This is a genomic window from Herpetosiphon sp. NSE202, assembly GCF_042688385.1.
Classification (GTDB): domain Bacteria; phylum Chloroflexota; class Chloroflexia; order Chloroflexales; family Herpetosiphonaceae; genus Herpetosiphon.
On the sequence record NZ_JBHUPY010000012.1, the window covers coordinates 400,291 to 448,257 of the forward strand.

The 47,967-nt window shown below is 50.1% G+C and carries 42 protein-coding genes and 1 CRISPR repeat array; of the genes, 21 read left to right on the forward strand and 21 right to left on the reverse strand.

Annotated features, from left to right (window positions below; translation table 11 throughout):
* Positions 1-406 precede the first annotated feature (406 nt).
* The 5 genes from ACFMKP_RS16275 to ACFMKP_RS16295 all read right to left on the reverse strand — a co-directional run bounded on the left by ACFMKP_RS16275 (position 407) and on the right by ACFMKP_RS16295 (position 3,498).
* The gene (locus ACFMKP_RS16275) at positions 407-754 is read right to left on the reverse strand and encodes a hypothetical protein (protein WP_382293160.1); all 348 of its coding nucleotides are present in this window, start codon (positions 752-754) and stop codon (positions 407-409) included.
* Positions 755-864: 110 nt separating this feature from the next.
* Entirely contained in the window at positions 865-1,284 is a 420-nt protein-coding gene (locus ACFMKP_RS16280) for a hypothetical protein (protein ID WP_382293162.1), read from the reverse strand.
* A 62-nt stretch (positions 1,285-1,346) separates the two neighbouring features.
* Complete coding sequence (locus ACFMKP_RS16285) at positions 1,347-1,970, reverse strand: TetR/AcrR family transcriptional regulator (RefSeq protein WP_382293164.1); 624 nt, start codon at positions 1,968-1,970, stop codon at positions 1,347-1,349.
* Positions 1,971-2,350: 380 nt separating this feature from the next.
* Positions 2,351-2,590, reverse strand: a complete 240-nt coding sequence (locus tag ACFMKP_RS16290) for a hypothetical protein (RefSeq protein WP_382293166.1) — start codon at positions 2,588-2,590, stop codon at positions 2,351-2,353.
* Positions 2,591-2,802: 212 nt separating this feature from the next.
* The gene (locus ACFMKP_RS16295) at positions 2,803-3,498 is read right to left on the reverse strand and encodes a hypothetical protein (RefSeq protein WP_382293168.1); all 696 of its coding nucleotides are present in this window, start codon (positions 3,496-3,498) and stop codon (positions 2,803-2,805) included.
* Positions 3,499-3,625: 127 nt separating this feature from the next.
* Here ACFMKP_RS16295 and ACFMKP_RS16300 point away from each other — a divergent pair, with 127 nt between their 5' ends.
* Genes ACFMKP_RS16300 through ACFMKP_RS16310 form a run of 3 tightly spaced genes read left to right on the forward strand, consistent with a single transcriptional unit; the run spans position 3,626 to position 5,184 of the window.
* Positions 3,626-4,111, forward strand: coding sequence for a hypothetical protein (locus tag ACFMKP_RS16300; RefSeq protein ID WP_382293170.1), 486 nt, complete (start codon positions 3,626-3,628; stop codon positions 4,109-4,111).
* A 16-nt stretch (positions 4,112-4,127) separates the two neighbouring features.
* Positions 4,128-4,658 (forward strand): hypothetical protein, encoded by a 531-nt coding sequence (locus tag ACFMKP_RS16305; protein WP_382293172.1) that lies wholly within the window; start codon positions 4,128-4,130, stop codon positions 4,656-4,658.
* Positions 4,659-4,671: 13 nt separating this feature from the next.
* Positions 4,672-5,184, forward strand: a complete 513-nt coding sequence (locus ACFMKP_RS16310) for a hypothetical protein (protein WP_382293174.1) — start codon at positions 4,672-4,674, stop codon at positions 5,182-5,184.
* Positions 5,185-5,244: 60 nt separating this feature from the next.
* Here the strand turns inward: ACFMKP_RS16310 and ACFMKP_RS16315 are convergent, their stop codons facing one another.
* The 6 genes from ACFMKP_RS16315 to ACFMKP_RS16340 all read right to left on the reverse strand — a co-directional run bounded on the left by ACFMKP_RS16315 (position 5,245) and on the right by ACFMKP_RS16340 (position 15,825).
* Complete coding sequence (locus ACFMKP_RS16315) at positions 5,245-6,252, reverse strand: alpha/beta hydrolase family protein (RefSeq protein WP_382293176.1); 1,008 nt, start codon at positions 6,250-6,252, stop codon at positions 5,245-5,247.
* Positions 6,253-6,295: 43 nt separating this feature from the next.
* On the reverse strand, positions 6,296-7,018 hold the full coding sequence (locus tag ACFMKP_RS16320) for a hypothetical protein (RefSeq protein WP_382293178.1): 723 nt from the start codon (positions 7,016-7,018) through the stop codon (positions 6,296-6,298).
* 31 nt (positions 7,019-7,049) lie between these two features.
* Positions 7,050-7,490, reverse strand: a complete 441-nt coding sequence (locus ACFMKP_RS16325) for a VOC family protein (RefSeq protein WP_382293179.1) — start codon at positions 7,488-7,490, stop codon at positions 7,050-7,052.
* Between the two features lie 21 nt (positions 7,491-7,511).
* Complete coding sequence (locus tag ACFMKP_RS16330) at positions 7,512-8,012, reverse strand: AAA family ATPase (RefSeq protein ID WP_382293181.1); 501 nt, start codon at positions 8,010-8,012, stop codon at positions 7,512-7,514.
* Positions 8,013-8,616: 604 nt separating this feature from the next.
* A CRISPR array of direct repeats spans positions 8,617-14,554; the repeat unit is 37 nt; unit sequence GTTTTAATCCCCTCACGAGGATTTTGGTTATTCGAAT.
* Positions 14,555-14,799: 245 nt separating this feature from the next.
* Positions 14,800-15,102, reverse strand: coding sequence for a hypothetical protein (locus ACFMKP_RS16335; RefSeq protein ID WP_204757914.1), 303 nt, complete (start codon positions 15,100-15,102; stop codon positions 14,800-14,802).
* An 81-nt stretch (positions 15,103-15,183) separates the two neighbouring features.
* Complete coding sequence (locus ACFMKP_RS16340) at positions 15,184-15,825, reverse strand: hypothetical protein (RefSeq protein WP_382293183.1); 642 nt, start codon at positions 15,823-15,825, stop codon at positions 15,184-15,186.
* A 140-nt stretch (positions 15,826-15,965) separates the two neighbouring features.
* On the opposite strand from ACFMKP_RS16340, the gene ACFMKP_RS16345 reads away from it, so the two are divergent.
* Positions 15,966-17,084 carry a CapA family protein gene (locus ACFMKP_RS16345; RefSeq protein WP_382293185.1) on the forward strand — a complete coding sequence of 373 codons (1,119 nt, stop codon included), beginning with the start codon at positions 15,966-15,968 and terminating at the stop codon, positions 17,082-17,084.
* 246 nt (positions 17,085-17,330) lie between these two features.
* Here ACFMKP_RS16345 and ACFMKP_RS16350 read toward each other — a convergent pair whose 3' ends face one another.
* Together ACFMKP_RS16350 and ACFMKP_RS16355 are read right to left on the reverse strand one after the other, a co-directional pair.
* Positions 17,331-18,635 carry an N-acetylmuramoyl-L-alanine amidase gene (locus ACFMKP_RS16350; RefSeq protein ID WP_382293187.1) on the reverse strand — a complete coding sequence of 435 codons (1,305 nt, stop codon included), beginning with the start codon at positions 18,633-18,635 and terminating at the stop codon, positions 17,331-17,333.
* A 280-nt stretch (positions 18,636-18,915) separates the two neighbouring features.
* On the reverse strand, positions 18,916-19,776 hold the full coding sequence (locus tag ACFMKP_RS16355) for a UbiA-like polyprenyltransferase (protein WP_382293189.1): 861 nt from the start codon (positions 19,774-19,776) through the stop codon (positions 18,916-18,918).
* Between the two features lie 259 nt (positions 19,777-20,035).
* Between ACFMKP_RS16355 and serC the strand changes: the two genes are divergently transcribed.
* Together serC and ACFMKP_RS16365 are read left to right on the forward strand one after the other, a co-directional pair.
* A complete protein-coding gene (serC, locus tag ACFMKP_RS16360) occupies positions 20,036-21,118 on the forward strand; it encodes a 3-phosphoserine/phosphohydroxythreonine transaminase (RefSeq protein ID WP_382293191.1) in 1,083 nt (360 codons plus the stop codon).
* Positions 21,119-21,588: 470 nt separating this feature from the next.
* Entirely contained in the window at positions 21,589-22,083 is a 495-nt protein-coding gene (locus ACFMKP_RS16365; RefSeq protein ID WP_382293193.1) for a hypothetical protein, read from the forward strand.
* Here ACFMKP_RS16365 and ACFMKP_RS16370 read toward each other — a convergent pair.
* The 7 genes from ACFMKP_RS16370 to ACFMKP_RS16400 form a co-directional block, all read right to left on the reverse strand.
* A complete protein-coding gene (locus ACFMKP_RS16370; RefSeq protein WP_164689646.1) occupies positions 22,080-22,439 on the reverse strand; it encodes a response regulator in 360 nt (119 codons plus the stop codon). The two genes, ACFMKP_RS16365 and ACFMKP_RS16370, sit on opposite strands and share 4 nt — an antisense overlap.
* A 128-nt stretch (positions 22,440-22,567) precedes the next feature.
* Positions 22,568-24,034 (reverse strand): ATP-binding protein, encoded by a 1,467-nt coding sequence (locus tag ACFMKP_RS16375; protein WP_382293195.1) that lies wholly within the window; start codon positions 24,032-24,034, stop codon positions 22,568-22,570.
* Positions 24,035-24,079: 45 nt separating this feature from the next.
* Positions 24,080-24,985, reverse strand: coding sequence for an NAD(P)-dependent oxidoreductase (locus ACFMKP_RS16380; RefSeq protein ID WP_382293197.1), 906 nt, complete (start codon positions 24,983-24,985; stop codon positions 24,080-24,082).
* A gap of 29 nt (positions 24,986-25,014) precedes the next feature.
* Positions 25,015-25,557: a carboxymuconolactone decarboxylase family protein gene (locus ACFMKP_RS16385; protein WP_382293198.1), complete on the reverse strand. Its 543-nt coding sequence runs from the start codon at positions 25,555-25,557 to the stop codon at positions 25,015-25,017.
* 142 nt (positions 25,558-25,699) lie between these two features.
* Positions 25,700-27,013: a peptidase MA family metallohydrolase gene (locus tag ACFMKP_RS16390; protein WP_382293200.1), complete on the reverse strand. Its 1,314-nt coding sequence runs from the start codon at positions 27,011-27,013 to the stop codon at positions 25,700-25,702.
* 11 nt (positions 27,014-27,024) lie between these two features.
* A protein-coding gene (gene prfB, locus ACFMKP_RS16395) for a peptide chain release factor 2 (RefSeq protein ID WP_382293202.1) occupies positions 27,025-28,138 on the reverse strand; the annotation gives its coding sequence in 2 pieces (ribosomal slippage) (positions 27,025-28,062 and positions 28,064-28,138; 1,113 coding nt in all).
* Positions 28,139-28,587: 449 nt separating this feature from the next.
* The gene (locus tag ACFMKP_RS16400) at positions 28,588-31,167 is read right to left on the reverse strand and encodes a hypothetical protein (protein ID WP_382293203.1); all 2,580 of its coding nucleotides are present in this window, start codon (positions 31,165-31,167) and stop codon (positions 28,588-28,590) included.
* Between the two features lie 877 nt (positions 31,168-32,044).
* Between ACFMKP_RS16400 and ACFMKP_RS16405 the strand changes: the two genes are divergently transcribed.
* From ACFMKP_RS16405 to ACFMKP_RS16465, 13 genes are all read left to right on the forward strand, one after another.
* Positions 32,045-32,395, forward strand: a complete 351-nt coding sequence (locus ACFMKP_RS16405; protein WP_382293205.1) for a molybdopterin oxidoreductase — start codon at positions 32,045-32,047, stop codon at positions 32,393-32,395.
* Between the two features lie 19 nt (positions 32,396-32,414).
* Complete coding sequence (locus ACFMKP_RS16410; RefSeq protein ID WP_382293206.1) at positions 32,415-33,338, forward strand: helix-turn-helix domain-containing protein; 924 nt, start codon at positions 32,415-32,417, stop codon at positions 33,336-33,338.
* Positions 33,322-34,800, forward strand: coding sequence for a hypothetical protein (locus ACFMKP_RS16415; protein WP_382293208.1), 1,479 nt, complete (start codon positions 33,322-33,324; stop codon positions 34,798-34,800). The genes ACFMKP_RS16410 and ACFMKP_RS16415 overlap by 17 nt, the downstream gene beginning before the upstream one ends.
* Positions 34,801-34,804: 4 nt before the next feature.
* A complete protein-coding gene (locus ACFMKP_RS16420; RefSeq protein ID WP_382293210.1) occupies positions 34,805-36,955 on the forward strand; it encodes a molybdopterin oxidoreductase family protein in 2,151 nt (716 codons plus the stop codon).
* A complete protein-coding gene (locus ACFMKP_RS16425) occupies positions 36,952-37,767 on the forward strand; it encodes a uroporphyrinogen-III synthase (RefSeq protein WP_382293212.1) in 816 nt (271 codons plus the stop codon). Before ACFMKP_RS16420 ends, ACFMKP_RS16425 begins: the two co-directional genes overlap by 4 nt.
* Before the next feature lie 358 nt (positions 37,768-38,125).
* Positions 38,126-39,346 (forward strand): CmpA/NrtA family ABC transporter substrate-binding protein, encoded by a 1,221-nt coding sequence (locus ACFMKP_RS16430; RefSeq protein ID WP_382293213.1) that lies wholly within the window; start codon positions 38,126-38,128, stop codon positions 39,344-39,346.
* A gap of 256 nt (positions 39,347-39,602) precedes the next feature.
* Positions 39,603-40,451: a nitrate ABC transporter permease gene (ntrB, locus tag ACFMKP_RS16435; RefSeq protein ID WP_382293215.1), complete on the forward strand. Its 849-nt coding sequence runs from the start codon at positions 39,603-39,605 to the stop codon at positions 40,449-40,451.
* Positions 40,451-41,281: an ABC transporter ATP-binding protein gene (locus ACFMKP_RS16440; RefSeq protein ID WP_382293217.1), complete on the forward strand. Its 831-nt coding sequence runs from the start codon at positions 40,451-40,453 to the stop codon at positions 41,279-41,281. The genes ntrB and ACFMKP_RS16440 overlap by 1 nt, the downstream gene beginning before the upstream one ends.
* Before the next feature lie 207 nt (positions 41,282-41,488).
* On the forward strand, positions 41,489-41,611 hold the full coding sequence (locus ACFMKP_RS16445; RefSeq protein WP_382293238.1) for a hypothetical protein: 123 nt from the start codon (positions 41,489-41,491) through the stop codon (positions 41,609-41,611).
* Positions 41,612-41,776: 165 nt separating this feature from the next.
* Positions 41,777-42,223 (forward strand): hypothetical protein, encoded by a 447-nt coding sequence (locus ACFMKP_RS16450; protein ID WP_382293219.1) that lies wholly within the window; start codon positions 41,777-41,779, stop codon positions 42,221-42,223.
* 56 nt (positions 42,224-42,279) lie between these two features.
* The gene (locus tag ACFMKP_RS16455) at positions 42,280-42,975 is read left to right on the forward strand and encodes an ABC transporter ATP-binding protein (RefSeq protein WP_382293221.1); all 696 of its coding nucleotides are present in this window, start codon (positions 42,280-42,282) and stop codon (positions 42,973-42,975) included.
* Positions 42,975-44,201: a hypothetical protein gene (locus tag ACFMKP_RS16460; protein WP_382293223.1), complete on the forward strand. Its 1,227-nt coding sequence runs from the start codon at positions 42,975-42,977 to the stop codon at positions 44,199-44,201. The genes ACFMKP_RS16455 and ACFMKP_RS16460 overlap by 1 nt, the downstream gene beginning before the upstream one ends.
* A 51-nt stretch (positions 44,202-44,252) precedes the next feature.
* Positions 44,253-44,780 carry a hypothetical protein gene (locus ACFMKP_RS16465; RefSeq protein ID WP_382293225.1) on the forward strand — a complete coding sequence of 176 codons (528 nt, stop codon included), beginning with the start codon at positions 44,253-44,255 and terminating at the stop codon, positions 44,778-44,780.
* Here ACFMKP_RS16465 and ACFMKP_RS16470 read toward each other — a convergent pair.
* The gene (locus ACFMKP_RS16470; protein WP_382293227.1) at positions 44,777-45,940 is read right to left on the reverse strand and encodes an FAD-dependent monooxygenase; all 1,164 of its coding nucleotides are present in this window, start codon (positions 45,938-45,940) and stop codon (positions 44,777-44,779) included. The genes ACFMKP_RS16465 and ACFMKP_RS16470 overlap by 4 nt on opposite strands.
* A gap of 159 nt (positions 45,941-46,099) precedes the next feature.
* Here ACFMKP_RS16470 and ACFMKP_RS16475 point away from each other — a divergent pair, with 159 nt between their 5' ends.
* Positions 46,100-47,053, forward strand: a complete 954-nt coding sequence (locus ACFMKP_RS16475) for a ring-cleaving dioxygenase (protein WP_382293229.1) — start codon at positions 46,100-46,102, stop codon at positions 47,051-47,053.
* Positions 47,054-47,164: 111 nt separating this feature from the next.
* Complete coding sequence (locus ACFMKP_RS16480) at positions 47,165-47,842, forward strand: pentapeptide repeat-containing protein (protein ID WP_382293231.1); 678 nt, start codon at positions 47,165-47,167, stop codon at positions 47,840-47,842.
* Positions 47,843-47,967 lie beyond the last annotated feature (125 nt).

The following is a 47,967-nucleotide window of genomic DNA, read 5'->3' on the forward strand; positions in this document are numbered from 1 at the left end:
GCACTATCAATGTGCTGTGGTTGTTTTGATTGCTCGTTTGAATATGGGCCTTCGTGTGCAGAGGCTAGAAATTCACCCGCTGAATATGAATGCTCGGATCATAAACCACCGACGTGCATGCGCCTATTTAGGATATATTTCTGGCCAAAATCGCAGTTAATTTGCTAATTGGCGTGCTAATAGTCACGATCGAAGCCTTAAATAACTCGATCTGTGGCTAGCAAATGCTTAAAAACAAAGCACACTCAGGAATTCCCCAAGTGTGCTTTTTCGCAATACCTGCACATCGGCTAGGAGCGCTAGCGGATCATGAGCGGTTGCTTTACGAGCGTCACCACAAGCAGGCCATCATTACGGCCTATCGTGGCAAGATCAAAATAGCGAATATGAATAAGATACCCGCCATTCACACCAACTTTTTGATAAACAGGGTTAATGTCGCACCCTTAGGTTCGACAGGCTGGTTATCGATGAGATAGCTTGGGTAGTGGTCACGATAGAATTGCTCGATCCCGGCGGATGACTCCGTGACGAGATAAAAATCTTGGCGTTTAAGCGTACCAAGATTCGTCCCTTTCTGCGCATCTCTATGGGCATCGATCGTTGCTTCGCCACCAGTGTAGAGTTTGGCCGATCGCGGCGTAAACAATGTCGGTTCATCCGTTGATATGCTGGTCGGCAAAGCTGTGGGCGCAATAGAGCCACCACAGCCCGTTAGAAAGATCATGACAAAAAGCCAGAGCCAACGTCGCATCCATTCCTCCTTCATATTCTCACCACAAAACTTCAAAGTTTCTCAATTATTGGCGTAGCGTTAACGATCTCACCCCAACAAAAGTTCCTAAGCCCATACCCAGCCCTTGATTATGCCTTTCCAGCAGCAAGGTAGGATTTGATCTGCGGTGCTGTCGCAAATAATGCGATCATGCCAGCAAAGATCGCCAGCCAGATACCTGCGCTCAACCCCGACCCTAAGAGTAAGCGACACCCTTGCACAAGCATACTAGCTATGGCAACCACAAGCACTATATCGCGGCCCCACGGCAGCCGGAAGATCAGCGGAAAGGCAAGAATGATCCACAATCGGCTTTCAATCAGATACAGAATCCGCATGGCATAGCCCAGCCAGCCGAATCGCATCTCCGCCTCAGTAAATCCGCCAATCCCAAGCAGATTTGCCCATAGCGCTGTGCTATCAACTGCTAAAAGCCCACCAATGCCACGTGCAGCCAACAAAATACCGAGACTCATCATCAGCCAGCGAACAGTGGTTGGTCGTGTCATGGGATAGCTCCTTATGGTGCTCTACTCCATCATTGAAGAATTAATCCGTGCCCTTCAATCAGTTATACCAAACGCCGAGTGGCATAATCAAATAAGGTGATAAGTTCTGCGCTGTATTGGTCTTTATCAAGCGCTGGATCACGCAACCAGGCTGCAAAGGCTTGGTCAATCGCGGCGCGAATCGTAACAGCCATGGGGTGTGGATCAAACGCCCGAAATTCGCCTTGTTCCTGTCCCCACGTCAGAATAGCCTCAATCGGTGCAAATAGGCTTGCGTCGGTGCTAGGGGCACTCGTCAGTTTATCAGGCTCGGTTTGCCAATGAGTCAAGATTTCGGCGGCAGCCTTGACATGGGTCGGATGATCACGGCCATAGGCCAAGTTGGCCGCAAGGTAAGCGTGTAACAGCGTGGTCGCCGATTCGGTCGGCAGAATGTGTGCTTCCATAAAAGTGGCCGCATGCGCATAGATGGCCGCCAAAACGGTTTGAAGCAGGTCATCTTTCCCAGCAAAGTAATACGAAACAACACTCGTGCTAATCTCAGCTCTAGCCGCAATCTGCGCCAGTGATGTTTTTACGTAGCCAAGGTCGGCCAGTGATTGGATAGCACAGTCGATTAATTGCGTTCGACGGGCTTCTTCGGTGAACGTGCGTGGCGGTCGGCCACGAGGTTTATTAGATTGCATAATCTAATTATAGATCGATCAGTCTATTAAGTCAATAGCGCTAAATAAGACACGTTGTTGCGTACTTTTTCTACCCGCAACAAATGCGATTGGGATCATAAAAAAACCACCTAAAACGACAAACGACCCGCTGGGGGTCCCTAGTAGGAGCAAAGAGATTACTGCTCAATCTGCAACCGCAGTTTACCTATTGAGTGCAGATGAAATATCGATTTACCTCAGCAATCAATAGGTAAACATGCAAACTTCCCCAGCCAAGCGCCAACGGTAAAGGTGCTGATAATCGATAAAATAGCGATGACTCCAAAATTCTGAAAGCATACGCCGGCGTAGCCATAGCAGCAATCAGCTGGAATGCTGCCCCAAAAGAGGCAGGCTGCTTACTTTTGCTCAGCATCAAAAGCGCTGAGCTGGGCTTCGAGCTGCTCTAGGCGTGCTTGCTGGCGTTCTTGACGCGCAGCGATCACGGCGATTAATGCCTCGCGGCTGGTATGTTGAAAAAGCTGATTGTCGGGAGCATGACGTTTGATTTGGGCAATTGCCAACTCGTCACGACGGATGTGGGCCTGCAGACGCGTAATTTGGGCACGAAGTTTGCGACGATGGAGTACGCGAGTCATAGTAGCTCCTCAGCAAATAAGAATCACTATTCTAGAAGTAGAACAGAGTCTCGTCACTCACCAAGAGGTCATTGTTGGGTCAATGCACACAGGCCACAAGCAACCATGACTTTTGAGGTAAGCATTAATGAAAGGCTTGGCTAGCTTCGCATGTGGCGTGGAATAGCACTACGCGAGCTTAGCCAAGGCTTGATTGAAGCATGCGCCATTTTTTAGCCCAAACTAAAATAGGCAAACACGCCAACCTCCCCAGCCACGATCCAAAGATAGAGCCGCTGATAATAGAGAAAATAACGATGACTCAACTCAAAATCAGGAATCACATGCCAGCACTGGCCGCGCTGGTTCAGGCCTGCATGCAGGGCTTTTGTAATAATTTCAGGTTTAGCCCAGCCTTCGAGCGTCAATGTACGCTGTTGTTGTTCAGCAGTCAGCTCAGGGATTTTTATCCGTGGCAAGCCACGAATCGGCTCACGCAACACAATGTAGGGTAGATTGCGCCTGGTATAACGGCCCATTCCAATCGATTCAATCTGCTCCCAGCGAATGTTGAAATATTGCCAGCCTCGGCGCATAATCAAGCCGTGATTCGTAATCTCAAGATACGAAAGTGTATCAATCGCCATTCTACTTGCAAAGGTTAAGAGCATGATGACTAATCCCCAGCGCAGCATAGAATCAGAAGCATTATCAAGACCCAGCAATGATCCGAAAGCATAAACCGTTGCAGCAATCACAGCAGCCAAGCGTCGCCAATATTCGGGAACCCTGAATTGGTACATAAATCGACCAACGGACATAGACATTCTCTCATTCTGTAAGCAACACCACCAGCAATACGCTAACGAAAAAGCCAAGGTTACTGATGCAAACCACTGCGACATCAGCTTCCTATCATTTGTTTTCATCCCAATTCTGCTTACACTAGCTGCAACCACGGAGGTACTCCCTATGATCCGATTTGTCCGCTGGCTGCACAGAAGCGTTAGCTTGCTCTATAGTTTCGCAACCTTGCTCATTATCGGATGCTTATTCATGTTGTTTGGAGGGGCTGATACCCGCGTCCAAGAAGCAATTCTGCATCATATCAGCAATCCTGTTAGGTCTACTATTAAAATCATGCCCATCTTTTTCATGTTGAGTGCTGGCGCATGGCTGCATCGCCCAACAAACCGAACCTCGCCGTTTTGGCTCTTGCTGAGCGTTGTTAGTCTATTGATTGGCGGAATGGGTGGCTCAATGCTGATTCGGTTACGCCAACTTTTGAGTTTTATCCCAGCAGCGGAGCACGTTGTAGCTCCAGGTTTTGGATTAACCAACCGTGGCTTGGTTAGTTCTTGGGTTATACATGTCTATCAAGGCTGGAGCATTGGGCTGATCGGCGGGGCTGGCATTATTCTGCTATGTTGCATCCTCAAAATCTGGCTGCCAGCGACCCCATCCAACCCTACCAGATCTACATCGCTTATAGATTCATGGGATAACCTCATGCCGCGCGCATCACGCTCGTTTGATGATTAATCTTGGAGGAAGAGCCATGATCTCCACATTGCGTTGGCTTCGTTCATGGATTACCGGAATCTATGGTACAAGCATTATCCTCATGTTTATTGCACTCAAGCAGCTCATGAAAGGCTATCAGAGCGTTGCTGAAGAGGCCTTCCTCTATCACATTTTTGATACAGCCGCCGGACTGTATTTCTGCATTATTCCGCCGCTCAGCGTTTTTGCGCTGCTTGGTTGGCGTTTGGCTGCCAACAGTGAATTTCTGCGCCCATTGCTGTTTGTCATTGGCTTCATTGCAACATGGAGCTTTATCTTTGGAACAATGATGCTAGCCCAACTTGCAATACAGCTCAGCAGCGTCGATCATAATGGCAACCAGCTCGCATTTGGCTCGGCAGCAACTTCGCGTGGGGTCGTAGAGCCAAGCTTCGTATTTACCCATCTTGGTTGGGCAATGCTAGTCAGCCTAGGATCATTATGTATCCTTGGCTGTTGTTATCTCAAATATCGCTGGCCAACTCGCCCAATGCTATCCAATCAAAATCATTCAACAGCTCATTAAGCAGGAGCAGGCTATGCTTACAAGGCTTATTAATGGCTACCAACGCTGGGCATGGATTCCATGGTTTGTAGGGGTAGGATTGATCGCAGCAGGGCTGAATAGCTTACGCCAGCCCTTGCAACAATCGCCTTCATCGTATAGTTCTGAATCACAACCCTATCTAGCGAGCCTAGGGATTGGCATCTTGCTTGTGCTTATCGTAGTGAGTAGCATCGCCCGCCTTGTCAAAAGCATGCGCTTTGCATGGGATTTGGTTTGGATGTGTGCAGCGCTACTGATGTTGTGTGGGCTTTTATCATGGAGCGGAGCAAGATCCTCACTTCGCAATAATGAATCCAGCCGATCACGCCAGCGGGCAGAAATCAGGGCAATACCGACACTTTTGATGCAGCAACAAGCTGCATGGTTGATGATTGGCGGCGCAGCCTGTATCCTACTAACCAGCTGGATTATCATGCTTGAGCCACCCACCGCAGCACCGCCGCAACCGAACCACAGCCATCCCGATGAACCATTGATCACGTGATCGTTTGAGGATCAAGCGTCGTTTAATAGTTCCCAGCACCATGCTTTCCAGTTACCTAATTTACCCAAGTTGGCGCGCAAAAAATTGCAATGCAGCTTCACTTGCTTGCTGCTGAATTGCTTTGCGGTCAACGCCTGCTTGGTCAACGCACAGCTCAGGAATCAGCTGACAGCCTGCTTCAGTACATTCAGCCAAGAACACATAGTGGCCCACAGCTCCCTCAAAGATTCGCAAATCTGCACCCTTGATATATGCGGCATAGCGCTGAGCATTCGCCGCAGGCGGGGTGTTTATATCGGCTGCACCAGCCATAATCAGCACCGGAATCGCTACCTCGTCCAAGCCAGCGGCGCTAAATCCCTCACCAAGCGCTGGAGCCAAAGCAAGAACAGCTCGCACCCGTGCATCACGATACGATTCGCGATGTTCACTGGCGGCGGCATAGGCTTCAAGCTGCGTGATCAAGCTAGCTGGATCGGGAAACTCAGGCGGTGCAAGCAAGTGCAGTGGCCGCCCAGAATCGGTGTAAGCCGCCAACAGCGTGCTCAAATCCAGCCGCGCGCCAGCCAGTGCCAATACGCTATAGCCACCAAGTGAAAATCCCGCCGCCCCGATTCGTGTTTGATCAATGGATGGCCCAAAGCTCGGGTCAGCGAGCAATCGGTCAAGCACTGCACTCAAATCACGTGGGCGGTCCCAAACTCGGGTAAAGCCTTCAACCAAGTATGGTTCGATGCCCGTGTTGCCATGATGATTAACCCCAGCAACGATATAGCCTTGAGCAGCCAACGCCCTAGCCAGCCAACTAAGTTGCATGGCAATCCCACCAGTTCCGTGCGAGATGAGAATAAGCGGAAACTGACCTTCAACCAGCGCCGCATCTGGGGCTGCTTCGCCAGCATTAAACAGCGGATTGTCGGGAGGGCCAATCAGCATGGAAATTCGCGGCGCAAGTGGATCACATGGATACCAAATATTGGTCAACAACGGACGTTCACCACCAAGCCGCCAATCGACGCGCGTTTGATCGCGATAGGCCAATGTCCGCCAACCAACGTTATACAGCATATCCATCCTTTCTTTAAATCGAATGCGAGCAGCCATGCTCGGTTTAGGGAGCTAAATCAAACCATTCCAGAATCTGCGCAAGCAAGCGACTTTCTGGATCGTACTGGCTATTGGCAAATGCAGCGGTCATTCGCTCACGACGCATAGGATCAAGCACCCAGCTAATCACCAAGGCTGTTGCCTGGCCACGATTGTTCCAGCTATGGCCGTGTAAGCGGTTTTGACCAAGAATTTTGGCCATATGCAGATCAAGAAAATCTGCATAGTGGTGTAATCCGATCATTGTATCTAACTGTGCATCCCAGCTTATGAGCAATGGTTGAAGATCAAGCTCGGTTTGAGCAATTGCGCTCAGCATTTCATCAATTGCATAATCTGGATCAGCCAGCGCTGCTTGCCAGAGCGTCCAAAGATAGGTCAGAATAAGCTGTTGTTCTGATGCAGGCCAAGTTTGCCAATCAGCGAGCCGCAGTTTTCCAAAGATCATATCGCGATCGATGAATACTGAGCGATCAGCGCACAATTCCAAAAAGCGCGGCAAAATTGCCCGAAATTGATCAGCATCGCCCCAAGTATTCAGCGCCTTAAGGCTATAGCGCCAAAGATCGTTGCTGGTTAATTGGCGAATCGGTTTCGAACGCAGGCGCTGATAATCACTATCAGCAACACAACATGGGCAGCCAGTCGGATGCGCAGGAATCGTGTAGCCACTGAAACAGGAATACAGTTGCTCAATAATGATAGTCATGGCAGCTGATTGCAGCATACATTCATTTCCACGTCATTGACAAGCGCCATTACTTGAGCTGCTGTGCAAGCCCCAACAAAATGCCTTCGGGGCCGCGAATAAAACACAGCCGATAAAAATCCTCATATTGGGCAATTTCACCGACAATTTCAGCGCAATGCGGACGCAAGCGCGTCAGAACGGCATCAAGATCATCAACCGCAAACATAATTCGCCGAATCCCCAGCGCGTTCGAAGGGGCATTGGTTGGGGTTACGTTTACTGCCGCTGGGTTATGAAATTGGCTTAATTCGACTCGCCCATGGCCATCGGGAGTGCGCAACATTGCAATCTCGCATTCCACATTCTCAAGCCCAACGACTTGATCAACCCACGGCCCAGCCAATGGCATCTCGCCCTCTAATTCCATGCCAAGTTCAAGAAAGAACGCCTTTGCAGCAGCCAGATCGTTCACCACGATCAGCACATTATCCATCCGTTGCAGCGCCATAGATAATCCTTCCGCTTAAGCTTATGCATTGATCTGGGCAAGAATTGTATCGACAACCTGAGCAAGCGGGGCGGTCGCATCAATCTGGATTGCATTCGGTGCAAAACCCGCCTTGGTTGCATGTTGAAAGCGGGCAAAAGCTTCGCCTGCTTCGGCTGTTCCACCCCATTCAGTCGCTGGTCGAGTAGCAAGCCGCTGATTGAGCGTCGCCAAATCGACCACAAGCACAAACACTGCATCGAACAAATCGACGAAACGGGCAGAATTGCGCGAGCCACCACAGAAGAAACTAACTTGATGCGTATGATCGGCGAACAAAGCGCGAACCTTGGCAACATCCCAAATCCACGCCCCAAGCTCGTCACTGCTTGCATCCACAGGCTTGCCAGTTTGTAAATCGCCGGAATAGGCCAACTCGCGATCGCCATGGATGGCATGGTAGCCACGGCGTTGCAGCTCGGTGCAGACCGTTGTTTTACCAGCGCAGGAAACGCCATCGATGAGGTAATTTTTGATGCCCATGCTTGGTTCCTATCACGACCTATGCTATCTGCTCATCATAGCGATGCTGTCAATCGTAGTGGGCCTAAAACCACAAACGACCCGCTAGGGGTCGCTTGTGGGAGAGAAGAGAGAGGAGAAGGTTTGAACTAACTATACCAGCAAATAGGGCAATTAAGTATGAGATCTTGATTAATTTCTTAGCGTTATCCCAAACTCCTGCCAGCAAAGCCTTTTAGCTGCATTGAGCGATCCGATGCTGCAGAAACAGCTGCTCGAAGCATAACTAGCCTCAAAAGCAAAAAAGTCTGCGATTTCTCGCAGGCTTTGCCATTCCCTCGCACCAACGAAGCTCTCGCTCACAAGCGCTAGCTCCATACACTAGTGTTGCTTGTCATATTGACGTTGGCCTGTTTGTGATTTTGTTTAGCACATTTATCGCCTTTGTTGGCATCTGCGTGCCTGATAACTAGACATTATCTCAACATTCGTGCTACAATTCATGAGCATATCCTGCTCATTGGCCTAGTTCCAGCGTGCAGATCAATGCCGAGCTAGGCCACATTCAGCGTATAACCCGCTGGCTCACGATTAATTCGTGGGCTGGCGGGTTTCGTTTTGGCTGTTTCTAATCCCCTCACGAGGATGTGAGTTCTTCGAATGAACATTGTTTCAACGCTTGATCGGTCTATTGCGCGCACGTTTTAATCCCCTGACGAGGATGTGGGTTCTTCGAATGCGATGACTGATGCAACCAAACCCATCTGCCTGTATGGGTTTTAATCCCCTCACGAGGATTTGGGTTCTTCGAATGCTACGATTGAGCGGCCATACGGCGAAGGGTACGCCATTCGGTTTTAATCCCCTCACGAGGATGTGGGTTCTTCGAATCAACTGACGTTACGGCTGATGAATTGCCACAATTCGCTAGGTTTTAATCCCCTCACGAGGATTTGGGTTCTTCGAATCAAGACAAGCGCAATGCGATCATCTTCACGGGCTATCAAGAGTTTTAATCCCCTGATGAGGATGTGGGTTCTTGGAATCGTGAAAACAAGGGCATAATGAGGAAGGTGCTGTTGTTTTAATCCCCTGACGAGGATGTGGGTTCTCCGAATTTTGCGTACTTGCAAGCTCCTTTGGTTGCCGACGGCGATGGCTTGTTTTAATCCCCTCACGAGGATTTGGGTTCTTCGAATCCACAGTGGTTGGGAAACCTACGAAGTCGAGGGGTTAACGTAACGTTTTAATCCCCTCAGTGGGTTCTTCGCATGTCATTGACCGCTGCGATGGCGAGATGTGGCTCGATGCGTTTTAATCCTCTGACGAGGATGTGGGTTATTCGAATACAGGGGTAAATGGGCGAACCATTATATCTACTATGGTCAGTTTTAATCCCCTCACGAGGATTTGGGTTCTTCGAATGAACTTCACAGGCAGATCAACCATGCAACGCAGAGAAGTTTTAATCCCCTCACGAGGATGTGAGTTCTTCGAATAGTTAGCAAAATTGGTCAACGCTATGTAGACAAGTATGGTTTTTAATCCCCTCACGAGGATTTGGGTTCTTCGAATCGACAGTATGGGCAAGGTTGCCTATGTTGAATCAAAAGTGTTTTAATCCCCTCACGAGGATTTGGGTTCTTCGAATCGTGTCTTTTTGGCCTTGCCCGACTCAGTGCATGAGTGTTTTAATCCCCTCACGAGGATGTGGGTTCTTCGAATGCAATCAAAGCCTGTGCAGACGGGCTGCCAGAGGCCGCAGCGTTTTAATCCCCTCACGAGGATTTTGGTTATTCGAATAAGTACAGACGACGATGATGACTCATATCTCGTCGCAAGGGTTTTAATCCCCTCACGAGGATTTTGGTTATTCGAATCCTGAGGGTTGGGTGCTGCTTGAATATACAGGATCGGGTTTTAATCCCCTCACGAGGATTTTGGTTATTCGAATTTCTTGCTTTAAGCGATCTTCTTCTGCTTGCATCTCCATAATGTTTTAATCCCCTCACGAGGATTTTGGTTATTCGAATAAACACCGAAGACTTGGTGTTTTGCGCCTGCTGCGAAGCAGAACGTTTTAATCCCCTCACGAGGATTTTGGTTATTCGAATGGCCGCTGGTTGGGGCAACTACCAGAAAGGCGATCTGCGTTTTAATCCCCTCACGAGGATTTTGGTTATTCGAATTATGAATTGTGCGAACGCTATTACAAGGATAATAAGTTTTAATCCCCTCACGAGGATTTTGGTTATTCGAATGAAGGTGAGAAGCGGGCCACTATGGGCCACGAACGAATTGTTTTAATCCCCTCACGAGGATTTTGGTTATTCGAATTGTCCTCATCCGACACCCGCCAGTTATCGATCAAGATTGAAGTTTTAATCCCCTCACGAGGATTTTGGTTATTCGAATACATCGTTGATGAGCATGCCGAGCGGCGCTGGTTAATTCGTTTTAATCCCCTCACGAGGATTTTGGTTATTCGAATCTTTGCTGTACTGAGAAAGTGATAATACAAATCATACACAGTTTTAATCCCCTCACGAGGATTTTGGTTATTCGAATTGGTGATATTCAATTGTTGCAGATTAACAAATAGGATACGTTTTAATCCCCTCACGAGGATTTTGGTTATTCGAATTCCGATGGCCTGAGCAGCCCATCACCTGCTCACCACGCGTTTTAATCCCCTCACGAGGATTTTGGTTATTCGAATTGAAGGGCGCACACGACCTAAAGACGCTGGCCAGCAAGGTTTTAATCCCCTCACGAGGATTTTGGTTATTCGAATATGAAGCTATATACGATGTTCTATCCAGAGCTAAAAATCGTTTTAATCCCCTCACGAGGATTTTGGTTATTCGAATTATGATACCTCTACTTTACTAATCCTAATGTCCGATAGTGTTTTAATCCCCTCACGAGGATTTTGGTTATTCGAATCATCAGATAATGGTCGGCCAATATCATAATTAAGGTGCGTTTTAATCCCCTCACGAGGATTTTGGTTATTCGAATAATATGAGTATTTGCAACGACCAATCACCACTCCATTAAAGTTTTAATCCCCTCACGAGGATTTTGGTTATTCGAATGATGGCTTGAGAACATTTCTCAAGTCGTATAAACAGTGTTTTAATCCCCTCACGAGGATTTTGGTTATTCGAATCTGTTGGTAAGAAGTCAGAACTAACAGATTGGCTGAATGCGTTTTAATCCCCTCACGAGGATTTTGGTTATTCGAATGTAATCACTACGGTATCCTCTAGGCATTAACGATTATCGTTTTAATCCCCTCACGAGGATTTTGGTTATTCGAATCGGATCGAACTCCATCCCAAACTTGCAGCCGTGCTGAGTTTTAATCCCCTCACGAGGATTTTGGTTATTCGAATCTCGTTGCAACCTTTTTCGATTGCGAGATATTCAATCATAGTTTTAATCCCCTCACGAGGATTTTGGTTATTCGAATGCTTGCCACAACGGGCAAGCCAACAATTGTTTGTCTAGGTTTTAATCCCCTCACGAGGATTTTGGTTATTCGAATAAGCAACCAAGAGATTGGTTGTGACGTGACTAGGTTTTAATCCCCTCACGAGGATTTTGGTTATTCGAATTCATCAAACCATGCTTGGTAGCGAGTAATACCACTAGCACGGTTTTAATCCCCTCACGAGGATTTTGGTTATTCGAATGCCTACTGTACCGTGCGCTGCCACAGCATCTAAGGGTTTTAATCCCCTCACGAGGATTTTGGTTATTCGAATTGCACGCCTGATGCACCGTTTGTTATCAGACTACATTGTTTTAATCCCCTCACGAGGATTTTGGTTATTCGAATTTTGGACTTCGGCTGCGCCAACCAACAGTTGCTGGTTGGTATCGTTTTAATCCCCTCACGAGGATTTTGGTTATTCGAATACCAGTATCGGGACAAAACCACACAGCGGGCATCTCAGTTTTAATCCCCTCACGAGGATTTTGGTTATTCGAATGTTCGGCGGCTAAACGGGCTAATCCAGATGGGCTATGTTTTAATCCCCTCACGAGGATTTTGGTTATTCGAATTTTACCATTCGCCAAAAGAAGGGCTGGCCGTGTACCGACAGTTTTAATCCCCTCACGAGGATTTTGGTTATTCGAATGCATACGTAGCACCGCTAGATCAGATAACGCTCCATATGTTTTAATCCCCTCACGAGGATTTTGGTTATTCGAATAAATTGGAAGGACTAGAATTGGAGATATTCCTTCACAATAAGTTTTAATCCCCTCACGAGGATTTTGGTTATTCGAATCTTCGAGGTCACAGACCCCGTAACAGGCATCATTCGGGTCGTGAGTTTTAATCCCCTCACGAGGATTTTGGTTATTCGAATTTAACTTCAAAGATGAGTGTTCGAATCACTCTCAGTTTTAATCCCCTCACGAGGATTTTGGTTATTCGAATATCGCTTGTTGAATTTGGGTAAGTCCCCCACCAAGCCCGTTTTAATCCCCTCACGAGGATTTTGGTTATTCGAATTCAACACAAAAGCCATGATAGTCCTCCTTGATAAAACCTGTTTTAATCCCCTCACGAGGATTTTGGTTATTCGAATATCTCGGCTCGGCTGACCTCCGCACGACGCACCGTAAGTTTTAATCCCCTCACGAGGATTTTGGTTATTCGAATTGACATTGACAACAATGGCAATGTGCAATTGTTTGTACGTTTTAATCCCCTCACGAGGATTTTGGTTATTCGAATGAAGAATGGCAAGATCGTTTAGCGATTCACCACATTTTCGTTTTAATCCCCTCACGAGGATTTTGGTTATTCGAATGAAACAGGCGAGCTTTGGGCTGTTCGTAACGAAAACGAGTTTTAATCCCCTCACGAGGATTTTGGTTATTCGAATTTGGGTGAATGCCCCAGACCATCGCAATGCGGGTGTTTTAATCCCCTCACGAGGATTTTGGTTATTCGAATCGAATTCTTGTTTCAATGTTTCAAATAAGCCAACTTGTGTTTTAATCCCCTCACGAGGATTTTGGTTATTCGAATTGATGGGAGTAGTACGTTCAGAGAGAGCGGAACAAGTACAGTCCGTTTTAATCCCCTCACGAGGATTTTGGTTATTCGAATGCAACAAGAAAAACGGCGCATTGCATTGCTTGCTCTTAGTTTTAATCCCCTCACGAGGATTTTGGTTATTCGAATTCAAATGCGTTGGGAATACATCGATGGATATTTATATTGTTTTAATCCCCTCACGAGGATTTTGGTTATTCGAATGCATTCCAATCACCTATTAATCCCACCTTGCTATAGTACGTTTTAATCCCCTCACGAGGATTTTGGTTATTCGAATAGCAACAACGCCACCAGCCCAATAAAGCAAAGGGGTTTTAATCCCCTCACGAGGATTTTGGTTATTCGAATACAACTGGAGCTGATGGGGAAGCTCTGCGCGGTAGCCGGTTTTAATCCCCTCACGAGGATTTTGGTTATTCGAATGTAAATCATTCGCCCATTCGATTACATCTTTTTTATAGTTTTAATCCCCTCACGAGGATTTTGGTTATTCGAATTGTTTCGTGCAGATAGGAACATTGAATACTTTTATAATAAGTTTTAATCCCCTCACGAGGATTTTGGTTATTCGAATTTAATGATATTGATAACATTCTGCACGGCGATACTAGTTTTAATCCCCTCACGAGGATTTTGGTTATTCGAATATAAACGTGATGGTAAGCATTATAATGGCGAGGTCTGAGTATGTTTTAATCCCCTCACGAGGATTTTGGTTATTCGAATGCGCAAAATAATAATAGTATCTCCACATTTGGCATTAAAGGTTTTAATCCCCTCACGAGGATTTTGGTTATTCGAATAAACAACAAATTCGCCAAATACTGATTAGCAAGTACAATGGTTTTAATCCCCTCACGAGGATTTTGGTTATTCGAATTTTTTGGGCTACCTCGTTTAAGGTAGCATCTGGCTGTTTTAATCCCCTCACGAGGATTTTGGTTATTCGAATATCGCAGGCAAACTGGGGCCAGCCTTTGCCAAAATCACGCGTTTTAATCCCCTCACGAGGATTTTGGTTATTCGAATTGTCAAGCGTATAAAGGATCGTGCACGCGCTTAATTAGGTTTTAATCCCCTCACGAGGATTTTGGTTATTCGAATAAAAACAGACCCCTAGTTGTTAGAGGTCTGTGAACGATGTTTTAATCCCCTCACGAGGATTTTGGTTATTCGAATGCCAATCGTAATCCCTGACTTGGGCGCATTACACTGCCGTTTTAATCCCCTCACGAGGATTTTGGTTATTCGAATGACCATTCACTACTTCAGCGGCACGCTCCCAAAAGGTTAGGGTTTTAATCCCCTCACGAGGATTTTGGTTATTCGAATCACAAATGACGTGCAAGCAGGTAATGATTGATTATTGCGTTTTAATCCCCTCACGAGGATTTTGGTTATTCGAATCAATTGCAATATCAGGTTCGCCGCGCTCAAAATTAATATGTTTTAATCCCCTCACGAGGATTTTGGTTATTCGAATATACCCCAATTTTCATGGCTTTGCAAGGCTCTAAAACGCGCGCTTTGCGCGGTCCGCTGCAAAATGCTAATTTTCAGGTGTTTTTGGCCCATAAAAAGCAGCCTAAAAACGCGTTTTAGCCCATTCTAATGCGATCGCGCGGCTTGCAAACACATTTGTGCCCCTATATAGCCCTAAAACCACAAACGGCTTGCATAATAGAGCCGCTTGTGGGAGAGAGGAGAAGGTTTGATTGCATTTTACCATCATTCTGGCGTATGATCAGCAACGGTCATGGTTGTAATCAATGACATTGCCACATGGCCTTCAAGTACACTCATCGCATGATTATGGTGAATCGAAACAACCGTATAGCCTGCCGCAAATTCTTGGCGCAAGCTTGCTTGAAGCTCAGCCATATTGAGCGCAATCAACGATTTAAGCAACTCTTCCAACGATAGATTGATCGCCGCTGTGCTGGGCCGACTGGAAGCACTCGCTAAACTCTGCTCAGTAATCGGCAGCGAACGGACACTTGTCTCGGTAAACACATGCATTTTGCCTAACATTCGATGCTCCTATGCAGCAAATCAGGATTCATAGCGCTGCTGTAGCAACAATCGTTCCTAATAGCTCCACACCCTCAGCACTTATTGCAGGGCAAAATGCTCAGCATCTGCATTATCAGCTTGCTCACGATTGATCACCAAAAGCGGGTTCGGATCGTCAAGCGCAACCAAGATTGGAAAATAAACTTCCAGCACATCACCATTGGCAACCGGAGTATCAAAGCGTGGCTCGAAACAGCAGGGCAAGCCTTGCATATCCTTCACTGGGCGATATTCAGCATTCGAAAAAACCAAAAGCGAGATTTGTGCTCCATCAAGCACTACCGGCTCAGGATTGGCTCTGCCATGAGTTATTTTTGCCCGAACTAAGCCTACTTCATAGCCAGCAGGCGGCCCAGTATAAGCTGGGTCAAGCGTTGCAATGGTTGTTAAGGCTTGCGCACCCCGCTCAAAATCGACAACTTCAAAAGCAAACGAGAGATTCGTACTGGCCATCATCAGCATTTCACCCTTAGCAATTGGATCATTGGCCGCTCCAAAACTAAACGCATTCTCTAACTCAGTATCATCAAGGTAGGTTACCGTCACCGCAACTGGCTGCTCGGTTGACGCAACTGTAGTCGTCGGAATCGGAGCATTCGTCGGCGATTGAGCCTGATTAGCACCACAGGCCATAAGCGAACATCCAAGCAGCATTCCAAGCGTTAATTTGCGTACGCGCATAACTCCTCCTTACTTTCGAGCTTGCTGGCGATACGCAGCCATAACTGCAAAGGTTACTTACGATTAATGCAACGCTCAATCCCGCATCCTATGCTACTCTATCGCCACGTGAACAACCCTAACAAGGAAGGATATTGTGCATGCGGCGTTTGAGTTTTTGGATTCTACTTGGAATTTTAGCGGCATGTGGCAGCAGCACGCCCAGCGAGCCAAGCCAACAAGCACTTGCCCCAACCGCGATGGCGACTGCAACTGCAACGGCTGCGCCCACCAATCCGCCCCCACCAACCAACACCACGATTCCCACGGCAACCAACGAGCCAAGCCCCACCCCAGAGCCAAGGCTCGAATTGGCGATTGTTGGCGATATTATGCTGGCCCGTTCAATTGGCGAGCGTATTCTGAGCGATGGCCCCGAACCAGTGTTTGCTGGAGTCTACGCCGATTTAGTTAACGCCGATTTGACGATTGGCAACCTCGAAACCGCTGTTGCCGATACTGGCGAGCCAGCGCCCAAGGCCTATCGTTTTTTAGCACCGCCAGAAAGCATCGCTAGCCTCAGCCATGCCGGCTTCGATTTGGTTTCATTGGCCAATAATCATAGTTTAGATTGGGGCGAATCAGCGCTGAGCGAAACCATCGGCTTGTTAAATCAAGCAAATATTGCCAATGTTGGCGCTGGAATGAATGCAGAACAAGCCTATCGCCCAGTGATTCTTGAAAAAAATGGCCTGCGCTTGGCATTTTTAGCCTATGTTGATGTGCCAGTTGAAAATGGCGGCTTTGTGACCGAATCATGGACAGCAACCGCTGATCAAGCAGGCCTGGCTTGGGCCGAACCAGCAGTGATTGCCGCCGATGTTGCAGCAATTCGGCCAAGCGTCGACCACGTAATTATTTTGCTGCACAGTGGCTATGAGGGAGTCAACCAGCCAAACGAGATTCAGCGCAGCAATGCTTATGCAGCCTTGGAGGCAGGCGCGACGCTGGTGCTTGGCGCGCATCCGCATGTGCTGCAAGGCTATGAAGCGCGGCCAAACGGCCAATTTATTGCTTGGAGTTTAGGCAATTTTGTCTTCGATGGCTTCGATGGTACGCCCAGTCTCGATAGCGCAATTCTGCATTTAACCCTCGATAAAAGCGGCGTAATCGGCTCGCGCTGGACTCCAGTGCGCTTGGTTGATGGCTATCCACAAGCGCTTGATCCAGCTAGCGACGGCGCATATATCATCGAAACCATTGAGCAGTTGAGTCGATAGATTTAATGGTTCATTGGATTGGCAACCGGGATCATTCCCTCACCCCCAGCCCCTCTCCCACTGAACGCGGGCGAGGGGAGCACCAACTCCGTAGTTCCCCCTCGCTCGTTCGACGTTACTGGCCCTGCTGTGTTGTATGGCACAGGCGTGAGTGCACCGACTCCGTAGTTCCCCCTCGCCCGTTCGACGGGAGCGGGGGCTAGGGGGTGAAGGGAAATCGGTGGTTAACGTGATGACCCCTCGTTGCTAGCCCTTGCGGATTGCCTCGACGCGAGTGACAAACTTATTGGCATACTCAGGATCGTCTGTCCACGTATTGCTCAAACCAGCAAGGGTTTTGGCAACACCACGCAGATTTGCGGGAATGTTGCCATGGCGTGGGTTGCGGGCCATCATCTTTTTTTGAGTTTCGTTGGCTTCATCATCACGCAACGCCAAGGCCAATAATTGGCCAATATGCGCCTGCACCGCGCCATCCCACGTGCTGAACGAAAGCCCGCCCTCTTGGCGTACGCCCAAGCCAGCTGGGTTACGCTTTGGCCGCGCAGCCCAGCCCGAGGTCAAGCCAGCGGTTTCAAAAATGCACTGTGCCGCTGCCAGAAACGGATCAAGCCCAACGCTTGGCGCATAAACCCAGTAATAGCCCATAATCGTTTCAACATCGTTCTTGTATTCTGAGTTTTGGGCCAAACTTTTACGAATAAAGCCAATTGCTTTTTCGCGGCTGCCCGAAGGCGTAGCGCTCAACAACGGTGTGTTGGCAGTAATTGGGCTATCAATCAACGGCATGCTTTGCACATTATTCAAACGATCAACTGCATTTTGAATTGTGCTGATATAGTAGGCCTCGCTAATTGCAGCGCCTGGGCACGAGGGTTTGTTGTAATCGCGATGTGATGAAATGCCACCGCCAAATTTTTGATGACGAATCTCAAAGCTGTTCAATTTGCGTTTGAGCACCGCCACCGCATGGCCAACCAAGGCCGCAACCGGAGCCGACCACTGGGTATTTTCAAAATAGCCACATACTTCGATGCCGATTGAATATTGCAACGTGCCTTTGCTATCGCGATAGCCATTGCCTTGGGCCGCATGAATCCCTTGGTCATACATCGGCGTGAACAGCCAAATCCATGTTTCATCAATAAACAGGTGTGGGCCACGATCCCAGCCAGCGCCAGTGCGATAATATTCGCGCAAGGTTTCAAGTTGCTTAAGCCGTTTGCGATAAATTTGACCTTCGCTCAAGCCAGTTTCTTGGCTATCCCAACGCCAGCCCGATGGATAAGGCGCGGCGGCGGTGCTTGGCACAGCAGTATGGTGCAAAACAACAAAGTTGGGCGGAATTGCGCCAAAATCATAGCTATCAACATAATGGCTAAATTCTTCGGCTTTTAGACCCTGACCGATATACAAAAACTGTTCAACAGGCACAACTCCGCGCGTGCCTTCCTCGCTGAGCGTATCTTCATGCGGCATTGCATCTTTGGGATCAGGCAAATCAAACGGCGGTAGCGGCTCGTCGTGCAGCGGTTGGTTATCATCAGTCATCGATTGGTCTCCTTCGCACAAAACACCGAGAACAGCCCAATTATATAATTAAGCTTCCCTCATCCCAACCCCTCTTCCAACCGCTGGACGAGAGGCTTTAATCCATGGTTCTTGCGCAATACGTCGGTGAAGACTGGCGGCTCCCCTTGCCCGCGTTTTCGTGGGAGAGGGGGCTTGGGGGGTGAGGGAACGCTCCACATCAAACGAATTACTAAGAACCTGACCATGAAAGCTCACCCCAACCCACGCCATGGCAGAAAGGTTGCGATAAGGGAACCGATTAAACATACAAACTTGTTAGGGTGAAGAGGAACAACACGCCTGCAATGTAGCTATTGACATTGAAAAAGGCAATATCAATTTTGGAAAGATCGCGTGGGTTGATTAAGCTGTGTTCGTAGACCAATAAACCTGCGGCAGCAGCAACACCAACATAAAATGGCCAACTGAGGCTTAACAAAACCCCAACCGCCAAGAGCAAGCTAATCATGGCCACATGGCAAACTTTGGCAACCAACAGCGAGGTAGCAATGCTGAAGCGAGCTGGCAACGAGTGCAAGCCTTCCTTGCGATCAAAATCAACATCTTGGCAAGCATAAATTAAATCAAAGCCAGCAATCCAAATCCCAACCGCTCCCGCCAGCAAAAGCATCGCAGGCCGAAAATGTGGATCAACCGCCAGCCAACCACCAGCGGGCGCAATTGCATCGGTGAAGCCTAGGCCAAAGTGACACAACCAGGTAAAGCGCTTCATATACGAATAGCCACTTAACGCAATCACGGCAATCGGCGAGAGTAACAAACACAACGGATTGAGCAAGCCAGCGGCAACCACTAAAATGGCTAACGAAACCAAGCCAACAATCAAGACCGATTTGGCCGAAAGCGTGCCCGCAGGAATGGGGCGGATGCTGGTGCGCGGGTTGCGGGCATCAAAATGGCGGTCAAGGTAGCGATTGAACGACATCGCGGCAGTACGCGCTGCCACCATCGCCACGGTGACCAAAATCAACGGTTGCCAGCCAGGAAATTGTTTGTTGGCCAAAAACAGCCCCAAATAGGCGAAGGGAAGGGCAAAAACCGTGTGTTCAACCTTAATGTTGATTGCGGTTTGCTGCAAGGTATTACGTAAACTTGTCATGCTGCGTTTCCTATCGATGATAAACAAGAATCTGCTTGCATTATATAGCAGTCGCATGGCACTGGTAATCCTACTTTACACTCGACATATGGGCTAGATCACGAATTAAGTGGGCTTTGACTTTTATGCCAGCATTCCCTACAATGTGCCTTGTATCACAAACTGCTGGCAATGCTGCCTGAGCTAGACGACCGCCTCGTGTTCGACGTTGAATACGTTTGGACAGGGGCTTTTTTTGTTTGCGCCGAGGAGTGTACCCATGACGGTCTATAACTTCAATGCCGGTCCTGCGATTTTGCCACCCACTGTTTTGAGCCAAGCCCAAGAAGAACTCCGCGATTTCGCGGGCACTGGGATTTCGGTGATGGAAACCAGCCACCGCTCAAAAGAATTCGAAGCGATCAATAACGAGGTCGAAGCACGCTTCAAGGCCTTGCTTGGGATTGAAAGTGGCTATCGGGTATTGTTGCTGCAAGGGGGAGCCAGCACCCAATTTGCCATGATTCCGCTCAATTTCTTGGCTGCTGATGCGGTTGCCGATTATATTGTAACTGGCGTTTGGGCCGAAAAGGCGCGCGACGAAGCCCAAAAAATCGGCAAGGTGCATATTGCAGCCGATACCGCCGCCGATAAGCACAACCGAATTCCCACCCAAGCAGAGCTGCAATTTAGCGAAAATCCTGCGTATGTCCACTTGACCACCAACAACACGATTTATGGCACGCAATGGCAAACCATTCCCGAAACCAATGGCGTGCCGATTGTGGCCGATATGAGCAGCGATATTTTCTCGCGACCTTTTGATGCCAGCAAATTTGGTTTGGTCTACGCAGGAGCGCAGAAAAACCTCGGCCCTTCTGGTGTCACCGTGGTTTTGATTCGCGAAGATTGGCTGGATAAAGGCGCAAAGAATGTGCCCACCATGTTGCGCTACAGCACCCACGCCAAAAACAATTCACTTTACAACACTCCACCAACCTTTGGTGTATATATGCTCAACCTCGTTTTAGGCTGGATTCAAGAGCAAGGCGGCTTGGCAGGTATGGCTGAATACAACACCCGCAAAGCCAACATCGTCTACAATGCGATCGATAATTCTGGCGGTTTCTATCGTGGCCATGCAGTTACCGATAGCCGCTCGCAAATGAATGTCACCTTCAATCTGCCCAACCAAGAGCTGGAGAAGCAATTCTTGGCCGAAACCAAGGCTCAAGGCATGCTTGGTTTGCCTGGTCACCGCTCGGTCGGCGGCGTGCGGGCCTCGATCTACAATGCAATGAGCATTGAAGGAGTCGAAGCCTTGGCAAGCTTCATGGCTCATTTTGCAGCCAAACACGGCTAAATAATTCAAGCCCTCGGTTATGGCTTGATGATGCCAGCGCCGAGGGCTTACAAAGAACATAGAGCAAAGAACATAGGAATTTAACCGCGAAGAACACGAAGAGCGCGAAGGATGGAAACCGCGAAGAACACGAAGAGCGCGAAGTTGGGTTTTTAGCCACAGATTGGCACAGATTATGATGATTAGGCTATGGACTTTTGGCTATAGGCTATCGGATTTATCCTTCATCCCTCATAATTTCGTAGCTCTGCACCTCTGCGCTAAAACTGTCCCCTGAATCCTAGCCCCTGATCCCTATTTTTTGACTTCAGCCTTTGCTTGAAATCTTAAAAATATTCCGATAGCCAAGAGCCTATAGCCTGATCCTTTCATCCTTCATCCTTCATCCCTCATACTTACTATTGCCCGTTGGTCTCTTTTTTGCTATAGTGACCCCGTTTTCTAAAAAATCGGTTAATTAAGGATAGTATATGCGTTCATTTGTGGTCTACATATTGCTTTTGGGATTGGTGGCATGTGGCCAGCCCAACCAAGTTGCGACAACCCAACCAACCTTGGGGCTGATCCTGAGCAATCCAAGCCCAGCACCTATGGTCAGCACCGCAAGCCCAAGTGTAGTAAACGGAGCAACCAGCGCAACCCACGTTGTTGGGGCAACGCCAAGTATTGCTGCCGACGATTGGCAAAGCCAATACCGCGCTTGGATCAATGAAGCGCGCCAAACCCATCCGTATAGTGAAAGTAGCGAGCTGATGTGGAATGTGATGATCTGCGAATCGAGTGGAAATCCCACCATTCAAGGCCCAGGCGAATTGATTGGTTTATTTCAATATCAGCCAAGCACCTGGGGTGGAACGTGGAACCCATATCGCGATCAGCCAATTACTGATCCACGAGCGCAAATTTTTGCCACCGCCAAAGCATGGCACGATGGCAATCAACAATGGTGGGGCGTGTGTCTCTAATTATTCATCAAGGTTTCAACAGTATCGAACAAAATATCTAAGGTAAACGGCTTAAACAAAAATTGCCCATACAGTTGGGTCTGGTCACGGCAATCAACGGCGCTCATAAAGACAAAAGATGGTGAGGTTGCCCCGAATTCGCGTTGGACTAATTCAGCCATTTTGATGCCATCCATAAACGGCATCATCACATCGGTCAGCACCAAGGCTGGCTGAATTCGTTGCGCTGCTTCGAGACCACGGCGGCCATCATAGGCCACCTCAACCGTGTAACCTTCGTCTCGCAGGGCATCGGCGATCATGTCTGCGATTGAATCTTCATCATCAACGATCAATATCTGTTTTCCAGCAACCACACAATGACTCCTTTTATCGCCGTGGGACATTCCAACGCCGATGATCGATGACCATCAGCGTTTGCTCCTCGGAACTATTGAATTAAAGAGATAAGCAAAACTATCCAGCAAGATTTAGACCAATAGGCTTATGGCGTAATTGGTTCAAGCGGTAAGCTCACGGTAAAGCAACTCCCATGACCTAAACCGTCCGATTCAACCTTAATGCTCCCACCATGAGCCCGAACCACTGCGCGAACGGTATAGAGACCAAGACCTGTGCCACCAACTCGTTGGGTATGGCGGCCTCTAGTAAAGCGCTCGAAAATTCGTTCGAGGTCTTGGGGGTCGATCCCCAAGCCAGAATCGCGAATGCTGAGCAGCACCGTTTGGGCTTCAAGCGCTAATTTCACAACCACCACTGTCTCATCGGCGCTATATTTCAAGGCGTTATCGAGCAAATTCCAGATCACCCGCTCCATCCAAATTGGATCAACCCGCAGTTTTGGCGCTGCATGCAGTTCCATCGCAATCCGTGGATTCGCCAAACCACCATTAATTGTGGTGACTAATTGAGCCACCAAATCGCCAAAATCCAGTAATGAAGGACTAATCAACGTTTCGCCAGCGTTGATTCGGGCCACATCAACCAGCAACGAAAGATAATCGCGCATGCGATCGGATTGGGCAATAATCGATTGCAAGCGATTGAGTTCGCGTTCGCTACGATTTTCAGTTTTAGCGCGGCGCAGCAGCAAATCGGCACTACCACGGATGGTCGTCAACGGATTTTTCAAATCGTGGACGATAGTAGCAATGGCATTATCGCGATCGCTTTCTTGCAATTTCCAACCAGTAATATCTTGAAAGACGGCAACAGCACCAATCAAATTACCACGATTATCGTGAATTGGCGAGGTATTGGCCAAAATTGGAATTTCGCTGCCATCAGGGCGACGCAAAATCAATTCATGCTTCAAAAATGGCTCGCCAGTTTTGAGCACCCGCGCAATCCCCGAATCGCCAGCAGGCAGGCGGGTACCATCAGGTTTATGTAAACCAAAATGATTATAGCCAGCGACTGGCACAGCGTGCAGCGGGTGTTGCCACAATTGCTCTGCTTGGCGATTGGCCAAAATCAAGTGCCCATCGGGAGCCAAACCAACCACCACGCCTTCAGGCAAAACATCGATGATGCTTTGTAACAATGATTGATGCAGATCGCCAAAATTATCATGCTCATGCGGCTCGACATAGCTAGTGCGTAAACGCCCAATCCAGCCCTCAAGCAAAGCCTGAATAATCATCACTTGGGCTGGGCTAAACTTGTGAGCAGGATTGAACTTAATTGCGTAAAAAGCTTCATAGACAAAAATCAAGGTTGCTGTTTCGCCGTTCAAGGCCTGCTCAGCACTCATCATTTGGCCATCTGGCTGGCCTGCGGCTGGGGTAACACAGTGATATTCACCGGAAGCTGTGCGGCTCCAAATTGTTACCTCAACCTGAAAAGCAGCGCTGAGAGCCTCCGCCAATGCAACCAACGATTGTGGCGCTTCGGTTGTAATACGGCGCGAAAAGTCTTCAATCATAGCCCATTCGCGACTGGTTATATTCATTCGGCGTTCCTTCCACATAGCGCATGGTTACACAACAGCGTTAGCTTAATCCGAGGTTGGTTTAATTGGGCGACCGATAATCGCTTCGTAGCGTTGGGCGAGGGCGGTGTAATCTGAGCGTGGGTCAAGCGCTTTTTGGGCCACCCACATTTGTTGGGCTAAGCCACCAGCCCACAATGGCACGCCACTCGCACGCGCAGTATCCATCACGGCATTAAGATCTTTGGCCAATAATTCAGCTGCAAAGCCTTTGTTGTAATCGCCGCTGAAGATGGTTTCGGGCAGCCAACGCTCAAGCAAGTAATTCGAGGCAGTTGCATTTAATAAAACATTGCGAATCGTATCTGCTTCCACGCCATTGGCCACGCCAAAGGCCAAAGCTTCGATATTGGCCATCGCAATAATACTGATGGCGAGATTATTGCATAGCTTGACGACAGAGCCAGATCCGCTTGCCCCAATGTAGCTGACTGCGCCGCCAAGCACATCTAGAACCGCTTGACAGCGTTCAAATGTGCTTGCTTCGCCACCCACCATAATTGCCAACTCGCCAGTTTTAGCACGGGCTGGGCCACCGCTAACTGGAGCATCGAGCATGGCTATTTGGCGTTCGGCAAGTTTAGCGGCAATTGCGCGGCTGGCGGTTGGCGCAATTGTGCTCATATCAATACAGATACTGCCCGCAGCCATACCCAATGCAGCACCATTCGTGCCAAGCAACGCCGCCTCAACTTGCGGCGCATCGGGCACCATGGTAATCACAATATCGCTGTTTGCGCCCAAGGCTTGGTAATTTTCGGCAATCGTTGCGCCTTGCTGGGCCAGTTGCTCGGCGGCTTCGCGGCGTTGATGCACGCCAACGGTTAATTGATAGCCAGCTTGCAGCAAATTTGCCGCCATCGGTGCGCCCATCGCGCCCAACCCGATCAAGCCAATCCGTGGTTTTTGCATGATTGTTTCCTTGTTAGCACATCCAAAATTTAGGCTTCAGGCCAGCCTGGCTCAGTAATCGCCATATCGAGCGCATCGTTGAAGCGATTAAACATCGAAAACAGGCTGGTTGTGGCGGTTAATTCAACAATTTCGCCTTCATCGAAATGTTCGCGCAGGCTAGCCCACAATTCATCGCTAATGCCTTTGGCGTTGACGGTCACTTGTTCGGCGTAGCGCAACGCCACCCGTTCGCGCTCAGTCCAGCGTGAATCATCGGGCGATTGCAGTGCATCGATATTTTCTTGCGAAAGCCCAAGGTTGCGCAAAATCGTTGAGTGCGAGGTTAGGCAATAGGCACATTCGTTTAATTGCGATGTGCGCACCACAACCATCTCTTTTAGGCGTAGATCAAGCGTGCCAGTGCTCAGCACAGCACTCATCAAATTGCTGGCGGCGATCATCATCTCTGGGCGGCGGGCAAAGGTGCGAAACATATTTGGCACATTGCCACGTTTGGCATAAAAGCCCTCAAAGACCTTGAGCGACGCAGGATCGACTTCGTTGGGCGCGAGTGGTTTTAATCGGGGCATGACACAAAACCTCCACTAAGCCAAATTCGACGGGTTGCATGCTACCACAATCAACAAAACTGAGAAAATGCCATAAGCAAACCCGCCCAATGGTGGAGAACCCTGGGCGGGTTGTGTATTGTAACAAGCCAAATCCGCTGGTTTAGTAGCGAGGCTGGCGGCTGCTACGAATAATCCAAATCGTGCCCGCTACGATCAGCACTAAGCCGCCAATGCCTGCCAGCCAAATCCACAATGGCACTGCTTGGTTGACTGCTTGAGCGTTTGGTTGGCTTGGGTTGCTCGGAGCCGAAGAACGTGGCTGCTCGCTAAATCGATCAGCAGGAGCCGTATCATCGGGCAAACTTTGGGCTGGGCCTGAGCCTTGGGCTTCGGGCAAGGTTGCGCGCCATTCGCTATCCAAGGTATCAAGGCTACGATTCAAAACCGTTTGCACTGCCACATCATCGGTTACGCCGCTTTTGAATTGAGCGACGAGCTTAGTAATTGACTCGATGCCATAGGTCGACTCGATGTAGCGCACCACACTTTCGCTTTGGGCATACGAGAGCAACGCTTTTTCTGGGTCTGATGGGAAATTCGAGGCCAAAGCGCGCAAGGGAATCAATTCGCCATTTTTGGCGGCGCGTTCGACCATTTGCTTAAAGCCAGCATCGGGCGAATCTTGGTTGGCGACCGCCAAACCTTCATCGAACCAGACTGGCATGCCGCCGTAGTTGTTGTCGGTGGCTTGGTGTAAAACCAAGTGGCTCAATTCGTGTGGCACTAAACGGCCTAATTCAGCCTGATCACCAGCTTCGATCGAGCCAATAATCAAGCCAAGATCGGGGCGAGCTTGACCGCCAATCCAATCGGCAGAGTTGGGCGGCAAGGCTCCGCGCATATCGCGAGTATTGCTATAAACCGAGATCGTCATGGGATCGTCGACCGAGCCGCCAATCCGTTGCTCAAGCCGATCGAGGCCACCAAGTGCACTATCGAGCAAATCTTGGCCCCATTGGGCATCACCATCATACCAGCGTACGGTAATCCCACGCTCGCTTTTTTCTTGCCAATTGAAGCGCGTATCTTGGTAGAGCACCGATTGCTCGGGAGTTTCGGTAATTGTGCCATCTTCGGCGATCAATTGCCATTTGTAACGCACAGTCACGCCGACGGGCAAAAATTCGACGCTGGTATCGCGGGTAAAGCTGGCCTTGATCGACGTGCCTGGTTGCCATTTGGCTTCGGCCTCGGTATAGGCTGGCACATCGCCTGGCTGCACGCCCAAGGCATATAAAAATGCTACTTCACGAATTGGCGAGCTTGATTCAGCCTCAAGCTCAAAAACCACATCTTGGCCAAAGCTACTGGTGGCCTCATTGCGCGAAATTTTGGCTGGCTCAGCTGCCTGAGCTGTCGCTTGGAAGCCCAGCACCAGCAAGCATCCCAACATCCACAACACTACTCGTCGCATACAAACCTCGCTTACTCCGCGCCTTCGGTTCTCCAGCGCAAGAAGGCATCGATAAATAGATTAATCTCGCCATCGAGCACTGCTTGAGTATTCGATGTTTCAACATTGGTGCGATGATCTTTGACCCGCCGATCGTCAAGCACATACGAACGAATCTGATTGCCCCACGCGGCATCGCGATGTTCGCCTTTGAGTTTGTTGCGTTCAGCTGCTTGGCGCGCCAACTCGCGCTCCAACAAACGAGCGCGCAAGACATTCATCGCAGTTTCTTTATTTTGCAATTGCGAACGCTCGTTTTGACAGGTCACGATAATTTCGTCGGGTGTGCCACCGCGATAAACCAAGCGCACGGCTGAGTCGGTGGTGTTTACGCCTTGGCCGCCATGGCCGCCAGCGCGATACACATCAACCCGCAAATCTTCGGGGTTAATTTTAACTTCGGCAGCATCATCGACCTCGGGCAGCACTTCGACCCGCGCAAACGAGGTATGGCGGCGATGGTTGGCATCGAAGGGCGAAAGCCGCACCAAGCGATGAATCCCAGCCTCGGCCTTGGCATAACCATAGGCATAGGGGCCGCGCAATTCCAAGGTAGCACTTTTGATGCCTGCTTCTTCCCCATCCATCAAATCAACGATGGTTGTGCGGAAGCCTTGGCTTTCCCCCCAACGGCTGTACATGCGCAGCAACATCTGGGCCCAATCTTGCGATTCGACCCCGCCAGCGCCCGATTGAATTGAAATAAAGGCATTGGTGCTATCGTATTTTTCGCCCAGCAAAATGCTCAATTCAAGCGTATCAACCGACTTTGCCAAAACACTGACTTCACGCTCAATTTGGTTGAGTGAATCAGGATCGTCGGCGGAAAGTTGCAACAGATCGCGCAGGGTTGCCAAATCGCCAGCCAAACTATCCCACATTTTCAATTCTTCTTGCATGCGGGCAAGGCGTTGCAAGGTTGTTTGGGCTTGTTGGGGGTTATCCCACAGGGCAGGATCGGCTGCTTGTTGCTCTAATTCATGCAGTTCTGCTTGTTTGGCAGCCCAGTCAAAGCCGCCCCCTTAGCGCATCGAACCGCGCTTGTAACGAGCTTAGTAGCGCCCGAAGATCAATAAACTCTGTCATGAGGTTCCTCTAGTCGGTAAACAAAAGATCGAGCGCGATCAGCACTCGACCTCATGATACCCGAAAGCGCTCTTTTTGCGAAGAGTTGAAACTGTGAAGGCCGCAAAGATGGGCTATTGGCTTTGGGCTATTGGCTTTGGGCTATTGGCTATCGGAAGATTATTGGGTATCTTTTTGCGAAGGGTTGAAACCGCGAAGGCCGCGAAGAGCACGAAGATTAGGTTTTTTCGCCACGAATTGCACGAATTCCACGAATAATAATTATTTGAGCCACAGATGCCACAGAAATGTGGTATGGATGAGATCCCCTCACCCCCCAGCCCCCTCTCCCACTGGACGCGGGCGAGGGGGAGAACCCGTTTTTAGCGACGAATTACGCAAGAACCACGGCGTTTAAGCCCCTCTCCCAGCGGATGGGAGAGGGGTTGGGGTGAGGGAATACTAAACCACTAGTTCGTGACCCACGGCGCAAACACCCGATGGGTTGTGGGAGTTGGCGTGGTGTTGGTTGCAGTCGCGGTTGGCGTATTGCTTGGCGTAACGCTTGGCTCAACCGTAACGGTCGTCGTTTGGGTAATGGTTACGGTGGCGGTCGCAGTTTCGGTTGCCGTTGCGGTTATTGTCGCGGTTTCGGTGGCGGTTGCCGTCACGGTTGCCGTCACAGTTGCGGTCGCGGTGGCAGTTTCGGTTGCCGTCGCGGTAATGGTTGCAATCTCGGTTGGCGTGTTGGTTGGCGTGTTGGTTGGCACATCGGTCACGATTACGGTCGCCGTGTTGGTTGGTGTGTTGGTTGGCACATCGGTTGCCGTTGCCGTCGCCGTGTTGGTTGGCGTATTAGTGCTGGTTGGGATGGTAGTTGGCGTGTTGGTCGGCACATTGGTTGGCGTATTAGTGCTGGTTGGGATTGGGGTTGCAGTTGCATTGCTATCCACGATGTTAATCACAACTTGGTAGGCGGTACCTTGGGTGCCCATGCCGCCCGAACTAGTAAAGGTTGCAGCTTTGATCACGTGCGTGCCATGGCTCAATGCAGGATTCATGGGCAAGAAATCGAGGCCATTACTTTGATCACCAGCGATAGAATAGGGCCGACCACTTTCAGTTCGATAGATGGCGCTGTCGACCCAGAACCGGACGCTGCCGATACCAGTTGCAGGAAAGGTTGGCGCAACAATGCTGATATTGCGCGTGCCGAGGGTTGCATAATTAATCGTCACGCCATTGGGAATTGGATCATACAGCACTTGGTCGGTATCAGCGTTGTACATGATCAAGCGTGGCACATACGAGCCAGTTGGCGTTGGCGTGTTGGTTGGCACGCTGGTTTCGCTGGCGGTTGGCTGAATATTGGTTGGCGTTGGCGTAATCACCGCTCCTGGCTGAGTGAAAACATTGCCCGTTGCCACAGTATTGGGGCCAATCACTACCAAATTATTGCTTGGATGATTGTAAATTGTGTTGTTGATAATCGTGTTGAAATCGGTCAAATAATTGACTGGTGTGGTTGGTGGCACGGCCAAATTGGCTTCGCGCACACCAAATTTCTGCGTGCCAGTCGTATTTTCAATAATATTATCTTGCACGATATAGCGTTGGGCAGGGCCACGCTTGGAGAGCAAGTTAATCCCGGCGTAATCTTGATTGCCAGTGTTATTATCGCGAATGATGTTGCGGCGAATGATATTATTGGCTGCATTTCCACCGCCATTCACTTCAACGCCAGCCCGCACATTGCCTTCCATAATGCTATCTTCGATGATGTTATCGGTATCGCGGGCAGAATTATCGGTATCACCACCGCCTAAATCGCCAACCCCCGAGCCAGCATTATTGCGAAATACGCTTTGGCGAATATTTACCCGTTGATTACCCCAGCAATAGTACAAACCATCGCCAGCAGTGCCACGGGCAGCATAGCCAAGGTTGCTAATCCCTTGAATTTTGACAAATTCAATATCGCGTGAGGTTGTACCTGGGTGGAAGCCATGGCCGCGATTGGCGGTTGCAAGGCTATTGCTGACCGTGCTTTGATCACACGATTGCAAACTTATGCCATCGCTATGCCAATAGCGCACCGTAATATTGTCGATATTAACAAAGCGGCAATAAACAAAGTTAATCGCCCCGATATAAAACTCATAGAAAGCAGGCTTTTGGTTGGTATTCCAGCCTTCAATCGTCAAATCGCGCACGCCCATATTTTGCAAGCGATTGTTGAAATTGGTTCCAAGCGCAAAAATCGCTGAATAGGCGTGGGATACGACCGAATTGGAGGGGACTGAAAGGGTCAGCGGTTTTTTGAGGGTAATCGTATTGTTGCTGATATTGATCGAATCGACCATATTTTGCTCAACGCCCCAATTGCCAATGCCTGTGCCTTCAGTACCTTTAATGATAATACCTTCGCCAGGCTTAAACACCGAGGTATCAGCCACGCTAATCACATTGCTGCCTTGGGTTGCGGCGGCGGTTAACTTGGTATACAAGCCATACGACACTTGTGAAACATTGGCGGTCAGCGGGTAATTGACTGCTCGATCAAGCGTAATCGTTTGGTTGGTGGTGTCGAGGCTCATAATTTCATACGAGCCAGGCAAAAAGCGCAAATCAGTTGAGCGCCAAAGATAGACAATCATGCCAACCCGAAAGGCCGCAATATTGGCAACCTTAATTGTTGAGAGATTGCTACCACCTTGGGTCACAAACACCCGTTGCTCGTTGCGGCCAGCCTTTAAAATCGTCTCAGGCCCGACCCCTTGCAAGGTAACCCCGGTTTTCAAATCGAGGTAGGTTTCCAAGGTAAAAGTGCCAGCTGGCAAACGCACCGTGCCGCCACCTTGGGCCGCAGCAGTATCGATCGCCGCTTGAATGCCAAAATCGGGGGCTAATGGATTAAGATAGGGGGTTGCATCAATCGTATTGGCAAACGCCGATTGTAACAGCCAACTAAATGAACCAAGACTGAACGCTAAAATGATAAGAGCACTAACTCCTGACCTGAATCGTTGTTGCACAAAGCTTGGCTGCATAGTTCCTCCGCGCCTGAACATGATGCTGAACAATAAAAAAGGAGCCACAACAGCCCCATGCATCATCTTCTGTGAGCCTTTAATCAAACGTGGAATTATTCAAAACGAGTTTGATTACTGACTCTTATTGTACTATGGCATACCATAGCGCATAGTGGCCTTTTTTCCTACAGGACTTTAGGCCTACTTGACGCGAAATCCCACCTTTATCGCTAGCGAGGCTACCCCTTCAGAGTGAGCAGTCCTAGCCCAATTGGGCTATCCGCAGTGGTTAAACAGCATAAACACCCATAGCAACTGTGCCATAGGTGTTTTGGCGTTGATCGTCGCGATCAGTTCAGATTGGGCAAATTGCCTCCGTCCCAGCCTTGGGTTCAGCCATTTGTTGCCAAATCTGTGCTTGTTCAGCCTACCATTGGTGAATGTGTGCGTTTGAAGCCTCGCTTACGCTCATCACTGGTCGCCTGCTTGAGCAGTAGTATAGGGCAATTCGCCCTATTGTCGAGTGTGCTGGTTAAGAATATTGATGATTTAACCGTGGCTATAGATGGATTATTATGGCTTTGTTAAGGCCTAAATTGGTATTTACTCGTATTAAAAGCGATGTCGTTTTTTGTATAGTACCCGCTAGTACCTAGCTAAGCAGATTGTACAACCTGCACAAAAAGCTACGCTAAAGCACTGGTAGAATTGCCCGATAGCCCCAAAAGCCCAGCGTGGTATTGTATATGCGAAGCCTCTGCTACACTCCTTGTACCAATACCTCACCTCGCCTGCCCATGCTCTCGATGATGCGAGCGTAGGCAGCAGCGATGCTCGTTCTCGGCAATGACTGCCCCCAAACGTCGATCCTCTACATCAACGAAAGGACGGGGTCATGGGCATGTTTATGGGTGAGGGCACTCCAGTGCTCCTGCAAACAATCGTCGAATTTGAAGGCAAGGGTTTTTTCAACCCACAAATGCTCGATTTGCGTTATGTCGTGCCCGCCAATCGCACCACCGGCATGCTCTACTTTCGAGCTGGCAGCACCATCAGCAGCCTCGTCAATGTTTCAATTTTGCGCAATGGTCAGGTTTTACGCTATTTTCCGGTCGCCGCCGATTCAGCAATTCATGTGTCGCTCGCCATCGTTGAGGAACACCCCGCCGGAACCGTGCTCGATGTCTGCGTTGCCGGTGAAGGTAGCGGCATGTTGATCCTCGATCTTGGCTACTTAGAAGTGTAGGCCGCGCATGAATGGATTGGTGCGTTTTCGAAACAACCTGCAATGGGCGACAACGCTGCCGCTCTTTCGCCGCCATGGCCTGAGCATTGAACGCCGCCGCTTTACCGACCAACGGCCATTAATGCCGCAACTCGAACGCTGGCGCAACTGGTCGATGCAATTGACCTTGAGTGGCACACGCTATGTCAGCTATGGCGAGCGCAGCTTTTGCCAAGCGCCAACCTCGTTGGTGCTCACCAGCCCGCAAGCTGAGCCATTGCGGATTCGCTATTTGCCTGGCGCAACCACCGATTGGCTCAGCTTGACCTGGACCAGCGAGGGTTGGCAACATTTTCTCAATCAGCATGCGCAGTTCAATCAACGCCATAGCTATTTAATTAAAGATGCAGCCCGTTCGCCGTTGTTGGCAGTGCGCTATGTGCCGCCACCAGCACTGCACGCCGCGCGCCAGTTGATGACGATTGCCGCCTTGCCCGAAGCGCCACCAGCGACCTTGGAAAATGCAGCCACTACGCTTTTGGCTCTGCTCAGTGCGCTCGATTTTCAAACAACCTTACACGGTTATGCCCCAACCCAAGCCCAATCGGTCGAAAAAGCCCAAGCCTTGATGATGAAAAATCTCGAACGGCCACCAAGCATTAGTCAATTGGCTTCAAGCTTACACATCAGTCCGCGCCAACTGCAACGAGATTTCCTGGCCTGTACCGGGCTTAGCCCGCTCAGTTATTTACAAATGCTGCGGCTCAGCGAGGCCAATATGCTGCTGGCCAGCACCAATTTGCCAATTGGGAGCATTGCCAGTCGGCTTGGTTACGCCAGCGCTGCCCACTTTAGCGCCGCCTTCCGCCGTTTATATGCCTGCACGCCGCGCCAAATTCGCGAATACGACGACGACTTGATGCTTGATACTGTTATGGAGGATGCTCATGGCTGTTCAAATTGAAACGATCAAAAAGCTCAAAAATGGCCTCGATGTCCTGCCCGATCTGTATCGCTATGCCAGCTTGGGCTTCGACGCGATTCCCGAAGATGAGATCGAGCGCTTGAAATGGTATGGTTTGCTGCATCGCAAACAAACGCCAGGCTTTTTTATGCAACGCCTGCGGATTCCCAATGGGATTTTGAGCACCCGCCAAATGCGCGCCATCGTCAGCGTTTCACGCGATTTTGGCCGCAACACCATGGATTTAACGACTCGCGAGAATATTCAATTGCGCTGGCTGCGGATCGAAGATGTGCCCGAAGTGTTTCAGCGCTTGCAAAATGTTGGCCTTACCTCGCAACAAACGGGGCTTGATAATTATCGCAATGTGATGGGTTGCCCGTTGGCGGGCCTGCACCACGCCGAAATTTTCAATGCTGCGCCGATTGCCCAAAGCGTTTCGTTGGCCTTGCTTGGCCGCGAATTCAGCGATTTACCACGCAAATTCAACATTACGATTAGCGGTTGCTCGCACGATTGTGCGCATAGTCGCGCCAACGACATTGGCATGACTCCTGCCGCCAAGGAAATTAATGGCTATCGCGTGCTTGGCTTCCACGTGGCGCTGGGCGGAGCCTTGGGTGGCACAACCCCGCAACTTGGCCAAGATGCAGGCATCTTCTTAACCACCGAACAAGCCTTGCCTTTCTCTCGCGCGGTGTTGAGTGTGTTTCGCGATAATGGCTCGCGCGAAAAACGCACCGAAGCGCGTTTGAAATGGCTGATTCGCGAGTGGGGCATGGCGCGCTTTATGGCCGAAGTTGAAAAAGTCTTTGGTCAGCCATTTTTCAGCGCTGGCGAATCGTTGCTGGCAGCTCACAACGGCGACCACTTGGGCGTGCACAAGCAACAAGACGAGGGTTTTGTAACGGTTGGGTTGTTGGTGCCAATTGGACGCACCAATGCCCAGCAAATGGCCGAAATTGCCGATTTGGCTGATGCCTATGGCACTGGCGAGTTGCGCTTGACCCCCGACCAAAACATTCTGATTCCAAATGTGCATGAAACCTGCCTCGAACGCTTATTGGCTGAGCCACTGTTGCAGGTGTTGCAACCACATGCACATGGAGCCTTGCGCGGCTTGGTCAGCTGCACTGGCCGCGATTACTGCCACTTTGCCTTGAGCGACACCAAAGAATTGTCGCTCCAAGTTGCCGAAGAATTAGCCAGCTTAATTCCTGCCGAACGGCGGGTTGATTTGAAAGTTTCTGGCTGTGTACACGCCTGCGGCCAACACCATGTTGGCGAAATTGGCTTGCAAGCGCAGCGTCTGAGGCTTGAAGATGGCAGCATCGTTGATGCCTTTGATCTGTTTGTTGGCGGCAATCATCAGCAACTGGCAACCCTCAAAGCACGCAAAATTCCGGTTGATCAATTGGCTGGGCGGATTGCTGCTGAACTCGCCATTTTGGATGGGGAATAAGATCATGACCAAGCTTGTGCGTTCACAATGCCCCTATTGCGGCGTTGGCTGTGGTATCGAATTAACCGTCAACGCTGGCAAGGTTGTGCGCGTCACTGGCGATAGCGCCCACCCCGCCAATCAAGGCAAGCTCTGCATCAAAGGGGCAACCATTGAGCAAATGCTTACCCCAGAATCACGCCTAACTCACGCCCAAATTCGCAGCGATCGCCATGCAGCGTTGCAATCGGTTGGGCTTGATCAGGCGCTCGATCACGCTGCTCAACGCCTGAACGCAATTCGCGCAGCGCATGGCAACGAGGCAATTGGTTTTTATCTTTCGGGCCAACTTACCAACGAAACCAGCTATTTGGTGACCAAACTATGCAAGGGATTAATGGGCACAAACACTATGGATGCCAACTCGCGCCTGTGTATGGCTAGCGCCGTTGCGGCCTACACCCGCAGCTTGGGCACTGATGGCCCGCCCTGTAGCTATAGCGACATCGAACAAGCTGATTGTTTCTTGATTGTTGGCTCAAATACCGCCGAATGTCATCCGATTGTTTATCGCCGCATCGAGCAGCAAGTGCGCAAGCATGGCGCAAAATTGATTGTGGTTGATCCTCGCCGCACCCAAACCTCGCGCTATGCCAGCTTACACTTGGCCGCAGCACCAGGCAGCGACACGGCGCTACTCAACGGCTTATTACACATCTTAATTCGCGATGGCGCAGTTGATTATGGATTTATCGCCCAACATACAACTGGTTGGAGCGAAATTGCCGCCGCCGTCGCCGCGTGGACTCCAGCCCAAACCGCCTTGGCAACTGGTTTAAGTGTTGATGAAATTGAGGCTGCTGGCGCAATCTTGGTTGCCAGCCAACGCACCTTGAGCCTGTGGAGCATGGGTGTCAATCAAAGCCGCAATGGAGTAGCCAAAGCCACCGCCATCATCAATTTGCACTTGGCAACAGGCCGCATTGGCAAGCCAGGCTGTGGCCCATTTTCACTAACAGGCCAGCCAAATGCCATGGGCGGGCGCGAAGTTGGCTATTTGGCGCATCAATTGCCTGGCTATCGCCGGGTTGATGTGGCTGAGCATCGCACAGCAATCGAGCAGGCATGGGGCATTCCGCTTGGCAGCATCAGCGCCACGCCCGGCCCCGATGCCCAAACCATGTTCAACCAATTGGCCGAAGGCAAGCTCAAAGCAATTTGGATCATTGGCACGAATCCGTTGCACTCGATGCCCAACAACAGCACAATTCGCGCAGCACTCGAAAAAGCTGAATTGGTGATTGTGCAAGACGTGTATAATACAAGCTCATGTTTGGCCTATGCAGATATTGCCTTGCCCGCTGCCCAATGGGCCGAAAGCCTTGGCACATTCACCGCGTCCGAGCGCCATATTACGTTGTTGAACCCAGCCTATGACGCTCCAGGCGAGGCTATGCCCGATTGGTGGCTGGTGCAGGCAGTGGCTCAACGCATGAGCTTTGCGCTAAATTTTGCCAATGCCGAAGCAATTTGGGATGAATATCGCAATTTGACTGCTGGACGCTATCCTCTTGATGTGAGCGGCGTGAGCTACGAACGGCTGCGCAACGGCCCAATTCAATGGCCCTGCCCCGCCGACGATCACGCTGGCACTGTGCGTTTGTATAGCGATGGTCGCTTTGCAACCGCCAATGGTCGGGCCAATTTCCACGTAACTGTGCCGGTTGAGCCAGCAGAAGTGCCAAGCTACGAATTTCCATTTTGGCTAACGACTGGGCGGGTTTTGGAGCAATGGCATACGCGCACCCGCACTGCTAACGTGGCCAAGCTCAATCAACGGCATAACGGCAGCTTTATCGAAATTCACCCAGACGATGCCAACACGCTTGGCGTGAGCGCTGGCGAAAAAATCGCGGTCATCGGGCGGCGCGGTAGTTGTACCTCGGTGGTGCAGATTAATCCAGAAATTATGCCAGGCTGTTTGTTTATGCCAATTCACTGGGACGATGGCAACCCCAACGTGCTGAGCATCAATGCCGCCGACCCAATCAGCAAGCAACCAGAACTCAAGGCATGTGCAGTTCAATTACGGCCAATCGTCGAAGGTATCAACATCAAATTTGGCGAAGCCGCCACAGTTCCAGCAATGGCCGCTGGCAAACGGAGCAGCCAATGAGTAGTTTAGACGGTCAACGAGTTGCGATTCTCGAAGCGCGCCGCGCCTCGGAATTAGCCAATTTGCTCAGTCGCCATGGCGCGATCCCAATCCATGCCCCAGCCTTACGCGAAGTCAGCGTCGATGCGGCTCCAGTTGCACAAGCAGTATTACAACAGCTTGAAGCAGGCCAAATCGAGCTGCTAATTTTGTTGACTGGGGTTGGCACGCAACAATTAATTGATGCTGCTGCCAGTTTGGAGCTTGAGCAAGCCATGTTGGCCGCATTGGCCAACACAACCCTCGTTTGCCGTGGCCCAAAGCCAACTGCCGTTTTACGCCGTTATGGATTGCGCCCCAGCATCAGCGCCGCCTCGCCCTATACAATTAACGATTTGATCAACAGCCTTGATCAGGTTGAGTTGGCTGGACGTGGCGTTGGCTTGTTGCACTACGGCGAGCGCGATCGCAAATTAGCCGATTATTGCCTTGAACGTGGGGCCGTGCTCCACGAACAGAGCATCTACGAATGGCAATTGCCAGCAGACCTCAGCCCACTGGATGCGCTGATCGAGCAAGCAATTGCTGGCCAGATCGCTATTTTTACTTTTACCAGCCAAATTCAGGTGCGCCATTTGTTGCAGGTTGCCGAGCAACAAGGCCAAGCCCACGCATTAATTGCGGCAATGCAACAAGCAATCGTCGCCGCCGTTGGCCCATCGTGCGCCCAAGCTCTCATCAATGTTGGCATTCACGATGTGATTATGCCCGAGCAACCGTTTATGGGCCAAATGGTGCAACGCATTCTCAATCACGTGAGCATCAATAGTTAAGACCCCTCACCCCCCACCCTCTCTCCCACTGAATGCGGGCGAGGAGGAGCAGCCATTTTTATCGACGAATTGCCTAAGAACCAATGGATTAAAGCTCCTCGCCCGCAACACGAGAAAGGGGTTGGGGTGAGGGAATTGATCCACAACCAATAGCTCAACTCCCTGCAACGAATGCAGTTTCCACCGCTGATGGTGTGATACCGAACCTGTTCGCTTCGCGATAGCTCCTGCAACGCCACGCAGTCTCACCAATGCTGGTGAATCGTGCTACCGATATTTAATTATGCCAAATTAATTAATTATCGCGATCTCCCAAGCATTCGATGTGTGTGCCACAGGTTTCACGGAGGAGCTTCCAATGTCTAAAATCAGCCGTCGCAATTTCCTCAAAACTGCCGCTACCTTCGCCACGACAATCGCCGCACCAAGCCTCTTGACCGCCTGCGGTAGCGAAACTGCCAGCGAAACAGTGGAGCGCCCAATCAAAATTGGCTTTATTCCGCTGACTGATTGTGCTTCAGTCGTAATGGCCCATACCTTGGGCTATTACAAAAAATATGGCGTAAATATTGAGGTCGTCAAAGAGGCTTCGTGGGCCAATGTGCGCGATAAGCTGTTAACTGGCGACCTCGATGCGGCCCATTGTTTGTTTGGCATGCCGTTCTCGGTCTACACGGGCGTAGGTGGCAAGGCTGCAAGTGAACTCAAAATTGCCATGGTGCTGAACCAAAACGGCCAAGGCATTACGCTCAGCAGCACATTGGCCAAAGCTGCTGGCTATGGCGACCCGAGCAAACTTAAAGCGATCCTAAGCCAACGCCCCGCTGATAAACCTGCCACCTTTGCCGCCACCTTCCCGGGCGGCACCCACGATCTTTGGCTGCGCTATTGGCTGGCCGCCGCTGGAGTTGATCAACAAAGCGTCAAAATCATCACCATTCCTCCACCGCAAATGGTCGCCAATATGCGCATCGGCGAGATGGATGGTTTTTGCGTTGGCGAGCCATGGAACGGCGTGGCGGTCAAAGAGGGCATTGGCGAAACCGTGTTGGCAACCCAAGATCTGTGGGCGGGACACCCAGAGAAGGCCTTGGTGGTCAACCCCAGCTTTGCCGAAAAACGCCGCGCTGAGCTCAAAAATGTTATGAAGGCGATTCTTGAAGCCTCGCAATGGCTCGACGATTTCAACAATCGCACCGAAGCCGCCAAGGTCATCGGCGGCCAAGCGTATGTCAACGCCCCAGCCGATGTGATTGAAGCCCGTTTGAAGGGCCAATACACCTTGGGTGCAACCCTCGGCGAACGCACATTCGAGCCAAGCAAAAGCATGGTGTTTCATCAAGCAGGCGCAGTCAACGAGCCACAACGCAGCCATGCAATTTGGTTTATGGCGCAATACCTGCGCTTTGGGCTTGTGCCGAATGCTCCCGACTACAACGCCATCGCCGACAAGCTGATTTTGCGCGACTTGTATGCAGAAGTTGCCAAAGAGATGAGCTTAACGGTGGCGAGCGACGATTTACAACCCTTCACTGTCACACTTGATCAACGCAGCTTCGACCCCAAAAGCCCATCCTAGCCCACAAGCCATCATGACCCCTTACAAGGGTAATTTGTTAACAATTAGTATGCTGTGGCCCATGCCCTCACCCCCCAGCCCCCCAGCCCCCTCTCCCACTGAACGCGGGCGAGGGAGAGCACGTGTTTCACCACCAAGTGCGCCAGAACCACGCAAAAAAGCCCCTCGCCCGCGCCACGGGAGAGGGGGCTGGGGTGAGGGGAGCTTAAGCATCACGACACACCAGCCACTTGCCAACAACAAAAGGAGCAGCTTCATGGCCCAGATGATCGACGTTATTCCGCGACGTGAGCATTCAGCGCTGACCAGCATGCGCTACTGGCTCAAAATGATCTGGCAAACGCTTAGCCCAATCATCATCGGCATGCTTATTTTAGCGAGCTTATGGCAAGTTGCCGCATGGATTTCTGCTGGCGCTTTGCCAACACCCTTCGCTACTGCCAGCACCTTGGGCGAGCTATTGCGCGACCCGTTCTACGACAATGGCCCAAACGACAAAGGCATTGGGATTCAGCTCTTGGCTTCGTTGGGACGGGTTTTTACTGGCTGGGGAATTGGCATCGCGATTGCGATTCCGCTTGGCATGCTTCTTGGTAGTAGTGCTGCGCTGCGCAAAATGCTCGCACCAGTGATTGAAATTTTGCGGCCTGTTTCGCCGCTGGCCTGGTATCCATTAGGTTTAGCGGTACTTCACAATGCACCCAAAGCCGTGGTTTTTGCAATTGTCATTACCTCGCTCTGGCCAACCTTGGTCAATACCACCATGGGCGTGCAAAATATTCCCGCCGATCTCAAAGCTGTCTCCAAAGTGTTTCGATTTAGCCGCTGGCGCTATGTCAGCAAAGTGCTGTTGCCCGCAGCATTTCCGGCAATTTTGACCGGCATGCGGCTTTCGATGGGCATTGCGTGGATGGTGATTGTGGCTGGCGAAATGTTGGCTGGTGGCACAGGCTTGGGCTTCTTTGTGTGGGATTCGTGGAATGCGCTCTCGTTGGAACGGGTGATGAGCGCAATTTTGATCATTGGCATCACTGGTTTGTGCTTAGATCGCGGATTTAGTTTTGTTGGCCAACGCATGGCTGCGTGGCAAGAAGGAGGTCACTAATGGCTCCACGGTTGTTAGCGCGCACATCGGTTAATAGCACAATCTTGCCAATGGAGGCCGCTCCGTTGCTCGAAATTAGCGGCGTGGGCAAGAATTATCCCAGCGGCCAAGGCCAAATCAACATCTTGCGCGAGATTGATCTAACCATTCAATCGGGCGAGTTTATTAGCTTTATTGGCCATTCTGGCTGTGGCAAAAGCAGCTTACTGAATATGATTGCAGGCCTGACGAGCATTAGCACAGGCACGATGGTTTTCGATGGCAAGCCAATTCAAGCTCCCAGCCCAGAACGCGCGATGGTGTTCCAGCATTATTCGCTCTTGCCATGGCTCTCGGTCTATCAAAATGTTTATGAAGCTGTCGATTCGGTGCAAACCGATTTGAGCAAAGCCGAGCGCAAAGCCTTGACCGACGCTGTGCTGGCGCGGGTTGGCCTCAGCAATCATGTGCACAAAAAGCCAATGCAACTTTCCGGAGGCATGCGCCAACGGGTGGCTATTGCGCGCGCGTTTGCGGTGCATCCACGGATGCTCTTGCTCGATGAGCCATTTGGCGCACTCGATGCCCTCACGCGCGGCAGCTTGCAAGAAGAATTATTAGACCTCTGGAGCGGCGATGCCCGCACCGAAACCGTGGTAATGGTAACCCACGATATTGATGAAGCGATTTACCTCAGCGATCGAATTGTGGTTTTTAGCGATGGGCCAAGTGCAACGATCAAAGAAATAATTACGGTTGACTTGCCACGGCCACGCGATAAACAAAGCCTTATGACAAGCCAAATCTGGAACAACCTCCGCACCCACTTGCTACTCTCATTGCACTGCTAAACCAACAATCAGTACCCAAAGTTGTGTCTCGTAGGCTGTCTCGATGCTGCGACAGCTTTTTGTATTTAAGCGCCAAATTATGGTATAAATACAGACAATTGTTAGGCATTAAGGAGTAGCGAGATGCGATTAAGTCAACGCCAATGACAAGTGATAGCCTGTGTTGCCCAAGGCCAAACCAATATCCAAATCGCCCAAAACCTCTGCATTACCACTACCACGGTCGAAAAACATTTAACAACAATCTTCAAGCGCCTCAATATTCACAATCGTACAGCCTTATCCCAATGGTATTGGCTGCAACAAACTATACCATATCAATCGAGCTAGATTCTTAAAAAAGAGTAGGGTTTCCCAGCATTGCAGTACAGCCGTAGGCATGATACTCTAGTTCTAGAAGAGCGCTCTTCATCCTCATTCTTGCTTCATCACTCCCAAATAATCGATTTTAATAAGCATCCACAAGCATAGATATTTCTATGAGGAAGGATCGATATGCGACCATATCGCAAGTTTGCGTGGCATAAAACGCTGGCAGCATGTGCATTAGCCGTGGGTTTGAGCTTGGGCAGCATCAGTTTTGCCTTGGCTGAAGGTAGTTGGAGTTCAAGCTGCACCGGTTGTCGGGTTGGCTTTGAATCACGACGCTGGACTGATAACCACAATGATTCAAACGCAACCTTCGTGAGCTTTAGCCAATGTGTTGATAGCGATGGTGGTAACGGCTCGAATGATTCGATTACGGTTGAATTAAAACGTGATATTTCATTCCTACCTGATGCCAGTTACGGCCAAAACGTAGTCTATTGCTCAAATGCAGGTTCAGCGAATTTTGGCGAAATAACAACAGCGGGGAATTTTTATTGGACTATTCGGGCCATTAGTGGCATTACTAATAACGGGATTTCGGTCAACACCAATCCAGTTAATGTTAGTTACTAATTAATTTTGGGGGCGCTGTTGGGATCGCAACAACAGCGCTCGATTGATGATAAACAATGCAATTTGAGAATTTGAGTTTTGGCTATCGCGGTAAGCCAGCAATTTTCAAGCAATTTTCATGGCAAGTACCCGCTGGGCGAACAGTTTTATTGGGGCCAAATGGCACTGGCAAATCGACCTTGCTTAATTTGGCGGCAGGTGTGCTCAAGCCCAAGGCAGGCACAATTTTGGCCAATGCCAAACGTGATGTTGGCTGGATGCCGCAAAATGTCTTAGCAATCAATCGGCTAACCGTTCACGAGCAAGTAGCCTATGCTGGTTGGCTGAAAGGGCTGAGCCAAGCAGTGGCATGGGAACAAGCCCAAGCAGCTTTAGCAGCAGTCGATCTGACTGAACGCGCTGATGATCTGAGCAAAAATTTATCTGGGGGCCAACTACGGCGGGTCGGTTTGGCCCAAACAATTATCCACCAGCCAAGCATTATTTTGCTCGATGAGCCAACCGTTGGCCTAGACCCAACCCAACGCCAGCGCTTTCGCACAATTTTAGCCAGCCTGCCGAATAATCACACCATGCTAGTTTCAACCCATCAAGTCGATGATTTAGCCGAGCTATTCGATACAGTTGTGGTGCTTTATCAAGGCCAAATTCGCTTCCAAGGCAGCAGCGACGAGTTTTTGGCCCACGCCCCCAGCGCTAGCCCGCGTCCAGCAGAAGCCGCCTATGCCTATTTTATTGGAGGCAATCACTAATGCTGCGATGGTTTCGCTGGCCGAGCTTTTGGCTTTGGCCACTTATGCTTGGGCTTAGTTTGCTGCATCCGATTAATTGGCAAGCTGCAACCGATGCCTATCGACTTGAAGCAACTGCACGTGGCATGCGCATGTTGATGCTGATTGCGCCAATTTGTGCTGCTTGGGCGGCATGGGAGGCAGCGCGGTTGCGCAAAGCGCGATGGTGGCATAACGCTCATGCCCGCCAACCATGGGCAATTGTGCTCAATGCAACGAGTCCAATTTGGTGCTTTGGTGCAAGCTGCCTGCTGATCAATAGCATCGTTCAACTGGTATTGGTTGATTTAGCGCCGATTCCAGCGCCCTTAGTACTGATCACAGGCCTCGCAACTTTAGCAATCCACATTGTGATTGGGTTTAGTTTTGGCTTATTGCTGCCAGCAATCAGTGCTGTAGCTGGCGTTTTGCTGCTGGATTATCTGTGGATGGTTTTCCCTAACAGCCTCAGCACGCCGTGGATTCGCCATTTAACTGGCTATAGCATTGGCTGCTGTGCAACCGAATATACGCTTGCTCCGGCATTTTTGCAGGCGCAATGGCTGCTGGTTGCTAGTGTGCTGCTTGCATGCTGGCTCGGCTGGCAAGCGTTTGGCAGCCGCTGGCGCATCGGTTTAGCCTTGCTGATTGGGCTAAGTGGCATTGGGCTGGCAGCTCAACGCGTGCAGCAGCTCGATTATGATCCAATTGCGGATCGTGATCCTAGTGCATTAACCTGTAGCAATACTGAAATTCAGCTCTGTGTTTGGCCTGAGCATGCCCAACGCTTGCCCGATGTGCAACGGCTGGCCCAAGAAACCAAACAAGGCTGGCAGCAAGCAAATATCGCCTTTCCCAGTGCTTGGAGCGAATCGCCATTGCAACCCCAAAGCAGCTATTTTATTGTTCGAGAGCAAGCGAGCGATTTGGATATTGTGCGCAATTTTGCCTATGCGATCTTGCCTGCAACCCCAACTTGTAGCCAACACCAGCCGTATCCTGCCTATGCAGTCCAAGCGCTGAGTCTCTGGTGGCTCTTACGCCAAGCTGGTGTGCCTGAAGCAGTTGCCCAAAGCCAATTAAGTGCCAGCGATTTTCAATTGCTCCAACAGCTTGAGCAACAGCCACGTGAGCAACAGCTGGCATGGTTTGAATATAATCGCCAAGCCTTAGCTAGCTGCGATCTAGCGCCACGCTTTGAGGCCTAAGCATGCAGATCTGGCTTAAGGCAGTGGTGTATTGGCGCAAGCCTTGGGTTATTGCTGCTGGCAAGCATTGGACGTGGCTTACAATTACCGTTACCAAGTTTTTTAGGCGGCGATTTAATTGCCAGTCCTTTGGCATTAATTCTGCCTGCGGCGTGGTGGCTGCTGCTTGCCCAAGCGTTTAGTCAGGGAGATCCATGGCTTGAACAAACGGCATTGCGACCAATTCGCTATTTTGATGCAGGCTTGCTGCTTGGGATCAGTGCAATCCTTGTTGGGCTAGCTTGGCTCTTGGCAAGCGTGCTCGATCAGCCATTGCTGCTCGCGATAGCGCGCAATAGCCTTGGCTTTATGGGCTTGGGGTTGCTGGCAGCACGGCTCTTTGGCTGGCAAACAGCCGCGCTGATTCCAATCGCCTTCCATCTGCTGAGCGGTTTTTTTGGCCAACGGGCTGGCCAAATTATGCTTTGGGCTTGGTCATTGCAGCCAAATCTCAATCTAGCGAGCTGGCTGCCAGCCCTCAGTTTGTGGATTATTGGTTTAGTTTGGAGTGTATTCCAGCCAGCTCGCAACGCTGGTTAATCGTTTAAAGCATAGATAAAATTGGTTTGGCGTTGGCCCAAACTGCGTGGTACCAGCCGCAAAACACGATTGCGTAGCTGTTGCCAAACCTTGGGTACATGCACCAGCGAGCCGACCCGCCACGAGGTATCAACAATTGCTTGGGCTTTGGGCATACGGCGTTTTTGATAGTGCAAAAAGGCTAATTGCGGTTGCTCGTAGCGCGCAAGCATCTCGGCCAATACCCAAGCATCTTCAATCGCTTGGCAACCACCTTGGCCAAGGTTGGGTGTTGTCGCATGGGCCGCATCGCCAAGCAAGCCAATTCGGCCTTGATACCAGCTTTTCAAATGCGCTAAATCGCTAATATCGGTGCGTAGCAAGGCTTCATCGCTGGTACGCTCAATCAGCGTTTTGGCGATTGCTGGCAAATCATGGCCTTGGGCAAGCAAACTGGCTCGGGCGGCAGCAGGCGAAGCATCACGCTGGCCTTGGGCTGCAAGGCTGGTCGCATACCAATACACCAAATCCTGCCCAACTGGCGTATAGCCAAACCGCAGCTGCTGGCCCCAAATTTCAGCGGCAACAGGCTGGCCTAATTCACGATAATCGAGCTGCACCAAGGCACGATGCGAGGTTTGGCCCGAATAGCGCAAGCGTTGCTTAGGGAAAATCTGCTCGCGTACTGCCGAACGCAAGCCATCGGCCCCAATCAAGCACGTAGTCTGAATCGTTGAGCCATCAGCAAATTCGGCCTCTACTGCCGCGGCTGTTCGCTGCAAGCCCACCAAGCGCTTGCCAAGCTGCACGCAATCGGCTGGCAAGGCATCGAGTAAAGTTTGTTGCAAAGCGGCACGGCTAATTGTCAGCAACTCTTGGCCAAAACGCTCACGCATTAATTTCAAATCAAAACCAGGCAATAAACTCCGGCCTTGTGCATCCACAATGCCAAATTCGCTGCCGCCCAATGCACTAAGACACAACCCACGCTGGCGTACAGCTTCAGCCAAGCCCCAGCGTTCGAGCAAGTTCATGGCATTAGGAGCCAATAAAATCCCCGCGCCAACAGGCCGTAGCACTGGCGCAGCCTCATAGATTTGCACTGGAATCTGGCGTTGATGCAGGCCAATCGCCAAACACAAACCACCAATTCCCCCGCCAATAATCGTTATCGGTTGCATTACATCCTCGTTGAATTTATCAATCTAAGCAAAACATACTATAAGGTATGTTTTAAGTCAAGGGTTAATTATTTAATGATTTATGTCAACTTGAAAAGCGTTGTACAATACAAACGCTAGCTGAAATGGGCTAGCTAGAGTTTATGAGGCCTGCGAACTATGCAATTAACCGGAATCCACCATCTTACGGCAGTCAGCGCCAATGTGCGTGAAAATTATCGTTTTTATACCCAAGTTTTAGGCATGCGCCTCGTCAAGCGCACCGTTAATCAAGATGATGTGAGTGCTTATCATTTATTTTATGCTGATGGCGCAGGCACACCTGGCAGCGACATTACCTTTTTTGATTGGCCAGTTGGGCCAGAACAACGCGGGACGCATAGCATTTGCAACACCGCACTGCGGGTAACGGGCAAAGCCAGCCTTGAGTGGTGGGCTGAACGCTTGAGCCAACAAGGTGTTCAGCATAGCGGCGTGCTTGAGCGTGATGGCCGCTTGACCATCGATTTTGCAGATAACGAAGGCCAACGTCTAAGCCTGATTGATGATGCAGGCGCTGGCGACCCAAATACGCCATGGGATGCTAGTCCAGTGCCAGCTGAGCACCAAATTCGTGGGCTTGGGCCAATTCGTATGAGCGTGCCCAAACTTGAAGCTAGCGATACGGTGTTGACCAAAGCGCTGAATATGCGTCAAGTTCGCCAATATAGCCTCAACGAAGGCCAGGAATACACAGTGTATGTCTATGAAATGGGCAAAGGCGGCGTAGATGCAGAATTGCATGTTGTAGTGCAGCCAGATTTAGCGCCAGCCCAACCAGGCGCTGGTGGCGTGCATCACGTGGCGTTTCGCACACCCAACGAAGAAGAATATCATGGCTGGACGCGGCGTTTGCGCGAATTGAGCATTCGCACCAGCGGCGAAATTGATCGCTACTACTTCCGCAGCCTCTATTTCCGCGAGCCAAATGGCATTTTATTTGAAATTGCCACCGATGGGCCGGGCTTTGCGGTTGATGAAGATCCCGCTACCTTGGGTGAATCGGTGGTGTTGCCACCATTCCTTGAGCCACGCCGCGAGGCCATTGTTGCCAACCTCAAGCCACTAACCTAAACAATCCGAGCGCGCTTACTACGATGGTAAGCGCGCTCGATTGAGTTGCCAAATTCGCCAAACAGATTAAAATAACACACCTGTTCGTTTAATTCTGAGAGGTGCAAAAACATGGCACGTCCACGTCGCAAACGCTACCAAGGCATTACTCCGCCACAACATTGCCCAGCAAATGAGCTAAAAAGCGTCACTGAATTACGCTTGAACGATAATGGCAACTATGCGCAATTGAGCATGCAGCAGCTTAATTTCAGTCAACAACGGGCCAAAGATATTTTTATGGAGCAATCGATTGTGCGCCAATGCCAATTTGATCAAGTGGTATTGCAGCAATCGCAGCTAGTTGATAGCAGTTTTGAGCAATGCGATTTGAGCCATGCCAATTGGGAGAAAAGCCATCTTGAGCGTTTAGAATGGCACAATAGCCGTTTAGGTGGCATGAAATTTGTTGAAGCTCAAGCAGAGCATATTGTCTTTAATATTTGTCAACTTGATTATAGTGTCTGGTGGTCGGCGCGGCTTGAGCATATCCACTTTGTCGATTGTCGGATGCTCGAAAGTACGTTTGAATCTGCCAAACTAAGCGATGTTAGCTTTCGCAATTGCGATTTGAGTCGAGCCAATTTCCGCAATGCCACGTTAAGCAATGTTGATATTCGCGGCTCGCAGATCGCTGGCATGCAGATCGAGCCAAAGCAGCTGCAAGGCTTGATTATCGAGCCACGCCAAGCGCTCGAAATCGCCCAAGCGCTGGGCCTAACCATCCGCGAATTAGAGATCGAAGAATAAGAGTAAACAAATAAAAACCTCGCTGGATTTTTTCCAGCGAGGTTTCTATGGAATGGTACGCATCCCCCTACGTTCCCACAGCGGGTGCTGCAGTAGCCTCGGTGTGTGTCGCGTTCACGGCCTGG

Excerpts from the sequence above, each read along its gene's own strand:
- ACFMKP_RS16345 (WP_382293185.1), top strand. The coding sequence starts at position 15,966 with ATGCGGCGTTTGAGTTTTTGGATTCTACTTGGAATTTTAGCGGCATGT.
- ACFMKP_RS16425 (WP_382293212.1), top strand. The coding sequence starts at position 36,952 with ATGAGTAGTTTAGACGGTCAACGAGTTGCGATTCTCGAAGCGCGCCGC.
- ACFMKP_RS16385 (WP_382293198.1), bottom strand. The coding sequence starts at position 25,557 with ATGCCCCGATTAAAACCACTCGCGCCCAACGAAGTCGATCCTGCGTCG.
- ACFMKP_RS16405 (WP_382293205.1), top strand. The coding sequence starts at position 32,045 with ATGGGCATGTTTATGGGTGAGGGCACTCCAGTGCTCCTGCAAACAATC.
- ACFMKP_RS16460 (WP_382293223.1), top strand. The coding sequence starts at position 42,975 with ATGCTGCGATGGTTTCGCTGGCCGAGCTTTTGGCTTTGGCCACTTATG.
- serC (WP_382293191.1), top strand. The coding sequence starts at position 20,036 with ATGACGGTCTATAACTTCAATGCCGGTCCTGCGATTTTGCCACCCACT.
- ACFMKP_RS16310 (WP_382293174.1), top strand. The coding sequence starts at position 4,672 with ATGCTTACAAGGCTTATTAATGGCTACCAACGCTGGGCATGGATTCCA.
- ACFMKP_RS16330 (WP_382293181.1), bottom strand. The coding sequence starts at position 8,012 with ATGGGCATCAAAAATTACCTCATCGATGGCGTTTCCTGCGCTGGTAAA.
- ACFMKP_RS16415 (WP_382293208.1), top strand. The coding sequence starts at position 33,322 with ATGGCTGTTCAAATTGAAACGATCAAAAAGCTCAAAAATGGCCTCGAT.
- ACFMKP_RS16375 (WP_382293195.1), bottom strand. The coding sequence starts at position 24,034 with ATGAATATAACCAGTCGCGAATGGGCTATGATTGAAGACTTTTCGCGC.
- ACFMKP_RS16475 (WP_382293229.1), top strand. The coding sequence starts at position 46,100 with ATGCAATTAACCGGAATCCACCATCTTACGGCAGTCAGCGCCAATGTG.
- ACFMKP_RS16400 (WP_382293203.1), bottom strand. The coding sequence starts at position 31,167 with ATGCAGCCAAGCTTTGTGCAACAACGATTCAGGTCAGGAGTTAGTGCT.
- ACFMKP_RS16390 (WP_382293200.1), bottom strand. The coding sequence starts at position 27,013 with ATGCGACGAGTAGTGTTGTGGATGTTGGGATGCTTGCTGGTGCTGGGC.
- ACFMKP_RS16275 (WP_382293160.1), bottom strand. The coding sequence starts at position 754 with ATGCGACGTTGGCTCTGGCTTTTTGTCATGATCTTTCTAACGGGCTGT.
- ACFMKP_RS16305 (WP_382293172.1), top strand. The coding sequence starts at position 4,128 with ATGATCTCCACATTGCGTTGGCTTCGTTCATGGATTACCGGAATCTAT.
- ACFMKP_RS16480 (WP_382293231.1), top strand. The coding sequence starts at position 47,165 with ATGGCACGTCCACGTCGCAAACGCTACCAAGGCATTACTCCGCCACAA.
- ACFMKP_RS16350 (WP_382293187.1), bottom strand. The coding sequence starts at position 18,635 with ATGACTGATGATAACCAACCGCTGCACGACGAGCCGCTACCGCCGTTT.
- ACFMKP_RS16450 (WP_382293219.1), top strand. The coding sequence starts at position 41,777 with ATGCGACCATATCGCAAGTTTGCGTGGCATAAAACGCTGGCAGCATGT.
- ACFMKP_RS16315 (WP_382293176.1), bottom strand. The coding sequence starts at position 6,252 with ATGCTGTATAACGTTGGTTGGCGGACATTGGCCTATCGCGATCAAACG.
- ACFMKP_RS16420 (WP_382293210.1), top strand. The coding sequence starts at position 34,805 with ATGACCAAGCTTGTGCGTTCACAATGCCCCTATTGCGGCGTTGGCTGT.
- ACFMKP_RS16290 (WP_382293166.1), bottom strand. The coding sequence starts at position 2,590 with ATGACTCGCGTACTCCATCGTCGCAAACTTCGTGCCCAAATTACGCGT.
- ACFMKP_RS16340 (WP_382293183.1), bottom strand. The coding sequence starts at position 15,825 with ATGCGCGTACGCAAATTAACGCTTGGAATGCTGCTTGGATGTTCGCTT.
- ACFMKP_RS16280 (WP_382293162.1), bottom strand. The coding sequence starts at position 1,284 with ATGACACGACCAACCACTGTTCGCTGGCTGATGATGAGTCTCGGTATT.
- ACFMKP_RS16320 (WP_382293178.1), bottom strand. The coding sequence starts at position 7,018 with ATGCTGCAATCAGCTGCCATGACTATCATTATTGAGCAACTGTATTCC.
- ACFMKP_RS16380 (WP_382293197.1), bottom strand. The coding sequence starts at position 24,985 with ATGCAAAAACCACGGATTGGCTTGATCGGGTTGGGCGCGATGGGCGCA.
- ACFMKP_RS16335 (WP_204757914.1), bottom strand. The coding sequence starts at position 15,102 with ATGTTAGGCAAAATGCATGTGTTTACCGAGACAAGTGTCCGTTCGCTG.
- ACFMKP_RS16440 (WP_382293217.1), top strand. The coding sequence starts at position 40,451 with ATGGCTCCACGGTTGTTAGCGCGCACATCGGTTAATAGCACAATCTTG.
- ACFMKP_RS16295 (WP_382293168.1), bottom strand. The coding sequence starts at position 3,498 with ATGAAAACAAATGATAGGAAGCTGATGTCGCAGTGGTTTGCATCAGTA.
- ntrB (WP_382293215.1), top strand. The coding sequence starts at position 39,603 with ATGGCCCAGATGATCGACGTTATTCCGCGACGTGAGCATTCAGCGCTG.
- ACFMKP_RS16430 (WP_382293213.1), top strand. The coding sequence starts at position 38,126 with ATGTCTAAAATCAGCCGTCGCAATTTCCTCAAAACTGCCGCTACCTTC.
- ACFMKP_RS16470 (WP_382293227.1), bottom strand. The coding sequence starts at position 45,940 with ATGCAACCGATAACGATTATTGGCGGGGGAATTGGTGGTTTGTGTTTG.
- ACFMKP_RS16365 (WP_382293193.1), top strand. The coding sequence starts at position 21,589 with ATGCGTTCATTTGTGGTCTACATATTGCTTTTGGGATTGGTGGCATGT.
- ACFMKP_RS16285 (WP_382293164.1), bottom strand. The coding sequence starts at position 1,970 with ATGCAATCTAATAAACCTCGTGGCCGACCGCCACGCACGTTCACCGAA.
- ACFMKP_RS16355 (WP_382293189.1), bottom strand. The coding sequence starts at position 19,776 with ATGACAAGTTTACGTAATACCTTGCAGCAAACCGCAATCAACATTAAG.
- ACFMKP_RS16300 (WP_382293170.1), top strand. The coding sequence starts at position 3,626 with ATGTTGTTTGGAGGGGCTGATACCCGCGTCCAAGAAGCAATTCTGCAT.
- ACFMKP_RS16455 (WP_382293221.1), top strand. The coding sequence starts at position 42,280 with ATGCAATTTGAGAATTTGAGTTTTGGCTATCGCGGTAAGCCAGCAATT.
- ACFMKP_RS16325 (WP_382293179.1), bottom strand. The coding sequence starts at position 7,490 with ATGGCGCTGCAACGGATGGATAATGTGCTGATCGTGGTGAACGATCTG.